The sequence below is a fragment of the Nitrospira sp. genome (assembly GCA_030692565.1).
Taxonomy (GTDB): domain Bacteria; phylum Nitrospirota; class Nitrospiria; order Nitrospirales; family Nitrospiraceae; genus Nitrospira_D.
In genome coordinates this window covers 1-57,671 of the sequence record JAUYAO010000001.1, presented here as the reverse complement: position 1 = coordinate 57,671, position 57,671 = coordinate 1, and the positions used below count along the sequence as shown (strand labels likewise).

Sequence of the window (57,671 nt, the reverse complement as noted above, 5' to 3'; positions counted from 1 at the left end):
CCTGTGTTCAGTTGCGGGTGATTATACCTGTTCGGTTACCAGGGCATCCGAAGAGCCCATGAGTGTATTCGCGGCCGTCGACGGAGACTCCGAGGCCACCGGTCTGACCCGATCCATCGCGAGCAGCATCACTCCCAGAATCACCATCAGCGTGAGATTGGAAAAAAGCAACGCATACCCCGCGATAAACATCAGTCCAATCCCATACCCCGCCAGCCGCCCCATATTGAGCAGCTTGATGACGGTATAGGACCAACAGAGCAGCCCCCCCATATAAATGGCGAACGGCAGATAGAAGGTATAGCCCATGCCGAACTGGAAAATCCACCCGATCCCCTGGGAAGCTTGCCGAACCCCGGACGCCAAGCCTGGGTCATACAAACCGAGCAGATAATCGGTAAAAATGAGGGTCGTGAAGATCGTCCCGGTCGTCGCCCAGAACCAGATCGCCCGATTGCGCTGCACGCGGTTCTTCGTCCTGAGCGACAGCCCCTGGCCGTAGGCCGCAAAGGTCAGAAAACTCGCCAATACCATCAAGGCTTCGCCGATTCGATGGGCCTCATAGACGAACGGCGGCGCGGCAACGGTGTTGGCCACACTGTAGGCGGTCGACAGGATTTGGTAATAGAGCCATCCGGAAATACCGAAGAAAAATGTGACTCCCAGCACCTGGTGCGACCGTTGCGGTTGCGTGGAGACATACTCGAACATGAACAACGCCAAAGCCAGAAAGGCGATGACGTTATAGATCAATGACCCGACCATCCCGGAAGGTACCACCAAAAAGGCCGCGGTGAGGAGCAGTAGCAACACCACACAGCTCATCGCTACCTTGGTCATCCGGCTCACCTCCTGGCCGGCGCTTCGATTGACCATCGTCACACCCAGCGCGAGGAACAAGAGAATCGCCACGATGTTGAGGAGCCAGGTGCCGATCTCCGTGAGCGTGCTGAAGGTCGGGGTGATCCACGGATGCGCCACAGCCATCTTGCTCAGGTGCATCCCCAATCTCGAGACCAGGCGATAGAGCACCAACTCAAGAAATGAGGTCAGCAGAACGAGCTTGATCGTATACTCGAACATCGGACCGTAATCGCTGATCCGGCCTGACATCCGATCACTCATCGTTACGCTTTTCATACCCCTCGTACACTCCCGCCAGCAAGGATCTGATTATAGCTGTCACAAAAAAACAGGGTCAATGCCGGGTCGCAGCCACCGTCCGAGGAAGCTAGGACGCGCTGATCGGCTGCGGCGCCTGGACAGCCTGCGCCTTTTCATGCGCAATGTAGAGCAATCCGTCCGCCATCGAATAATTGAAGGGCAATTCGCAAACCACTTCACTGACCCGTTCATAAACATGCTGATAGAGCTTTTCCGACTCGTCCGGCGTCATCCCCTCCTGCACCTCATAAAAGAACCCCAGACTCAGATCCTCTGCAGAGGGCCGCATGATTCTGCGTATCCCGTATCCTCCCGGATCGCTCATGATCGGAGCTTCCTTTTCAAGATCGAAGAGGCAGGGCTGGCAGGAGAATCCGAACGACCCGTGCAGCTTCTTGTTCTCCACGATGAAGTTCATGGTTTCCAGCGCTTCTTCTTCCTTCTCCGTAGGAAATCCGACGATGATGTAGCAATGGACAGCAATTCCCAGGTCCACACAGTCGTCGGCGATCCTCCGGACCCACTCCTGCTTGATGCCTTTCTTCATGAAATCCATGATCCGCTGATTGAAGGACTCCAATCCGAACACGATCTTGAGACAACCGGCATCACGCATGGACGTCAGGAGTTCACGGGAGAGGTTCTTTTCGAACCGCATTTCGCAGGTCCACTTGATGTCCAGCTTGTGCTCCGTCATCTGCTGACAGAGCCGCTTGGTGGGTGCGAGCGCAAAACATTCGTCGGTAAAAAAGAAATTCTGCGCCCCGTACCGCTGCTTGAGCCATTTCAGCTCTTCAATGGTCCGGCCCGGCTCCTTCTGCCTGAAATTCTGGTGATCAAGCGTGAGGGCGCAGAACGCGCAATCTTTGTAGTAGCATCCACGCGAAAATTGGACCGGCAGGACCGGTTCCGGCGACAAATACTTGTCGAGTGGAAACCCGTCGTAGTTCGGCGCCGGCAACTGGTTCACATTTTCTGAATAGAACGGCTGATTGACCGTGATCTTCCCGTTTTGGCGATAGATCAGATTCGGCACCTTGCTGAAATCTTTCTTCCCGGCCATCTGATTGACCAGCTCCAGCAACGCCGTCTCTCCTTCGAACACGACGATGTCATCGGTAATATCAAACAAACTCGGACAGCGGCGGATATTATCGACCAGGCGAGTGAAGATACTGCCTCCGATCGTAATATGGAGATCGGGAGCCGCTTCTTTGATCAATCGGCACAGCGTCAGGCCGGGAATAATCTGCGACGTGGCCGTGATCGACACACCGATAAGATCCGGGCGATCGTTCACGATCGATGGAATAAATTTATCGCGGAACAGGCTGATGTAGGGATTCTGCACTTCATCTCGAATGACCTTCATGAGGTCTTTCGAGGAATAGATCGAATAGTTGCTGAACTGATTATCGACGACCGTCAATCTTGTCGGGAAATACACCGACGACACCAGCTCCAGCCATTTATCGATCATGAAGAGACTGCCGCGATACGCATCAAGATCGTAAAAGGCCTCGCTACGCAGCGTCTCTTTTGCCAACTCTACCCGATCGATCAAATAGGGAAACCGATCGAGCGACTCCGCAATTTTGGCCGCGTGCTCACGGCTTCCCGGACCAGTCTCTCCAGACGTACTCTTTTCCAGCTCCCGCTGCTTTGCGAGCAACTGCTCATGAACCTCAGCTCCGAAAGAGCGGGTCAGAAGTTGGTCGAGCAACTCGATTCCAAGATCCCGCTGAGAGACGTCTTTGACGCCACCCTGGTGCAGGAATCCGGTGAGAGAGGGAAGACTGAGATACGGTTGAGAGGGATGCCAGGTAGGCGGAAACAACAACGAAACTTTCATGGAAACCACTTTCTAATATCTTCGGAAAATCAGATAGTTTCGAATGATTTCACTGATCGTTTATACACTCCCGCCTTCTTCATTTGCAACCCTGCTGCATCGCACGTTGAGAGAACGCATAGCCTCTCCCCCAGCTATGCCGTCAATATACGAAAAAGAAAAAGCCCCGGGTCACTTCGCCATTTACATAGCGCAGACCCGGGGCCATTTTCTCACGTCACCTCAACGCGTTCAGCGATGAGCGGTGGTCTCTCGCGAGACCGCTTCGCTCACGGAAGCTTGAGCGTGAACCAGGTGGAGAGCGCCTTCATACCGTTGCGCTCAATGTTGTTCCCATCCCACACGGCAAACGCGATGGGCACAGACATTCCCGCCTTGAACTGCGTGTCGTTCGCATCACTGGTCTCCAGGCTGCGCTTGATGACCACGCGCCAGGTCGGACCAGAGTAACCGCCACCCTTGACGGAACCTGACGGCTCCCACACACCGTTCCCGAACACGTCCTGATGGGATTGGGTGGTGAGGGTGCTGAATCCGTTGGCATTCAGGTCTTCAACCGAGCTCACACGGAGCGTCGGATCGGACATGATGTTACCGGACCAGATGCCTGAGTTGAATGGCCCAAGGCTCCGACCGATCCGATCAGGATAGGTCACGCCACCGGCCGGCTCTTCGAAATAGTAATCCCAGAAAATGCCTGGGTACTGATCGTCCACGTCCCACATGCCCGCGCTGTCCTTACCAAGGTCTTTCTGCCATTCCGCGTTCCACCGCCAGATGTTGGTGGTTCCGCCGGACTGACCCATACACTGGAAAGGTGGCGCACCGGAGGTGGTCACCGGGAACATGATCGCAGCCTGGTCGCGGAAGTCCTGCGGACCAATGGCTGTGTCATTCTTCGTCTGATCGTTCCACTCCACGCGCAGGCCGAGCTCCTTACCGTTGCTCATGGCCTTCACGAACACCGACTTCACCGAGATGTTCGGATGCATCGGGGTGGTGATCAGCTGACCGCTCAACGGAACGATTACACCAGGAACGCTTTCCCACACGGGGTTGGCGCCATCCATGGGAATCGGTCCCTTGACTGCCTTCGCCGGAATCGTGACCGGCTGGCTTACGGCCAAGGGCACTTGCCCGATCGTCAGCATGACGCCGACGACGAGGGCAGAGAGCAGAATGCTAAACACCAATTTCTTGTTGGTCGTCTGCACAACTCTCATACAGCTAATCCCTCCTCTCAAATTAATGATTAAATAACATCGCCCAAAATAACTACCGTATAACTACCGTCCAGAAAACGAGAAATAATTGCTCGAAACCTACGCGGTTCCGACTGGTCCGCCCTCCTCCTTGTCCTTATCCTTGTCCTTCACATCCAGGAAGGACTGCGCGCCGACTTCATTCAACAACACGCTCAACTCATTCCCCTGGTCCTGCGCTCCGCACTCGTACGTCTGACCTTCAGGCGAATTAAAGGTCGCCGGACGATAATCTGTTTCTGTGTAAGGCTGCGGGGTGACTCCGAGGAACGCGGTTTCGAACTCAATCCAATCAGAGGTCATATCCGCGACGATCTTGAACAGACCGGAATCGGACTTTTTCGTCAACATCCGGCAAAACAGAGGAACCCATCGCCCGATGTGATTTTTAACAAACTTTTTCTGCGCATCCACAACGATCTGCGTCTTGTCGGCCCCGTCATGGCAGCGGGAATAGGATTCTTTGTAGGCCAGGAAATGCATGAACTCGAACTCGACGCTGAGGTGGTCGAGCCGCTCATGAATATCCTTCGACAACTCGACGCCAAACGCCTTATAGAAGCCGGCGATGTCGCCCATGGTATGGGACTGCGCAAACACGTGATCGTTACCGAAGAGGGTTTCGTACGGCGGACAATCCAGCGTGATCACATTGCTGAACACACGCCGATGCTCCGACTGCAGATCGCTCAACTGCCAGTTCACGCATTCTGACGCCACCAGCTTTTCGACATTATCCAACTGCTTTTTCAAAGCAGCCAGCTTCAGCTTCGCGCGATCTCCGCCCTGATTGGCATCCAAGGCCGCCTGGAGGGCATCTAATGCCGCGCGACCGTCTTCCACAAACTCCCCGCACTGCAAGTAATCAAGAAATTCCTCGTCTTCCGGATACAAAAGGCTCCAGGAAACAAGGAGATAAAGCTTGCTGCGATTGAGCGCTCGCTCAACGGCGGGAGAGTCTTTGATCGTCGGGATGGTAGGGATAACGGTAGCAGCGGTAGATGTTGCAGTCTGCACCGATTGTTTACTCGTCATGACAATTGTCTCCTGGATGTGGGACTCAACCCAGGCCTCACAACTCACACAACTTCTGAACCAGCACTACTTCGACCTATCACGGGCCTGCGTATGATAGGTAAAGGTCAAATGGATGTCAAGCAAGAACTCGGACCTCAAACCATCGGATTTCAGCCGGTTTATTTTTTTATTTATTTTGACTAGACATTTCAATTCTCCGCTTCAATACAGTGATTTTCCGCTTCCACCAACGCTCAGAACCCGGCGAGTTGCCGCACAGGCGTCACACGGATCGCCACGTGATCATTGACGGTATTACAGATATGTTCGCACATACCACAACCCACGCAACTCTCTGCGGATACCTCAAGCCGCATGGCCGAAAAGTCCATTGATAATGCATCCACAGGACACTTCGAAACGCAGGCATGACACCCCTGCCCGGCCGTGCACAGCCGCTGAGATACCACCGCCACACCGAGTCGAATATCAGGCATCCGATCGACCGGCAGCAACGCGTCAGTCGCACAGGCGGCAATGCAGGGAAGATCGTCACACAAGAGACAGGGCGACTGGTCGGCAAAAATCACCGGGGTCCCATCCCCGCCATGGCAGACAATCGCCCCAGGATCGCAGGCCTTGATACAATCGCCGCATTTCGTGCAGCGCTCCAAAAACAAAACTTCTTCCACAGCCCCCGGCGGCCGCAGCCAATCCGTCCGCAAGACCGGAGCCGGCGCTTCAGGCGCAGCATCGACGTGCCTAGAAAACTCCTGCGCCGCCTTGGCGACAGACATCACGGAATCTTTCAGGAAGTCCCGCCGGCCATATGAAGGGTTAGATGCCATGGTATTCGTTGATCCAGCAGATGGTCAAAACGCCTGTTCAACGAAGCCGCAGCGAGTAAACGGCCGACATGTACCCACTGCGGTACGTGAAGGCCTTGAACGATGCGGGAACGAAGATGGCAAACGTCTTCACCGCCTACACCTACATCACGCCGTCGGCCCGCAGCTTATACACTTCCACGCACCGGTCGCAGCCGCCGTACTCAATATCCCACCCGGGATGGTTCTCCCGAATGAAGTCCAAGACATACGGTTCCAGCTTGGTGCCCATATCTTCCACCCACGAATAGGTCGGGAAGCGGCAGAGCGGGCAGGGGAAGCCCGGCATCAGCATCACCTTATTTTCCGTCTCGGGAACCTCGCCCCCTTCCACATCGACCGCGCGATCCATCACGCGCAAGGTATCGGTCGACATTTCGATCAACTCGGAATGGGTGAAATACGAGATCTGCCAAAGCCCTTCAAACACTGATTTCAATTGGGGCGGCGGGATCTTCCGGTACCACGAGCGGAACTCCTTGAACCGATCCTCTTTGCTCAGCATCGGCTCCCGGCCCGCCGCACTCAACCGGCTATCGACGCTCACACTCCATAGCACGCGGTAGCGCTGCAGGATCAGCGTTTCTTCTCCGGAATTCTGTCCGACCTTCGTATCAGGGTCATAGCCGAAGACCGGGTCGAGCATGTCCGAGATGTGCATCAGCTCATGGCGGCAATAGCGGGTCAAAGCAGGATCGTAAAACCGTCGCGGGATCAGCTTAATACCCACACCTTTCATACCCTTGGCCTCAAAATCCTTGGCCAAATCCTGCTCGACCGATCCCCACTTGCGGAGAATGTCGACGCCTTCCTGATCTTCTTTCAAGACGCCCTTCACCAGCACAATCCCGACCTTATCCTTTAAGAGCGGATATTCGTTGAACGAATCCCGAATAATGTCCGAGAATCCCCACGTACCGAACAAATACTGGTACAGCTTCTTAAATTCCCCTTCCCGATCCTCAAGCATGAACTTTTCGTAGATCGGATCGGCATGCTCATGGAACTCCTTGTAGTAGGTCGGATCGCCTTCACGCTCCGTCTTCTCCACGAAAGAGTCGATGACCTCTTGCAGCAATGCGGGCTGAAATCTGATTTCCATTGGAAGCCTCGAAAGAATGGATGTGACGGGCACTCAGTGCGTTGACACCATCGGAATCGCCTGCGCGGGGGGATGCGGCGCCCCGCGCCACCTTGACTTGAACGCCGAGCATCTCTTACGATCTCTCAGCGTTGACGAGAGAAGTATACTGGCCCCAAAAGCCGATTTGCAATCAAGGGAGGGCCCGAGCCCTCCCGGTGAGTGGAGTACCCAATGCCTGAACACACGATGACGCCCCCCCTTCCCAGCGCCACCCCGGAAGCGGCCGCCCCGCAGCCGCCTATCGACTTTCTTGAGTATTGGAAAACCGATTGCCGGGAGATCAAGACGTTTCGGGGGCACTCGCACGGTGTCTGGGCGGTCGCCTTCTCGCCTGATGGGCTGACCCTGGCCAGCGGCGGAGCCGAACGCCTGGTCCGCATGTGGGATATCGAAACCGGCCGGCTCCTGCGCTCGCTCCGCGGCCATACGAATGACATCCGCGCCATCGTCTTTACCCCGGACGGACTCACCCTCGCCACCGCGAGCGAAGACCGCACCATCCGCCTGTGGAATCCGAAAACCGGCGAACCGACCAAGCTGCTGTTCACCCGATACGATCACAATGTCTGCAGCCTCTCCCTCTCGCCGGACGGCCTCATGCTCGCGCGCGGGAGCCACAATAAAGACATTAAGATCTGGGAAGTCACGACCGGCACCGAGCTGATGACGCTCCTGGGTAAAGATCAATACGACCATCACTGGTCCGTGTGCGTCGCCTTCTGCCCGGACGGCATCCATCTGGCGAGCGGCACCGACATCGGAAAAATTAAGTTGTGGGAAGTGCTCCCGAGCGGCGAAGAGAAAGTCTTACACGACGGGCACTGGCAACGCGATGCCGATGACTCCACTGAAACCCGCGGCTACTTCATTGAAGACGACGGCGGCTTCCAAAAGCCGATGGACTACTGGATCGGCGCCATGACCTTCACCCCGGACGGCAAGACCCTCATCACCGGCAGCCGCGACAAAACCATCAAGTTCTTCGAGATGCCGAAGCTGATTGAGAAGAAGGTCCTGACCGGGCACACGGCCTGGGTCAGATCCCTGGCCGTCTCGCCGGACGGGAAGGTGCTCGCCAGCGCCGGGGACGACAACACGATCAAGTTCTGGGACATCGCCGCCGGCCGACACTTCAAAACCGTGAAGGGTCATACCGCCGGCGTCCGCCAGATTACGTTCTCACCGGACGGCAAACGACTCGCCAGCGCCTCCTGGGATCGCACGATCAAGCTCTGGGAAGGCGGCGCCGAACCGACTGAGTAATCCCGCATTCGCTCGGCAGCCGGTAATTAACGGCCGGCTGCCGGGAACCCTCACAACGGCGTCTCATACTTTCTGACAAGCAACCCTCCATTCCGCATCGCCATCGCTGCCCGGCGCGACCTTGGCCCACCGCTTCGTCCCTTTGCCCTGATACACTAGGCGACCCTTGCCCATCTGCTCCGCATAGTACTTGGAGAATAAGAGGCGGCTTCGATTATTGCGGCAGTCATACTGCTTTTTCGTTTTCACCGAACGATACGAACCCCGCACAACCTGCCTGGTCACAGTGAAGTCTCTCAAAGTCCAGAGCGTCACGGTCTTGTCTCTCTGGCCGATTGTCGCCATATCCACGTAGCCGTCGTACTTGTGAGTCCCACCTACCCGCACCCACTCCGCCGAGGCAGTCCCATAAAACAGGGCTGTGGTAATCATGACGACCAGCCATCGAACCATCATGTTGCCCTCTTACACATCAGAAGAGAGACAGCTCTGCACATTCCGTCAGCGGCCATCTCAGGCTTCCTCCTCTTCCACATCCTCAACGGCCTGCCTCAAGGCGGCGACAAAGGCCTCCGGCTGCGCCAAGGCGCTCTCCGTCAATTGAAACTCAGACACCAACACGCCTGCTTTATCGACGATGACGAGGCGATAGCCTGGTTTCATTACGGTCCTTTCAGAATCACAAGAGGGAAGGCAAGCAAGTGGCGGCGCCGAGTGGGGAACCGTCAAAACGGAAACATACGGACGATCATTCGCCGGCGACCAATTCTGCCTCTAGCGGATGGCCTTTGCGAAAGCGGCTGACCCCGAGGACGCTGAAGCCAAGAACGTGCCCATCCTCGTCCACCCGTTCCATGACAGCATCGTGGGCTGTCGGTCTCATGAAACCTGCTGCCTCACGGAACTGCACTTCGAGATAGTCCGCTTCCGGATCAAACCAGACTTTTACTTTTTCGGCCATATGACTTCTCCTGGCTTGGGTCGATCAGTTAAATAGGCCGTCACCACAAACGCGTCATCTGGTGGGCACTTTACCACGACACAGAGCCATTTCCCACCAACCAGCGTTTGAGCGTAGAATTCATAGAGTAACTGCACGATATCGTCCGAACGGGACAGACGCACTTCTGCCGGCGCTTTAAGCACTCGCGCGATCTCCGTCTCCATCCCCAGCCATTTCCTGATGCCGCAGGATGTGGGCAACTCGCTCATCAGTCAGTCTGACGGATCGACCGAAGCAATCACGGATAATCTTCATCATTCACCCTAAAGACACGTCTGTCCCCACAGCAACGCCTACGCTCCGTCTTCTTCCTCAGCCTCATCTCTTGCCGAAGGGATGCCGTAGCGTTTGCACTTTTCCCATAAGGCTTTGCGGGAAAGGCCGAGGATTTTCGCCGCGGTAGTGCGGCTCCCCTCCACCCGCTCAAAGACAGAGAGGATGTAGTCTTTCTCAAAGGCTTCTCGGGCGGTCGAAAGCGCGGTGAGCGACAGTTCTTTCTTTTTGGGCTTTCCGGTTAACCCCTCATTACAAAAACCACAGGACTCTTGCGGCTCACCGCCCAGATAGGGGCAGGCCTGAAAGCCGCACAGATCGGACGGCTGAATCGGCTCCCGGTCGCGGCCCAGCGCCACGGCGCGCTCGACCATATTCTCCAGCTCGCGCACATTACCCGGATAGGAATAGCGGAGCAGCAGCTCCCGTGCCGGCTGGGAAAAACCCCGCAGCTTCTTGTTCATCTTGGTTGAACAGGACTGCAACACATGATCGGCGATGACGGTGATATCTTCCTGCCGCGCGCGCAGCGGCGGAATCACCACTTGGACGACGTTCAAACGGTAAAAGAGATCCTCCCGGAACCGGCCCCCTGCCACCTCTTTCCGCAAGTCTTTTTGCGTCGCGCAGACCAGCCGCACATCCACATCGATCGTCTGGTTACTCCCGACCCGTTCGAACTTCCGCTCCTGGAGCACACGCAACAGCTTGACCTGCACGACCGGCGAGATTTCCCCGATTTCATCCAGGAACAAGGTGCCACGATTGGCCATTTCGAACCGGCCCCGTCGTTGACGCAACGCGCCGGTGAAGGCGCCCTTTTCATGACCGAACAGCTCCGCTTCCAGCAGCGATTCTGGAAGGGCCGCACAACTCACCTTGATCAAGGGATAGTCCCGCCGCGGGCTGTTCTGATGCACGGCATTGGCCGCCAGTTCTTTTCCTGTTCCACTTTCGCCCAGGATCAGCACTGTGGAATCCGTGGCCGCGACCGTCTTGATCTTGTCCAGCACCGCCCGCATTTTCGTGTTGGATCCGAGAATACCGCCGAAACTGAACTTATCCTCCAGGATCTCCTTCAGATCCTGATTCTCTTTGCGAAGTGCGACCACGGTTCCCGCCCGTTCGACGATCAGCAACAGCTCATCCATTTTGAACGGCTTGGTAATATAGTCGAAGGCGCCGAGCTTCATCGCGCCCACGGCGGTTTCGACGGAGCCATGCGCCGTGATCACCACCACTTCGGTCTGCGCCCGCGCCTCTTTCGCTGCCTTCAGCACCGCCAGCCCGTCGGCGCCCGGCAATCGCAGATCGGTGATCACGAGATCGTATTCCCGCCGGCGCGCCTCTTCGATCCCTTCGGTTCCCGTGGCCGCGGCGCAGACGTCATGACCGACCGCTTCAAGCGCATCGACGATGGACAAGCGCATCAAGGGTTCGTCGTCGACGATCAGAATCGTAAGTGGCGTCATGAAACCCGCTCCACCGGCTGCCGCTCGCGGGAGACGGGCAACCAGAGAGTAAAGACTGTGCCTTTGCCGACTTCACTATCCACAAGAATCTTGCCTCCATGACGCTCAACAATCCCGAGACTTACCGACAAACCCAACCCCGTCCCTTCACCTTCGCGCTTGGTCGTGAAGAACGGATCAAAAATCTTCGGCAGCACCGCCGCCGGAATACCGGACCCGGTGTCTCGAATTTCCACCAGACAGATCCCCTCTTCGACCCAGGTCCGGATCGAGAGGACGCCGCCCTCTTTCATCGCCTGGACGGCATTCAAAATCAGATTCATCAAGACTTGCTCGATCATATGCCGGTCGATCATGACCGCCGGCAACCCGTTGCCTAGAGAGGACTCGAGCACAATCCGATTCGGCGCGAACAAATGGTTCGTCAGCACCAGCACCCGTTCGATCACCGTGTTGATGTCGGCCGGCGCAAACTCCGGCTGATGCTGCTGAGAGAAATCCAATAACTGCCGGACGATCTTCTGCACACGGTGCAATCCGTCTTCCATCGAGGCCAAATACTCCTCGCGCCGGGCCGGTGCGATCGTCCCCTTTCCGAGATTGTAGAGGCAGTTCAGGATGCCACCTAACGGATTGTTGATCTCGTGGGCCACTCCCGCCGCGAGCTTGCCGACGGATGCCAATTTCTCCGAATTCCTGATTTGCTGTTCCAGCTTTTTCGTGTCGGTCATATCGCGGGCGATCCCGAGGACGCCAAGAATCTCCCCGTCCACCCCGTGCAACGGCGACACACTCACCATAACAGACCGGGCCTCGCCCGTGCGGGTAACCACTTCGACTTCGTACACCTGCTTTGCGCCGATATCGAGCGTGCTCTTGAGCCGGCGCCCCCGGTGCCGCTTAGATAACAGAGATAGGTAGGGCCGGCCAATGAGGTCGTCTTTCCGGTAGCCCCAGGCTTCAATCTTACTGTTGACGTAAGTGAAGCGCTGCTCGGTGTCCAGCGTGTAAATGACATCGTTCGCATTTTCGAGCAGGTTCTCTAGATACTGCTTCGTCTCTTCGATTTCCTTCGTGCGCTCCCGGACTTTCACTTCCAGTTCATCCCGGTAAGACCGCAGCTGCCGTTCCATCCGCTTCCGGTCGGTGATGTCGCGGAGCTGCACCATAATCAACGGGGCCTCGGCGGCGCCGGTGCGAATCAGATCCATTTCAACCGGGGTCTCGACACCGGCGGCCGTGAGAACAGCGATCTCGTGGGTAGGGACCTGCCGCTGCCCTCCGGCCAATTCCATCAACAAGGCACGAACCCCCTCGCGAAACGCGGGCAGAGCAATGTCGAAGATACTGCGCCCAACGACCGACGATTCCGAATAGCCCAAGGCCTGCTCTTCCCGCTGGTTGACCGCGACGATCCTCCCGTCGCGATCCACCATGAAGACGGAGTCGGCCACAAGGTCGAAGAGCGCCTTATAGCGCGCCTGCGACGCGACCAACTGCTGCGTCCGCTCGGAGACGGCCGTTTCGAGTTTGCTCGTATATTGCTGAAGCTGCCGCTCCAACTGATGCCGCTCGGTCACGTCCCGTACGAATGCGCGCGTATGGACGATGCCGCCCCCCTCCTGATCGAACAACGCCGTGGCATGGATCTCCACGTCGATCCGACGGCCGTCCTTCGCAAGAAAGATCGTTTCAATGGTGTTGCGGCCTTTCACCATGAGCCGCTCAAGATAGCTCAGGACATGCCCCGCCTGGTCCGGCGGCACCACGTCCCAGAGCCGCATGGCCAACATTTCGTCGAGGCTGTACCCGAGTTTCTCCAGCCCGGTCTGGTTCACATGGACAAATTGCCCTGCCCGGTCCAGCTGATAAATCATTTCCGGGGAATGCTCGATCAGATCCCGATACTTTTCCTCCAACCGCCGCACTTCGAGCATCCGCTGTTCGATTTGCGTAAACGACAACTTTAGATTAGCGGCCATCTGATTGAAGGCGCCGGCCAGGTGTTCGATCTCATCCCCGGTTCGGATCTGCAAGGTCTGATCGAGCCGGCCGCTGGCGATCTCCAGAACACCGTCGTGCAAGATTTTGATCGGCCTGGCGATCCGCCGGGCCACGATCAACCCCGTGCCCACCAGCACGGCAAACACCAGCACTCCATACAGCAACACTCGGCCGACGAGACGTCCCAGAGGAGCGTAGGTCTCTTCCGGATCCTGCCGAATGACCGTCACCCATTGTTTTCCGCCCATACTGCCGGGCGCCAGGGGTTCGCTGAACCGCACCGGAGCGAATCCGATCAAGGCATTGTGGCTCCCATGGGAGTCGTCAGGCGCGATGGTCCAACCGGCCTTCTCCTGCACGATGGTCCTGACCAGTTCCGGCGTCATCGTATGCTCTTCAGGCGACAACACCGGACAAATCAAGGAAACGCCGTCGGAGTTGAAGAGCATCGCGTGGCCGGATGAGCCGATCGACACTTCGCCGATCGAATGGAACAGCGTATCGCGCCGGAGCAAAATGGTCACGGCGCCGATGACTTCCCGGCCACCGTCTTCAATGATCGGCACCGCCACGACTACGACGTGCGTTCCGAAGGCCGGATCGAAGGCGATATCGCTGACGTACGGACGGGACACTTGCGACTTCACCAGCGCCGTCCACCAGGGCGTCTTGCCGTAGAAATACTCCACCTGGGGGATCGAACTCACCACGAGGGCGCCGCGGGCGTCCGTCACCAAAATCCCGACGTAATCGGACTTCCGGATATCGTGCCAGCGGATGAGATAATTCGTGACGATGCGGTTGATGAACAGTGGGAACTCGCTGCGGGTGTCGCGCTGGCGCCAGCGCTGCTGCCAGTCTTTGATCATGGCATCGATTGCACGCTCGTCCTTCCCCTCATAGGTGCGGTTCGACTCCGTCACGGCCGTGCGGAGGAAGGGGGTGGTCCCGAGTTGCTGCGCTTCGTTGATCCCGCGCGTCACATGCATCTCGGTCCGACGCGACGCCTCGACCGCCACTTCCTTGAAGTTGGCGCCGATGGCCTCGCGGAGCGCCCGCCGTTCTTCCACGTAACTGAGCAGAAGGGAGAGACTGAGTGGCAGGAGACCCACCATCACGATCGCCGTGATGATTTTCTGCTGGAGACTGTGAGACCGACTCCAGAGTGTCATACTGATGCCCCAAGCAGCATGCGGACAGAAACCGACGGCATCCGGAATCCGGGGGGTTCGCACCTGCCGACCAACCGGCGTCGGCGCACAGGCGCGAACAACGAGCGCCCCGTTTCCGTTAGCTCCGCTTCATCATCCGTCCGCTGGCGCCCGGCCAGAGGAGAAGCAACGGACTGGCGACGAACACCGACGAATAGGTTCCGAAGATGACGCCACTCAGAAGGGCGAGCGAAAAATCATGCAAGACTTCGCCGCCGGCCAGCGTCAGCGGGATCAGCACCAGCACCACCGTCAAGCTGGTGACAATCGTGCGGCTGAGGACCTGATTCACCGCGTTGTTGATCATGCTCTCTTCCGAGTCCCGCCGCCGGATCCGCAAGTTTTCTCTGATCCGGTCGAATACCACGACGGTATCAGTCAGTGAATAACCCGCCAGCGTGAGCAACGCCGTCACCACGAGCAGGGTGATTTCTTTATCCAGCAGATAAAAGGCACCCAACACGGCGAGCACATCGTGGAACGTGGCCAGGGCGGCCGCGACGCCGAAGCGCAACTCGAACCGGGCCGCAATGTACATGATGATCCCGGCAAACGAGATGACGATCGCGATGAGCGCATCTTCCTGCAGCTTCTTCCCGATGGTCGGGCCGATTTCCGTCGACGCATCCACGACAAATTTATTATTCGGGAATTCTTTTGAGAACACCGCCATGACCCGTTCGGCCGTCTTTTCCTCAATGGTGGTCGAGGCTTTAATGCGGACGAGCAATTTATTGTCCTGTCCGAATTCCTGCAACTCCGCATTGCTCAGCCCGTTCGACTCCAGAGCCTTCCGCGCTTCCTCGATCCGAATGGCCTGGTCAAACTTCAACTGCACGGCCGTTCCGCCGGCAAAGTCGATCCCGAGATTGGCGGCCCCGCGCGAGATCTGCACCAGGGCAATCAACCCGAACAACACCATAATGCCCGAAAAGATAAACGCGATCTTGCGCTTACCCATGAAATCGAAGTTTGTTTTTCCGAGAATCTCTAACATGCTCACTCCCTTTTCGTCGTGTTCAGCTCTCAGTCTTCCGCCATCAGCATCACGGCTAAATGCTGAGCGTGTCCACTTTCTTACCTTGATTCAGCAGATCAAATACGACCTTGGTTCCGACGAAGGCCGTGAACAGATTGATCGCGATCCCCAAGCACAACGTCACGGCAAATCCTTTAATCGGACCGGTGCCGAACAAGAACAGCGCCACACCCGTGATCAACGTCGTCACGTGCGCGTCGATGATCGTGAGCAGCGCCTTGTCATAGCCGCCGTCCACCGCCAGGCGCACGGCTTTTCCTGCCCGCAATTCTTCGCGAATGCGCTCGAAGATCAGCACATTGGAGTCCACGCCCATCCCGATGGTCAGCACAATGCCCGCGATGCCCGGCAACGTCAGCGTGGCGTTCAAGGCCGAAAGCGCTCCGAGCAAACAGATCAGGTTGAGCAAGAGCGCGAAATCGGCGATCACTCCGGACAAGCGGTAATACACGATCATAAACACCACCACCAGCAGTCCGGCGATGAAGGTGGATTTCATACCCTGATCGATGGAATCCTGTCCAAGCGACGGCCCGACGGTGAGGTCTTGAATGATCTTCAATGGAGCCGGCAATGCGCCGGCGCGAAGGACGATGGCCAAATCGTTGGCCTCCTGCGTGCTGAACGTCCCGGTGATCTGAGCCCGTCCGCCGGAGATCCGGTCCTGAATCACCGGCGCGGAATAGATCGTGTTGTCGAGCACGACGGCCATGCGCTTCTTGATGTTCTCACCGGTGATCCGCTCAAACTCCCGACCGCCTTTGCCGTCAAAGGTAATAGAGACATAGGGGTCGTTGAACTCTCCGATGGAGACCCGCGCGTCGCTCAAGACATCGCCCGTCAGCATCACCCGTTTCTTCACGAGGTACGGCGTCCGGAATTCCCGGCCGGTGTCTTTGTCGACTTGGTGCTCGAACAGGATCTGATCGCCCTCCGGCACCTTGCCCTGGAACTGCGCCAAGACTTCGGCCTCTTTTTCCTTCGGGATGCGGGCAGGGAAATCCATCTTCATCTGATTGTCTTCGTCGAGCATCTTGAACTCGAGCAAGGCGGTTTCCTTGATGAGATCCTTCGCCCGCTTCGGCTCTTTGACACCCGGCAATTGCACGACAATCTGCTTCAATCCCTGACGCTGTACCAGCGGCTCGGACACGCCGAACTGGTCGATCCGGTTCCGAATCGTTTCGAGCGCCTGATTGATCGCCGAATCCTTGATCCGCTTGATCTCCGTCTCGCGCAACTCCCAGACCAGACTGTTGGCCGACCCCGCGGCATCCACTTCAAAGAACGTGGGATACTCATCCACGAGCTTCTGGATCTGCGCTTTCAGCTCGGCGTTGGCAAACTGAATAGTGACCTGATTCGCGGCGGTCCGTTTCACCGATTCAGCCGGCAGCTTCTTGTCGACCAAGACATCCTGCAACGATGCGACCGACCGCTCGACGGCGATCTCGACCGCCCGGTCTTCATCGACCTCCATCACCATGTGAATGCCGCCCTGGAGATCCAACCCCAGCGTAATGCCCTTATCCGGCAGAATCTTCCGCGCCCAGTCGGGCAAGACCTGATACAACGGCTTGTACGACGGCAGGAAGAACACCACCGACAGCACAACCACCAGTGCAAGCAATGCAAACCGTCCACCAACTTTTTTCATGTCTCTGCCACCCTCTCTTGCAGAATGCTGAAACAGCCCGCCAGCGTCGTTCTCGCCGCGCTCAGAGGCTCACCGTACCGCCGCGTACGCCTCGCCTTTTCGCTTGCTGCGGCCTTGCCGGGCAGCCTGTTTGAGCATTCTCGTGTGATTAACGTCGTCCGGCTACTCTTTGTCGTCGTCTTCCGCCCGTATTTTCGCGATATGCTCTTTCTGAATCTTGACCTTGGTATTGTCGGCAATCTGCAGCGTCACCGTCTCTTTCCCGAGATTCGTGATGGTCCCCCAGAAGCCCGACGCCGTGATGACCTTGTCCCCCTTCTTCAGATCGTCGAGCATCGCCTTTTGCTGCTTTTGCCGCTTCTGCTGCGGCAGGATCAGCAGGAAATAGAAAATCACAAAGATCAGGACAAACGGCACCAACGAGAGCAGCGAACTCGATGTGCTCCCGCCGACCCCGGGCCCCTCAGCCCACGCCACCGACGCCATCGCGACCATCATCATAACTCTGGCCCCCCTTACGCTAGTCGAGGCCGGCCCGCGGTTCCTGCGCGGCGATTGCTGTCTCGCCGCCGGTCCGCTCGGCTTCCGCCCGCGCGCGATAAAACTCCTCGCGCATTGTGAGAAATGTCCCTCGCTCGATCGACGAGCGCACCCGTTGCATCAGATCAGCAAAATACCAGAGGTTGTGAATCGTATTCAGTCGCGATCCGAGCATCTCCTTCACGTTGAAGAGGTGATGCAGATAGGCGCGCGAATAGCGTTTGCATACCGGACAGCCGCAGTCGGGATCGATCGGCCGTTCGTCCTGTTTGAATTGCGCCTGCTTGATGGATACACGGCCGAACCCCGTAAAGAGCCATCCGGTCCGCCCATGGCGGGACGGCACCACGCAATCAAACATATCGACCCCGCGAGCCACCCCTTCGATGAGGTCCTCCGGAAGGCCCACCCCCATCAGATAGCGCGGCTTGGACTCCGGCAGTTCCGGAGCGGTCACATCCAACATCGCATACATATCGGCCTTGCTCTCCCCGACGGACAGTCCACCGATGGCATAGCCTTCAAAATCCAGCGCCACCAGCTCCTGGGCCGACTGTCTCCTGAGATCGGCTTCCAGCCCGCCCTGGACAATGCCGAAGAGCGCCTGATCGTTCCGCCGCCGGCTCGCCTGACAGCGTTTCGCCCACGATGTCGTCCGCCGCAAACCCTCCAGAATCGCCGCGCGCGACGCCGGCAGGGCGACACATTGATCGAACGCCATGATGATATCGGCGCCGAGCGCCTCTTCGATTTCGATCGCCGTTTCGGGCGTGATGAAATGCGTCGAGCCGTCGATGTGCGACTGAAACGTCACGCCCTCATCGGTGATCTTGCAGAGTTTCGCCAAGCTAAAAATCTGAAACCCGCCGCTATCGGTCAGGATCGCGCCAGGCCATCCGGTAAATGCGTGCAACCCGCCCAACTCCGCCACAATTTTATGCCCGGGCCGCAAGTAGAGATGGTACGCATTATTCAGCATGAGCCTGAACCCGAGATCGTGAAGATCCTCGGGCTCCAGCCCTTTCACCGGCCCCAACGACCCCACCGGCATGAACGTGGGCGTGTCGATGACGGCCCGGGCGGTACGGAGCTGTCCCAGCCGCCCCTTGGTCTGTCGGTCCTGCTGTTTGATCGTGAACTGCATCATCGTGCGAGTACGTTCCGTTACATCTGCTCGGGAGCTGAAATCCCCAGGACGGACAATCCGTTTTTCACGACCTGCTGTACAGCCCGCATCAACACCAACCGAGCTGCCGTCGTCTTAGGAGATATCTCCTCCGCCACGGGCGCGTCGCCGGTCTCCAGATCGGCCGCCGGAGGAAGAATCCGATGCTTGTTGTAAAAAGTGTGCAGCAGGGCCGCGAGCTGCTGAAGATAGTAGGTCAGGCGATGCGGCTCAAACGCCAGCGCGCTCGCCTCCAACACTTCAGGAAACATCGAGAGCTTCCGGATCAAGGCAAGCTCGTCGGGATCGGTCAGCACCGTCAGATCGGCTTCCGCCGCCGTCGGGCAGGCAATTCCACGCGCCGCGGCCACCCGCCAGAGGCTCGCAATCCTGGCATGGACATACTGCACGTAATAGACGGGGTTGTCCGAGGACCGCTGCTTGGCCAGCTCCAAATCAAAATCCAAATGCGTGTTCGAATCCCGCATCAGAAAGAAGAACATGGCGGCATCGACACCCACCTCGTCGATTACCTCGCGCATCGTAATGAATTCGCCGGAGCGTTTCGACATTTTGACTTCGACGCCGCCTCGCAACAACTTCACAAGTTGCACCAGCACGACCTGTAGCCGCTCTTTCGGATGCCCGTACGCTTGAATGACCCCCTGCATGCGCGGGATATATCCGTGGTGATCGGCGCCCCAGACGTCGATCAACAGGTCATAGCCCCGCTGGAGCTTGTCGCGATGGTACGCGATGTCGGAAGCGAGGTAGGTACATTCGCCGTCCTTTTTGCGGACGACGCGATCCTTTTCATCACCGAATCGGGACGACCGAAACCACCAGGCCCCGTCCTCCTCAAATAAGAGGTCCTGACTCTTTAGTTCTGCAAAGGCCCGCTCGACGGCGCCGGACTCAATGAGCGAGGCTTCGCTGAACCAGGACTCAAACTCAATGCCTAATGTCGATAGATCTTCACGAATGCGCTGCAGCAGGGTCCGATAGGCCAGATCACGACAGCGTTGCTCGGCCTCCACCGGAGACATCGTCGCCAGCGTCGCCCCATCTGACTCCTGAATCTGTTCAGCCGCAAGACGGATATACTCGCCGTGGTAACCGTCTTCCGGAAACGTGACAGGCTTTCCCGCAAACTCCTGCAACCGTGCATACACAGAGGCACCCAGGAGTTTCATCTGTCGGCCGGCGTCATTGATGTAGTATTCACTGACCACGTCGTATCCGACCGCTCTCAGCAGCCGGGCCAATGCTTGACCAACCGCGGCGCCTCGCCCATGCCCCACATGAAGCGGCCCGGTGGGATTGGCACTGACATATTCGACCAACACGCGCTTCCCGACTCCGACCACCGACGTGCCGTAGGCCGCGCCTTTCCGCTCGATGTCCCGCAAAACTTCTAACCAGATGGCAGGCTTGACGGTCAGGTTGAGAAAACCTGGCCGAACGATCTCAACTCGCTCGAACAATTGATCGCGGGTCAACAGATTATCGGCAATGATCTGAGCAATGTCATGGGGTGCGCGTTTCTCTGAGGCAGCCAGAGACATGGCAACAGTGGTGGCAAGGTCACCCCACTCCGGACGCTTGGGCGCATCCAGGGTGACGGTAGGCCAGGACTCGATTTTCAACTGCCCCTTCGCCTTTGCGTCAGAGAGAGCTCCCTGGACCGCATTCGCCACCTGTTCCTGCACGAGCCCCTGCGTCACGAAATCTCCTAAGTCCTTAGAGAAGAAAGAGAAAAACAATTTTGCACTGTAGCATATGGTACATAGTGTGACAAGGTGAGGCGTCAGGAATTTGTTACCCGACGGTAGCGAAAATCGACGGTATCAAGCGCCTCGAAAACCTTCTCCGGCATCACATTCAGACAAGACTTTTCCGCACAGGCTCGCACCGCGTCCCAGCCTACGCACAAGCAGCCTCCCCCCCTCACGACAGTCACTTGTTCTCCGCGCGGAGCCCATTGCCGCTCATCGGTGGGCCCGAACATCGCCACCGTCGGCACGCCCAGGAGGGCAGCCAGGTGGGTCACGCCAGAATCGTGGCCGATATACCCCTGTGCCTGCGCAAGGATCGCGGCAAGCATCGTGATGGACGGAGGGCGAAGCATCAACATTCCCGGAAGACCCAGTGCCTGGATGGCGGCCTCGGCTTGCGCATCAGCAGGCCCTAGCACCATCACAGGTAAGAACCGCCTCGCCTGACATCCCCGAATAAGCATGCCCCACGTCTCCGCTCGCACACACTTGTGCGTGCTTCCGCTTCCCGGGTGGCACATGATCAGAGGCGCCGTTTGTTCGATCCCGACGGCACGAAGTGCGTCCATCCCCGCCTGCAGCACCTGATCAGGAAGCCGGAGACGGATGGAAGGGTTCGCACCGACCGGAAATTCCCCCTTCAGCGTCTCCAGAAACCGATCACTTTGGTGATGCCCTCCGGCATCAGCCGGCGATTGCAACATCACACGTGGAACCCCCAACTCCTGGAGCCCACGCCGGATCGAACCATCCCGATCACTCAGCCATCCAACCACAAGATCGCATCGTCTCAAGAAATCATGCGGTAGATCTGAAATCTGCACCCTTCCGGAAAACAGCGCGCTGAACCGGCTTGATTCGATCGGCAACGATTGATCGATCACCCCGCACTGACCCAGTAGATGCCCTACGTCAGACCCCGCGAGCAGGATCATCTTGTGTTGCGGGAAGGCGCTCCGCAGGACGGCCATTGCACCAATCGACAGCAGCACATCACCCAGTCCCCCAGGATGAATCACCAGAATCGTGCGCTGGGAGGCGGGCATTATCGAGTCAATGAACGGTTACGAAGTGCGGCTCTCGCCGCGTCAAGATCAGCCGGCGTGTTCACATTCTGAAACGATCGGGCGAGGGCATCACGCTCGCCCCACTCGTCGGGCAAAACGACGGTTGTGTGGAGTGAGGGCTCTGAGACAATCTGCTGGATCTTCAGCGCATGCGTGGTGGCCATGCGCTCCAGGACAGGCAATGCGCGTTTACTATAGAGCGCGTGAAGAGGTTGCAGCCCGGTCGGCAAACGGGCCATCACAATGTCTGCTGCAGGATCGCGATCGACAAACCAGCGGATCATGTCGGGATTCAGAAACGGCATATCACAGGCCACGACGAAGACACGCTGCCCCGAGGCCTTTACCAAACCGGTGTAGAGGCCGCCGAGACTCCCACAATCTGCAATGAGATCTCTGTGAACGAGGCATCCGGAGACTGTGAGCGGCGGACTATCCTGCGCAATAATCACGAGCACCTCAGGAAAGAGCTGAGCCATCACCGAGGTCGTTCGCGTCAATAACGTCTCCTCCCCGACCAGTAGGAAACGCTTATCCTCCCCCATCCGCCGACTCTTGCCGCCGGCCAGCACGACTCCCGTGACATTCATACAGATCTACCGCTTCATGGCGTGAAAACACGAAGGGGGTGGGTTTCCCCACCCCCTTCATTCGCTGCTCAGCCACTCACGTACAGAGTGCGCTTAGAGCGTCTTGCCCTTCCGCTTGTTTGCGCGGCGCGTCAGGACCCATGCTTCCAACAGCACGATCCCGCCGGCAATGACGAACGGATAGATATACACTTCACGGGGCGTCGGCGGCTGCATGAACGTGTAGTAGAAAGCCGAGACGGCCATCTTGCGTCCTGCATCACCGTTATGACCATCCCAGGCAAAGAACACGGTCGGGATGTATTTCCCCATTTCGAACAGCGTGTCTTCGTCATAATCCTGGTCCTTCTTGTTCCCGACTGGACGCTGAATCATGACGTACCAACGACCGTTCTTCCATTCAGACTTGAGAACCTTCAGATTCTCTTCATAGCTATCGCGCTCTTCGAAATCCTTATCCCAGCCGGTTCCCTTGAATGCCCGGAGAGATCCGTCAGCTTCCCACTTCACAATATCCACCGGATATTGCTCATTGCTTCCAAAGAGGTACCGCGGCTTAATCGGGGCGGGAAGATCCTGCCACTTGACCGGCGTTTCGATCGCGACCGCGTCATTGTAGACCGCGTAGTTGTTTTGATGCGCCGCGATGGATCCTTCTTCACCGGTCTTCGGATCCTGCTCCTTCACATCGATGTTCACCTGAGTCGGAGCCCAGGGCAATTTCCCTTCGGCCACACTCTTGGTACGATCGTCCCACTCGATCAAATACACAATCGACTTTTCGTTATACAGTGACCGAACCCAGAGATCATCGATCCGGTTCACGAAGTTACGCGGCTTATGCGTGATCTGACCACCCATGGCGATAAGGCGCTTCTGGGTTTTCTGCCAGGCTTCGTTCTCCATATCCGTGGGGATCTCACCTTCCACCGGATTCGATGGAAGCACGAAGTTGACTTTCGGCTTATCTGTCTGTGGATCAATTGAGAGCGAATTCCCTTCAGCATCTCTTTCGCACAACGAATTCACGAAGTTGGCAATGTCCCAGCGATCATCGACTGAGGTGCTGTCGGCAAATGACGGCATCGGCGTACCGTTGACTCCGGTCGAGAAGGTCCGGAAAATGTTTTTCACATTGTACGGATCCTGCCGGCTTCCACGGAAATTCCAGCACTTGTGCCAATTGGCAGGCTGGATCGAGAAACCCCAGTCATCCTTCAGATTGAAGGCGTTACCATCGCCACGGCCTTCCATGCCATGACATTCCACGCACTTCTTTTCAACGATCAGCTCGGATCCCCTCTTCTTGCTTTCCTCTGTCGCCTCTTTCGGCTTCAATTCTGCCATTTGAAGAATCGTCTGGGATTCTGACTGCTTATCGGTGAACTTCCGATCCTTCACCAACTGCGTGGTGACGAACGACAACACTTGAAGACGCTGCTCTTCGGTCAAGATACCTTCCCAAGAAGGCATCGCAGAACCTGGCAATCCATGGGTAACCGTCTCAAAAAGATCGTTTTGCCCAGGAGTCGGCTTTTTGGCATCGAACAACGGCAATTCACCGCTGGCAGTATGCCGGATCTTGAAAGTCCCCTGGTTGAAGTTGCGGGGACGCGGCCAGAGTCGGTCGGCGCCGGGCCCGTCGCCGGCTCCATCCACTCCATGACACCAGACGCACTTGGTAAAGTAGACGCGCTTCCCGGCTTCGATCATGTCTGCAGCCGGCTCTGGCGCCAGTTCACCCTTCTTAAACCCCTGCGGAACTTCCTCGGCAGATGCCGAGAGGACCAGAGGGCCGGCAGAGAAAAGCGCCAGTCCAAAGGCCGAGGCAAGGACGATCCCTGCTTTTTTGCCCATCGACGTATTCATCATTTTTTTCCTCATGTCGTAATCCAGGGTTATCCGTTATGCCAGTGGACTTTTAGTCCCAGGTCCTGGGGTAGTAACCCGTATGCCAATACTCAAACAAAATGACCTTCCAGATCTCGTCGACAGTCAAATGCTGTTCCCATGGCGGCATCACTGAGGCCCAGGGGAAACCTTCGTTCGGCAGTCCAATACCACCCTTGGCGACGCGCCAGAAAATGAAGGTCTCCTGGAGCTGAGCGATTGTGCCTGGATCAGTAAAGTTCGCAGGAATCGGGTTGAACGCAAAGGCATGTAGGCCACGACCATTCAAATTGTCACCGTGGCAGAAGTGACAGTTCTGGAAAAAGATTTCTCCGCCTTCCTTCACATACTTCAAGTAACCCTGATTCTTTTCATCAAACGGATTGGCGTTAGGGGCCATCAAACGCCCCATGCCCTGTTCAACGATCAGCTTGTTGCTATATTCCTGGTCAAACTTCCCTTCCGGGTTGACACGGTACGGATTCTGGGAGGTCTGGAGGGTATAGGTCTTACCATGAACTTTCGTGCTGGCCGGAGGCGCCGGATGCACCGTGCGCAACTCAACCGGCTCTTCCGACTTTGGCCTCATCGCATTGAAGGAGGTGAAACCAACAAGAACTGGAATCAGAACGAGATACGCGTATCGGAGCATCTTGTTCGCTCCACTCTGGGCATCGAGGACGTTCATGATCGGCTGCTTAAACTTCTTCCAGTCATCCTCGTTCGCGGATACCCACATAAAGACCGCGACGAGAGACACCGTCCCATACATGGCCCGAACGCTGAACGGGATGGGCGGATAGACGCGGAACTTCAAATAGAGCAACACAAACGCCCAGAACCCGATTCCCTGCCAGAACCGGGGAACCGCCATACCCATTGAACTGAGCATGTAGCTCAATCCGGTAAAGCCGGCTACGAAGCAGGCGACCTCAAGCAACATTTGGATTGGCATGTAGCCTTCGACTAAACGGACGGTATTCGACGGGACGACGTCGAGGATCATCCCGACTAGCAGGAGGAGCGCAATAGCTCCTACCAGCGCGCCGACTGACATCAATGCTTTCATGAGTTCACTCCCTTTGGTCTAAAAAGATTCACAGCTCAGTTACGAAATCTTTGGAGGCTCTTTTCCCTCGTAGACTTGCGAGAGATAATCCACAATCTTCTTGAGCGCTCCCGCACTGAGTTTCTGACCAAACACCTTGGGCATCGTATTGTCCGGGAATGGCTTCACCACATAGGCACTCGGTGACACGATCGACTCCATAATGTAGTCGGATGTCGACTTGGCCGTCCCCTTATAATCCTTATCCTTGATACGAGTAGGCGCGTTCGTTCCCTCAACCAGCTTGGGACCGATCGTACCGTTGGCGCCAGGAATGCCAGGAATCGTATGGCAAGACACGCACTGCGCCTTCGCAAGAATCTGATCGACAGGCTCGGTGCCGTCAGCCATGAGAGCACTGGGTGGACCGGTCTTTTCTTCCGTCTTTTTCGGCCGATCCGCTTCAGGGATAAACTTCTCGTACGACTTCACGATCTCGTCGAAGGATGGAGCATCTCGGCCTTCACGAACATACAGCCAGGTATCAACAGCTGCAAGCTCATCCAGGCTGAGCGATATCGGCGGTTTGTGAATCGCCGGCATCGGGCTTTCCTTGTCATTGGTTCCCTTTACGCCAAAGCCAGACACCACGTAACAGTTTGGACAAGCGTGCGATTCAGCAATATACTCCTGACCATTTTCTGCGGTACCGGATCCAGGGAACGCTTCCTTTTGAGCATAGTCACGCTTGGCGGCATTGCCCTTCGAATATTTCGGATCTTCAAGACGCTCTTTGCCAGCGCGCTCTGGCAGACCGCTCAGATTGGGCGCACGTTCACCCAACATTCCAGCATGGAATGCATGACAGAGCGGACACTGGCCCTTGCCGATAGCACCCTGCTCTTTATTCTTCCCAACTCCACCGAAAATAATTTTCTCGCCTTCATCGGCCAGCTGCTGCGCCGTCATACCGCTATACTCAAGCTTCTCTTCCTTCGGAGGGAAACCACCTTCGACCTGCGGCAACCAGTTTCCATAACCTGAAAGAAAGGCGGCCACGAAGAACATGAGTCCGCCGATTTTCAGCAAAGCCCCAAAGTTCGGGAAATAGACCGCCACCATGAAAGCGGCCACGGTAATCATGACGAGCGACACCGGCATGAGCCGGTTCTCGCCGTAGAAGCTCCCCGTGTAGTTTACGATCGCAACAAACAAGAGAAACGTCGCCGCCATCCCAATGATCGTCTTGAGCGTGGCCCGCTTCTTCGCAACGGGATCACTGATGGAGAATTGAAAATACACTAAGAGGCCGGCCAGCAACGCCAGTGCCGGCCACCCCATCTCTAGCGCTTGATTAATCAAATCGCCCACGGTTTTAACCTCCTGCGGCTACACCGGGGGAAGGCGCTTGCATGGCCTTCCCCCTGAGCCAGTTGCTCAATAAGATGGTTAGTGGCTACCTGCCGGCTGAGGCGCACTACCGGGAACCCCCGCCTTCGCATCAACTGGCGCCTTCTTTGCCGCTAAACTGCCAAGCCAGAACACAAAGAGAATGCTGATCCAGAAGAACAAGACGTTGAAGGAAATCATGTTCGCGGCAAAACCGACCGTGTGCGTGTAGGCCCACGGTGAATTGTCTCGCATGATTTCATTCACGTGCCAGAAGAGACGGACCGATGAGCGAATATAGCCCATCAAGCCCATCATCCAGGTAAATGCGGTCGCCAACATGATCAGAGCGTACTGCGAGCGGGCAGAAATCTTACCCCACTCGATCGGCCCCATCTGTTTGGCACCCTTCATCATGACGCTGTTTAACGCAAACATGAAGAAGAGACAGGAGAGCGTGGTCGCCACCTGCGGGACAGACAATCCAACTCGAACGTTAGCCGGGATGTAGTATCCGTAAATCGCCAACCCAATAATATTGATGTAGGCGATGAAGAAGAAGCATCCCATGAAGATGTTCCCAAATTTCGACCAAGAGACGGTCGAAACCTTATTGCCCCGCATGTACCAGACGAAACTCAGCACCGTGGTGGTGATAATGACGTTGATGCCGCCGTTCTTCGCGGACATGACGCCGTAGTTACCCAACACCGGGTGCTGCTGTCCGCCCATGGCCTTCAACTCCGCCGGAGTCATGACCATCGTGTGCGGCGTAATAAAGACCAAGTACCCGCAAGCGAGAATAAACACCAGATACTTGATGTAGCGTTGATACTTCTCTGCCCCGCGCATCCGCCCCATCGCCTGCCACAAATAGTAATTTGTGCTCAGGAACAAGATGCCGATCATGGTTGCCTGAATAATGAAGAGCCAGGCCAGCAATCCACCCATGAGCGTGATGCCCATCTGCTGGCGATACGCATAGACTTCGCGCATGAGCCAGTAGCCGGCAAACGGCAACGGGATCAAGAACGCGACACCGAGCGCCATCGCGATGTAACCCATCCAATCATAGTGGGCGCGATCCTCTTCGGTCTTTGCAGCCAGGAACTTATACGCCGCGTAAGCCGCAACTACACCACCACCGAAGGCCATGTTCCCGAGGATGCGATGCAAGTTCAGAGGATTCCAGAGAGCGGTATGAATCACATGCCAGATGTTTCCGAGGAACCGCCCCTGCTCGTCAACACCGGCCGGCGACATCATGAATCCGATCCACGAGTTCGCCAGGAACATGAGCAAGGTCCCGATGACATTCAATACCACCGACATGCTCAGATGGATCCACTTCAGGAACCCCTCCTTCATCTTGTCCCAACCATAGTAGTAGATGTAGAGGGTGCCGCTCTCAGCCACAAACATCAACGCGTAGATGTGCATCACCGGGCGGAAAATGCTGGACAGATAACCAAAAAACGCAGGATAGAGGGTTAGGAAGGTGAAGATCAGGATACCGCCGAGAACGGCCGTCAGCGAGTACGCCGTCAGGCTGATCTTAATAAAGTCATAGGCGAGCTGATCATAGCGCTTCGCCAACGCCTTATCCTTCGTCACCACCCCCATAAATTCGACGACCATGCAGAAAATCGGAACGGCGAGCACGAAGCTGCCGTAGTAGAGATGCTGCTGGTTCGCGAACCAGAGGAGCACGCGGCTCTCGAAGTTATACCGGGGATAATCCCTCGGGCCGTCAACCGTCTTCGGGGCAGGCGCGCCAACCACGATGCCTTCCGTCTTATAATAGACGTCACGCCCCTTCTCAGCCTTTGCATCCTCCTTCTTTGCCGCGTCAGGCGCATCCGCACCGATTGCCAGTGACGGAAGCGACACCACCACAGGAAACAGGAGGAGGCCAACCATCGCGCAGAGCGCCATGATTGAGAACACTTTCTTCCGGGTTACAAGACCCATGGGATACCTCCTTAATGCATTACGAAAAAGATTCACCACAAACCCTAAAAATCCAACACAGAGCCAAACTACTTGCGGAACATGTACCAGAAGTCCAGGCCCTGCATATCCATCAGAAAATGGTCAACCATCAGGAAGTATCCTACGCAGATCGCCACAGAGATAATCCCATACAGAATATTCTGCCCCATCATCTCCTCCTCATCAGATCGATCAAAGTTTCACAAACGTCATAGTCGCAGCGGCCCTGAACTAGCAGGGGCACTGAATACCAGCAAACCAATAGAAAAACCACAGACCCACCGCGCAAGTGATGTAGAAAATCATCTTGCCGACCTTAACCATCAAATCGCTGTCCGCTGTTGCCGTCGCCATCTTGCCTCCCCTTCCATGCTCGAAATAGTGAGTGAAGTCTGCGAATTCCTTGACACCCCAAAACCTGTGTGTTATTCAAAATTCCTTAGCTGGCGGCCATAACAACACAAGGAAACCCATGACAAAAAACTCAAAAATTTTCGACATTATAGTTTTGGCAGGTATGGTTGTCAATATCATTTTGGCCGTGTTTCTGATTCTCTACTACTTTGATTTTCTATAGATTTCTCGCTGTGATTCGTCGTCTCACCCACGCCATTTTCCACTGACATCGCGCACCGAAATCCGATCGTTTCATCACGAAAATCCGGGACCATTTTGCTTCGACTGGTGAGGCGAAGATCGCCCCCAGTCGTCGTATACGCACCCCCTCGCATCGTTCGATAGACGCCATACTCCGGACTTGGCGGATTTCGGTCTGGCGATTCCTTGTAATACCCTTCTGCATACCAATCCTGAACCCATTCCATGACATTTCCCGCCCCATCCATGACACCGTAGGGACTCATGTCTGCCTTGAATGATCCCGCAGGAGCACTCGCCTCGAATCCATCGTTGACTCGCGCCCAGTTGGCCCCATCAGGCTGCTCGGAATTTCCCCAGGGCCACAGACGACCATCTGTACCCCGCATGGCTTTTTCCCATTCAGCCTCTGTAGGCAGCCGCCTGCTCTTCCACTGACAGTAGGCCACAGCATCGTCCCATGACACATAGATAGCAGGCTGATTGGGGCCGCGCATTTTGGAAACATTCTTGGCGTAGCGTGACGGAGGCCCCGCCTTCCGGTGACCGGCGGCCGCGGCAAACTGCCCATACTGCGAATTGGTCACTTCATAGCGGTCGATTTGAAATGCATCAAGGAAGATCTCCCTGGGCGGCCCTTCGTCAAGCCCGCCTGCATCCGTCCCACGCAGAAAGGTCCCGGCAGGTATCAAGATCATCTCTTCATCTATCGGTGTTTCAGTTGCAGCAGGCACGTCGCCAGGCTGCACCGAAACCTGGGAACCGGGATCACTCTCTTCGAAGGGAGTCGTGGTTGTCCCACGAAGGATGGCAATAATCGGCATGGCCGCGAACAGCAGAACCACGATAAGAAACACGACCTTGAATCTGGTTTCCAGCATGACCGCTACTGACCGGCCGCGTCGCCGCTCGGCTCTAAATCGCTGGCGCAACGAATTCCGATCGTGATGTCATTCCGCCAATGCTTGGCTGCGAAACGCTTGGAGAGCCTGGCGTTTTGCTCGGTTTCTCTCCAGGATCCACCACGTACCACTTTCAGATCACCTTCATCGGGCCCTTTCGGGTCACGATAACCACCCTTTTTATAGTAATGCTCATCGTACGTATCCGCGACCCATTCGGCGACATTGCCTGTCATATCGTGCAATCCATAGGGACTCCGGCCGGCTTCAAATGAACCGGGAGGCGCCAGATACTTGTATCCATCCTCAGGCCCATCCACATTGGCCACACCATTCATGAACTTGTCGCCCCAAGGGTATTTCCGTTTCCCCTCACCCCGCCCGGCCTTCTCCCATTCAGCCTCTGTCGGCAATCGCTTACCGGCCCACTTGCAATAGGCGACCGCATCGTCCCAGGAAACGCTCATCGCCGCCAGCTCAGGCTTTAAGACTTTCGACTGGTCGTCTTCGAATACTTCAATCCTCGGGAGCTGACGCTTGGTCATCTTGGCAAAACGCAGGTACTCATCCTGCGTCACTTCGTATCGATCGATAAAGAACCCTTTCAAGAACACCTGTCGCTCAGGCGCCTCATCCGGATCCCCATCGCTACTCCCCATCGTAAACGGCCCCGCCGGCACCTGCACCATCTCGCGCCCTTCATCGCCGATTCTCGTCTTATACATCGAGAAATCCTGCGCAACCGCCTTCGCCGCGACCGGGCGGGATTCCGTCTGGATACTCATGGCTAATTCCCGCATCTGCTTGGCCTTATACGACTCGTAGACTAGCCCTGCGATCAGGAGAATGAATGACCCGAAGACAAAGACGATTGACCCGATCAGTACACCCCTGTTTTCCATAAGTCTCCACGCACCCGGATAAATCTGACATGACCCCTATCGGCGAGCGTCCTGAGTCACCTCTTCAACGGACGCACCCGCCGCTTCGGCCTTGCGGGCCGCGCGCATATCCAACAACATCGAGACCTGAACTCCGAGAAATCCGCCCATGGCCGCCCCGGCACCGGCCCCATACGAGATCCGTTCCGGTCCGGCCAATAGCCAGGCCAGCAAACCGCCCAGGACTGTTCCAACTAAAATACTGATCAGAAACCGTCGCCCCCCGAGGAACCCTACGACACCCCCCATTACAAGCCCGATCCCAATCGCCGACGGTATGAATTCATTGCCCATGATGAGACCGATGAGCGTTCCCACGGTTCCCATCACCACCACACCGAACACGATGTCCACGAGCTTTCTGATGGGAAGCCCCTGATCTCCAGCCTCAGTCATGGCAACTGCGACTCCCTCCGTTACTTGGCAGGACCGGCCACCAACGAGCCAAAATCAATCTCCACTCCAGGCGCAGCAATAATCGAAATCCCCCAGGCCTTGGGCGCCGGCTCATGTTGATGAATGCGCTTGAAGTCTTCATACACGTTCACCCGCTCTTCAAACCACTGACCGACCTCTTTGGTCCCGCTTTGCATGACGATCTCAGATCCGCTGAACATCCCGCCTTCCGTCAAGGTACCTTCTGGTTTTGTCCCGCTCCAGACGTACTTCGTGAACACGGGAATAAACATGAGATCGGTATCCAGCGAGGCATAGATCGCCGCGATCTGATCCGTCCCGGCAGGGGCCTTGATCAGACGCCAGCGCCAGGTGAGCACGGGATAGGCTTTGGGATCCCAGTCGATCTTCTTTTTCTTGATCCGTTGTCCGGCATCTTTAGCCGACAAAAAATTCACCCCGTTTTCAGTCTGAACTTTATAGGCTTCGCGGCCCTTGGAATGGCTCCGCTGGTTTTCGTGATCCCAGGACGAGGGGAAACCATCCGCTTCTTTTCCTTGAAAGTCTTCCAGCACCAACACTTGACCTTCTGCATAGACGGACTCAGTGGTGACGGTTCCGACATACAACGCCATACTCGCCAGAGCCACTGCACTCCATACCATCCGACCATTCATAGACGTTCCGACCCTTTCTTTAGGATGAGGCTTCTTGCGAAGAGGAGGGAGCCAACCCCGGCACCGGCTCCTCGAAAAACTCTTCCCCCATTACCGGCTGCTGTTCGCGCTGACACATCCAAAAGAGCGCGAACACCGCTCCCCAAAACACCACCATGTTTAGCGTGACCATTTTCGCAGCAAACTCAAGATCGGGAGTAAACGCCCAGGGAGAGACATCGGCCATCAGCTCGCTGACGTGCCAGGACAGGCGCCCGGACGATCGAATGTAGCCCATCAACCCCATCACCCAGGTGAACGCCGCGGCCAAACCGAAGAGCCCCACCATGCCGCGCACCGAAATCTTCCCCCATTGCACGGGGCCGTGCACCACCGAGCCCCGGAGCATGAGACGGTTGATCACGACACCTGCCAGAATCACCGTCAACGTCGTAAAGGCTTGGGGCGAAGACAATCCCACGCGGATCTTCGCGGGCAAATAGAAGCCGTAGATCGACAGCCAGATCACATTCACGAGACCCACCGTGTACAAGGTCCCGATCAGAAGATTCCCTGTCTTCACCCAGGACACCGTCATCGTTCGATTGGCACGCCGATAGTAGAGAAAGCTGAGCGCCGTGATGAGAATCATCACATTGACTGCGCCGTTCTTTGCTGACATAACCCCGTAATTCCCGACCACCGGATGCTGCGCCCCGCCCATCGCCTTCACTTCCGCCCCTGACATCAAGACCGTATGCGGCGTCAACCAGATGAAGAGCGCCATCGTCAGCACGCCAAGCAGGAACTGGTAGTACGGCTGGTAGCGCTCCCCGCCCTTGATTCGCGCCATACTCTGCCAAATGTAGTAGTTGATCCCCAAGAGCAACGCCCCGATCAGCAGCGCCTGCACGACAAAGAGCCAGGTCAACAAGCCGCCCATCATGGTCACGCCCATGCTCTGACTGAAGGCATACACCGAGCGCATCAGCCAATACCCGGCGATCGGCATCGGCAGCAACGCACAGACCGTGACGAACAGAAAGATATAGCCCACCCAATCGTAATAGGCCCGTTCTTCGCTGGTCTTGCTGGTGAAGAACCGATAGCAGGCATAGGCCAGCACCACCGCACCGCCTGACATAATGTCTGCGAGGAACCGATGGACGTTCAGGGGATTCCAGAGAGCGGAATGGAGCAAGTGCCAGACATTCCCGAGAAACCGGCCCTGTGCATCGACACCGGCCGGCGCCATCATAAACGCCGACCAGGCGTTTGCCAGCAACAGCAATGACGTCCCGAAAATATTCGTCAAGATACCGATCGCGGCGTGGATCCACTTCAACCCGCGTTCTGCCATCCGATTCCAGCTGTAGTAATAGACAATCAGCAACAGCGCCTCTCCGACAAACACGATGGCATAGACCGGCATGAAGGACTTGAACGTCCCGCCCATATACTTCATGAACGACGGGTAGAAGTAGATGAACATGGACAGCATGAGGCTCCCGACCACCGCGGTCACCGAGAGAGCCAGCAAGGCGACCTTCGCCAAGTCTCTGGCCAAGCCGTCATAGCGAAGCGACAATGCCGGCTTCTTGGTGATCAATCCGGCAAACTCCAGCAAGGCACAGAACAGCGGCAGTGCGAGGACGAATCCGCCGAAGTAGGTATGCTGCTGCGTCACGAACCAGACCAAGAGCCGGCTATCGAATGAACCAATCCGTGAATAGACCGTCTCATGAGGCCCCGGAGCCGGCGGACCTTGCGGCGTACCCTCTATGCCAAAGTACAGGTCCGTCGTGCCCTCGGCAAACGACAGACTCGGTCCGATCCCGAGTACGGGCAACAGAGCGGCCAGGATCGTGACACACACGACCACAGCGATCATGGAACCGGTCATCCAGCTGCGACGGCGCATACGACTACCCCTTTGATCCCGTCTTACCTAAGGCCATGTCTCCGGCCAGTCCACTTATGCTGCCGGACGCAGTGGCCGACTTGCCAAGAATCCCCATCACGAAGGGACAACGCAGCATTCCGCTCGACAACTGCGGCGCCTGCTCATCTTCGACTTGCCGGCGATGACCCAGATAGTACCCGTACAGCGTCATGATCGCCGTAACCAACGCGCCCCCTACAACGGCATGCCCTGTCGCCATTCCTGGCTGCCTGCCGACAAACAGCACCAGGCCCATGGCGACCAAATAGTACGTGGACGCAAAGGCCATCCCGGGCCACCACCAATACTTCAATAACTCGGTCGGCGCTGTCCGCTTGAGTGTCTCCACCCATGCCACGGAGGGGCGTAAGCCACCGAAATACGCGCAAAGTGTGAGGGCACCGCCCAAAACGGTGACGCCCAGTAACTGAGCCAACGCCGCCATCTGCCCATCCGCGATCACATGCCCCGACAATCCCATCACCCCGCCAACACCCAAACCGACAAGCCCCCAAGGCCCGAGCTGCGACAGCCGGACTTGCACTAACGTACGGAGGGCTGCTCCGTCAGGGAAGGTGAGAAACGGGCGTCCCTGAACCGCAAGCTTCCGCACATGGCCGATTTCAAACGCATCGCGTGCCACCGACGTACAGGAGATAATGATCGCCATCATGGCCGGACCATCCGGATGCTGTAGATAGCTATACCCCACCACCCACAACAGTGCGAGCACCAAGAGCGACAGCTGGATCCCGTAAACGGCGCCAATCCATCCGGCCAGCCAGGCCAGGAGTCGGCTCCCATCTTCTCGTGCGATCACTATCCACGGAGCGGAGCGTCCAACCCGATAGGCCAAGAGTGCAGTGACCATCGCCACCAGACTGCTCACGGCCAGCAAGACAAGGGGCTCCGTCAACGGCACTACATGCTTTGCGAGGCGATAGACCCCGAACGCAACCAATCCCGGCACAAACATGACGAGACGCTTCTGCTTGCGTACGGCATCTTCCGTCACCGCCAGGCTCAGGCTCGGAAGCACCCGCAATGCCATTCGATGCAACATCAGGTCCGTGATGCGTCAGACCCGCATTCCTCAATTTGCAAGAAACTCGTCACTCGTCACCTGTCACTTGTCACAGTCTTTGAACCCATCCCAAAATACTTGGCCTTGAGTTCTTCCATCAGGGCCACCGTGATTCGCGTCTGTCCGCGATCGGCCGCCGTTCGCTCCAGTTCAACCTTCGCCATCGCACGGACGGGAGCCGGCACTTTGCTCAGACGCCGTTCCGCCTCAGCATCCCATTCAATCCGTTCGCCGGTGCGCGGGCGAAGCAGCACATCGTACGTCACGACCCGTTCGCCACGCGTCCGCAGATCCTGCTCGACCTCGTCCCGAAATAGCGGCGCCAAATACGGTGGCAGTCTTTCAAGCCGATGCAAGGCATCGTCCGTCCACGTCAGTCGATCGACCAAACCGTTCATCTGTCCGGCCGGGACATCCACGCCGACTTTGAGCCCGCAGCCGCGACATTCCGATCTGATAAACCACTGGAGCGCCCCATCGTCATAGGCTCGCTCTTCAATGCCCTCGGTATGCATCCAGCGCCCGCAGCCACAGGTCAACATGGGCTATCCAATCTTGCCGGGATACAGAATGTAGAGCATCGTGTAAGTAAAGGTGCCGGTGGCGAACAGGATGCAATAGATGACCATCGTGAATCGGCCCAGCGCGCGATGCCGTCGCCCACCGTCCGGCCAGATGCGTTGGATCGTGATCTCCACCGCCAACACAATCCCGACGAGGAACAGGAGCCCGAGATAGACTTCCAGCTTCCGCATGGAGAAACCGGCCGTTGCCACGCGAGAGAAAAACAGCCCAAGCACGACGACCGTCACCGCGCCGAAGATCGCTCCTACTTTCTTCCAGGTCGTCACCAGCAACGACTCGCGCAGAGACCGCACCCCGTCGATCACCTGTTGCGAGCGAAATCCCAACACGATCATATAGACCGCCATGACCAATCCGATGATGACCAGAATAATGTGGAGCGTCAGGACCGGGATAAAGACATAGTCGTACAGCGCCTGCGAGCCTCCGAAACCTTCTTTGCCCTCGACGGCCAGAACCCCGAGCTGCCGAAACAGGTAGTAGGCGATGAAGAAACTGAGCATTGAGATCATCCCGCCCAGCATCAGCCAGTGATGGGCGTCGGCCTTGCGCTGTTTCGCCTGAACCCATCCCAAAATAAACAATCCGGTAAAGAGTGTCGCCATGAACTGGCTCAAGTCCGCGCCGATCGTGGCATGCGTCCCGAGAAATCCAGGATCTTTGAGCCAATCCATCACGCGCTTACCTTGTCCCTTTCAGGCCCTGTACCACGGCGGTTTTCTCTAACTCCGTAGACGAGGCAAACCCCGCTGCGATCATCCATTGAATAGCGTCACCCGTCTTATAGCAGCCACCCTGCTGCGTATTGACCAGGATATGAACCGCAAAGGCCGTCGTCCAGGCAGGACCGGTCCCCGCCTCATCCAGAAACCGATCCTTAATAATCAACCGTCCCCCCGGTGCCAAATGAGCCAGGACTTTCTTCACAAGCGCGGCATTGGTCTCAAAGGTCTGGTAATGCAGAATGTCGGACATCAGCACGACATCATAGGGACCGCCGAGGCTATCCGTATTGAAGTTCCCCGGAAGCAGCGCAATCCGTGAGTCGAGCCCGGCTTCCTTCACCGTCTTTTCCGTTAAATGCAACGTGGCAGGAAGATCAAACACGGTGGCCGTGAGCTCGGGATAGGTCTGACAAAAGGCAATCGCATTCGTTCCCGCACCGCCTCCCAGATCCAGCATACGAACAGGTTCAGCCAGGCTCAGCCGCTTGGCAAAATCAGGCCCGCTCTGCTGGCCGATCCGGTGAAGGACTGCCAGGACATTCGTACCCAACTCAGGATCCGTTTCAAAGACATGTCGATCGACGGCCCGCTGCCCTGTCCGAATGGTCTGCTCTAACTTTCCCCAATTCTCCCATTCTGCATCGTGCAGCAGGAGCAAGTGCCCGATATATTGAGGGGAATGCTTGACGAGATGAGTAGCCGCTGCCGCTGAATTGCCGTAGGCCTCGCCCTCTTTGTTCAGCAACCGCATCGCGACCAACGCGTTTAGGAGGAGCGTCAGAGTCGGCTCATGGGCGCCTAAGCGGCCGACGATCTCCTGAGCCGTTTTCCATTTCCCATCGAGAGCGGAAAAGAGGTCCAGGCGCACGCCGGTCAGGAGAATTTTCGTCTCCCAGTAGTACCCGAGTTGAAAGATTTCGGCGAGCGAGAGTTCTCGTGACACACCAATCCCCTTGACGCATCCTGATTCAGGAATTGGGCATCTTACCCAGTTCAGAAAGTGAAAGGCAAGGCGACTCAGCCGGGGGAAAACTCAGCAGAAACACAAAGGGCAGCGGATTGCTCCGCTGCCCTTTGTGGCGGGGTGCTCCCGCTAAAACTGGAAACCGGCTTACTTGATTTCAGCCTTGAGATCAGCCTTCCCGCCTTCGGGAACATCCACCTCGAACTCCACCTTCTTACCCTTGGCGGCAAACGGGTGCCAGGCCACCACTTTGTGCTTGCCGGCCGGGACGTCCTTGAGCTCAAACGTGCCGTCTTCCTTCACCACGGCGTAATGCGCATTTGAGACCGGGAGGAAGAACGACTGCATGAACTCATGCTGGTCGCACTGTAACCGATAGAAGCCATCCTTCTCCGCGCCGCCACGGAACACGACCGGCTTCTCCATCTTGTCGCCCTTCTTGGCCAAACCGATGTTGAAACCGGTTGCGGAGCTCGAACCCTTCACGACGAAGCTATGCGGATTGTGGAGCACACCCAGGACCGACTTGGGGTCATCCGCGTCGGCATCTTGATTTTCGACCTTGAAACTCTTGTTGTTCACAACCACGCCCGAGAACGGGAGGAACTCGCAGAACGCCGCAACAACTTCTGTTCCGGCATAGCCATCCATGAATGCCTTGTCTTCGATGTCGACCACGGCCACAACTGCACCCTTCAGACCGCCATCCTTGCCCACTTCGATGGACTTCAAGAAGCGCTTATCGCCATCCATCAAGCTCTTGTTCGGGTTCTTCGGGCAGAACTTGGGGTTCGGGAACTTGGCGAAGGAAAACTCCTTCTGCTCAGCCTTCCCGGCATAGGTTACTTTCCCGGCAATGGTTCCGCCGGCATTCGCCAACAGCGGGGCTGCCACCAACGCCACCGCGGCCGCACCAAACACAACTGATAACGCACCCTTCTTCATGAGACTGCCTCCTTGTGATGAACTAACTGCCCTGATTTCTCACTCGTGGTTCCCTTCCGTCAATCCACCGGCCTGGCGAGAGGAATGGAAGGGGTCGCTTCCTCTCTGGTGTACTCGATCGCTATCACGCTGGCGAGGCTGATCGTGGACCGAGTATCTATATAAAAGTCTACCGTACCCTGTCAATCCGAAACAAGAGGCGATTATCCGCCCCCCCCCCCGCTAGGATTTCGACTGGAGTAGATGCAAGAGCCCTCCTGCAGCCGTCGCCCGGACGGCCTCATTGGCATCATGCATCCCCTCCATCATCAAGGGAATCACCTCACGATCTCCAATATGGCCCAGAGACCGCAGGGCGACAATCTTGGGACCGGGTAACGTATCGGCCGTGAGGCCACCCAGAAACGCGATCGCGTCTTTGGCATTCGACTTGGTTGCCTTCCCGAGAGCAAACGCGATCGAGGCGCGGGCGGCCGTATCGTTTTGCTGGGCGAGGGCTCTGGCTGCATCAGCGACCATCTCAAATGGTTGACCGAGTTGAAGCAAGGACGCCACCGCCGCCGCCCGTACCGTGACCTGTCCATCCCCTAGCAATTGCTTGATAGCTGGCACAGATTCAACCGTACCCAACTCCGCTAGGCTCGACACCGCCGACTCTCGTACAGCCGGGATAGGGTCTTTCAATAACAGCTCGATCTTCTCGCGAGCCTCTTTCCGTCCGAGTTGCCCCAGCCCTCTCGCCGCAGTCCCCCGTACGGAAGGCTGTGCGTAGGTTAAGAGCTCCATCATCAGGGGCGCACCCCGCTGATCCTTCAGGTCGGCGATGGCCCGCATGGCATCGGTCCGATCGTCCGGGTTGGCCGCATCGGCAACCTTCCGCAACACATCCCAGGCCTCTTTTTTCCCCAGCCGGATGAGCGCCGCATACGCGGCAATCCGTACCGGCGAAAGTTCGTCCTTCGCCGCAGCCTCGATGAGGGGCAGGACGGAAGCATCTCCGGAGCGCCCGAGCGCTTTGACGACACGCGCTTTGACCAGTCCCGCCTGATCCTCAATCGCCCCGCGTAACTTCTTCGACTTTCGCCCGGCTTCCGAGCGACCCAGCCCTTCGACCGCCAAGACACGCACCGGCCCGGACCCATCGCTCAATCCGTCCTCAAACAGGGGCACCGCCTCATGGGAGTCGATTTCCTTCAGTGCCGTGTAAGCCGCCCCCCGCATTTGCTCGCGCATGTCCTTCACAAGCACCACAATCAAGCCCAGCGCCACCTCTCGAAGCACCGGCTCATCATCCCGCTTGAGAGACTGGGCCAGCAGGTCGTACTCATCCAACGCGTCTTTAGGCTTGTCCAGATTGATCAGGGACCGGATCTTGAGCCGCCTGACATCGGGGGCAGCAGTCTTGTCCTTATCGAGCTTGGCCAGTTCATCGAGCACCTGCTGATAGGCTTTCTTCTCAAAGGCCGTCTGGGCTTCTTTGGGAACCGCCGCCGCCCCCGCCGCGAGCACAGACGGATCGAGCCATGCAAACACGCATAGAAGTCCTGCGATTGCCACAACACCCTGCTTGCGAACCATGTGCGTCATCAATGTTCCTTGTCGCCCGCTACCCCTGCACTCTCGGACTTGCAGGACTTGCCCGCTTTTTATATCCGGGGGGCTCATCAAAATAGTAGTCCGGCTGGGGAGAGAGCCGAATCCGCTCATACTCCACGGACCAGTCTCGATCGCGGCTCACCAGCTTCAACACAATCCCGGCTTCCACATCAACCCATTCAAAAAACCGCTCCACCCGGCCATGGCGATCCGTCTGCACCTCGAATAACTGCGCCGGCCGGCCAACCGCCGTCGCATCCCCGATCAAGACCCGTTCTTTCTCGCCGGGCAATGTGGGCCGAACCGGCAACACATCGTCCACGTCCACCGGCGTCACCAGGAGTTCTTTCCGCTGTGCGAGAAGATACCAGGTTTCGGCTTTGTCCAGACGAATAATCTCAATCGCGGCATACCCGTAGTCGGTCTTCAACGCGTATTTATACTCCAACCGAATCCGGTCGCCTTTCGCAAACACCTGCGCCTGATGCTTCTTGCCCTCTACGTGCTTGATCAGCGTCCCGGAAAACTCCGCACCCTTCGCGGCAGACTCTTCACTCCAGGCAGGGTTGCCGGCCGACACTGTCAGCAGCGCAAGCACGACGGCGGCCAGGCCACTTCGCAGGCTTTGAGCAAAGCACGTAACCAGACCGATCAATGCTGATGCTCCACAAGCGGCTGGATATCGATCGAATAGCCCAGGGACTCCGGACCGAAACGGGGATTGTCCATCACCTTGTAGGCAGACCGATTTCCTTTGGGAGCCTGTAATGAGAGCTGTTCCGTCAGTTTGCCGTCAGCCTGGATCGTGACCATCTTCGTCAGGCCGGGACCGGTCTGTGGATGCCACACCACCAACTGGTAGGTCCCCGGTGGAATGTGATCGATCTTGAAGGCACCCGCACGATCGGTCAGCGCATAGTAGGGATTGTTCACCGCCATCGCCCAGCTTTCCATGTACGCGTGAAAGCCGCACTGCATGTAAAAGGTCCGGCGGCCCTTGTTCAAATACACCGGCCCCACCAGGGACGCTCCCGGCGCATGGTTATGCAACGCATGAATATCGCCGCGGTGATGCTGATGATTCATGACCAGCGGCGTGTTGAATAATGTCCTCGCGCCGGCTTCCGGGGACGTTTCATATCCTTGAATATCGTGCATCACCGGATCCATGTTAATGACTTCCACGGCATGGCCGTTCCGCACAATCGTCATAAACGGTTGAAACATGCAATCCCGCGCTTCGATCAACGGCACGGAGGTTTCAAAGGGCTTTCCTGCCTCTACCCCCTCCAGCAGCACGATTGCATCCTTCAGTCCGGCATCTGCGCTCACGACAAAATCGCGCAATAACCTCCATCCACGGCCGTTTGAAATCCGCCCGCAATAGGCAGGGTCTGGAAAAGTGATGAGGTTGAAGCCCTTGGGCTCCGGGACCGCGCCATCCAACCGGACGACCCCTTCGAGCGTTCCGCCATGTGGCACCTCAATAACATCATAGGCAGAGGCGGCGCTTGCACCCATTGCCATGACCAGCAACGAGATCGCCGCCATCGCACTCACACCCGCCCGCTTCAGTTCTGCATGACTATTCACAGTGAATCCCTCCATGCCGAAGCCTATAGTCCAAATGCGTTATCGTATCAAATGGCCGCTAGAAAGAAAAAGGGGGAAGCCTCGCGGCTTCCCCCTTCCATCTCATCCCTCATTCCTACTGAACGTAGGAGAAAAGAGGTTACTTCGCTGCGACCGGGATCACCTGCATCGGCTGTCCAACCGATGCACTCTTCATCCCGGCGCCAGTCCCGTGCAGCGGCAACAACCGCTGGTCACCGGACGGCAACACCCGCACATAGCCCCACTGGCCGGACTGCGAGTACGGCAACCGCTGGTTGCTGTATACGTAGTCGCCTGGCTGACGGTACGGACCGCCTGCCGAGGGGATAAAGGCATCAATCGTCTCGGAACCGGAGAACTCCACGACACTGATCTGGTCAGCGCCGCGCATGAACGGCTCAATCGGCCACTCATGCTTTTCCACGCTGAACATCCCGTTCTGTTCGTTGCTCACACCCAGAATGTGAATCCGGACAGGATCGCCCGCATGCGCCTCAATGAGAGGCGTTGCCGGATCCTCAGGCTTGTCGGCTTTGCAAGGCTGGAACACCTTGCCCAACGAACACCCCTGCTCTTCCCGGAACTTGTAGGGTTCGGACCGATAGTTCACACCGGTCAAACCGGCCACATTTTGCACATAAGGCATGAAGCTCGTGCCGATGATGTTGTCTTCGTCCTGGAAGAACAACGCCACGTCACGATAGTTCGGCCGATTCTCCATCCCGGGCATCGAGTGATCGAGGATCACGTCGGCCGCCCAGGCATTTTTGGTCGAGAGGTCGGCACCGGTCTTCGGATCGCGATACTTCGCACCCTTCGGACCCACCACAATGGCGCCGAACAGCCCGTTGCGCGGATTGGTCATCACATTGCCCCAATCCCAGACCAACGAGGTCGTTTCACCGTTAAAGGGATCCGCATAGTACGTATAGGTCCGCTCGGCGCCCGGAGCGATCGTCTGATCGCCGGGGTTATTGCCGATATTGGCGCCCATCGATTCCTTCGGATCGAAGGCCAAGCCGATGGCCGAGAAGGACGCCTTGCTTTCCTTCATCTTGTTCTTCAGGTTCACTTTCACGCAATCACCGACGTTGACACGAAGAGTCAGCGGCATCGGCTGCGCGCCGCTTGCCACCTTGGCGGTATCTTCTTCCAAGGCAAAGATCTTCGCGTCGGGATTGGTCATGAGAATCTTGCGCTCGAAGTCCACTTCGATGGTCTCAGGCGCCTTCGCGTTGAACTTCATGGATGGGAAATCCAATGCGACCACGTTGAACGACTTCACCGGAGCATCAGCCGGACAGACCGGCAATGCCTTCGGGATTTCGCCCTTGCCGGAGAAGCCCGACGTGAGCTTCTTCAGATCGGCCTGTTCCTTGTCATAGACACGAATGATGCCCCAGCCGCCTTCGGAGAACTTTGAAGACCGGCCGTTGAAGTGAATGTAGTCGCCCGCCTGGAAACGCGATCCACCGGCTTGCGGCACCACGAGGTCGTAGCGCTCGGCAATCCCGATATGAATCGAATTCTTCCGGTTGGCGTCACCCGCATAGCGCTCCGTCAAGAACGTGTGGCCGGACAAGGTCCAAACCATCGACTCGTTCATGAGGGTATGGAGGAGACGGAACACCATCGTGTCTCCCACATAGGCCCGCAGGGTCGGCGTATAGGGATCGCCGTGGATGCTGCTGTTGAAGATCTGCGACGAATCCGGATTGGTCGCCAACCGCTGCGCGATGGGACCGGCCCGGAAGTTCAGACCGCTGCCGGTGGTGTGCGTACCACCGTTCAGGAACGGCATCGGCGTCATGTAGATCTTTTCCGGCATCATGAACGACACGGTCTTTCCGGCCTCGAGCGCCACTTCGATCGGCTGCCCGGGAGGATTGCCCGCGGTCACGACGTTGACGGTGTGGGGCACGGTGTCGTGCACTTGCACCATCAATTCACGGAAGCTGTTGTTCACGCCATGACCCACCGGCTCGACGGTCCGGATGTCGGCGATGGGGCCGCTCCGGATGTCCTTGCCGCTCTTCGGATCATGATAGGTCGAACCGACCGGCTCGGCGATGAAGGTGCCGAACCCGCCGTGCGGCCAGGTGGTCGCACCGAACGCATGGTCGTGCCAGAACACGGTTCCCACGTCCGCATCGACCCAGAACCGCTGCCGGACGAATTCCACCGTGATGATGTCGTTCGCCGGATGGTCGTTCTTCAAGCCCCTCGCCAAAACGATCTGGTTGCCGTTGATCGCCTTGATGCGGGAGATTTCATTGCCCTTCACGTTGTCGGCGCCCACCATGATGAGCGTCCCGACATGGTACTGCTTGGCGTTCTTCACGGAGAGGCTGGTCGCGCCCTTCTTGACCGCGCCCGTCAACACCGTGTTCATCGGGGCCGGAAGGCCCTTCTTGTTCTTCTTCTCCAGCATCGTGAACGGGCGGACCGACTGCTCGTACGAGAAGCCGGTGATGACGCCGTCCGACGCCTGGTTGTCGAACTGCAGGAAATGCCAGTGCGTGTTGATCTTCGAGGACTGGAAGTTCGTGTAGTCGTCGTCGTCCCACTCGCTGGTCAGCGTCCAGTCCAAGCAATCATAGATATTGCCGCGGACCACCAACGGATACTTCAGATCGTCGTTGGCGCGGACTGCCGCTTCTTCTTCATGGAGCACATAGATCAAGCCGTTCGGATCGATGACCGGCGGCTCTTTCCCTTGCGCCTTTGCAATCTTGATCGGCATCTTCACGAAGTGGACGTTGTAGCTCTTCCGTCCGGCATTCTCCGGGCAGAGGCTCCACACGCCGTTTTCACCGGGAAGCGCCTGATCGACACTCTCTTCACCGTTGGCATCCCGGCGGATCATTTCCAGCCAGGGCGCGCCGACGTGGTTCGGCGAGAACATCACGCGCCGACCGAAATGCGGCGTGAGATGCGGCCACGCCACCTTGCCGGTCAACGGCTCGAACATGATCGGATGCCGCTTGCCCGGATGCGTGGACTTGTACTTGGGATTGTCGATCTCGCTTTCCTTTTCGCTCATCGCCACGTTGCCGTTCCACGCCCAATCGAGGACGGTGGCATCGTACGACTGAGTCTGGCCCTTCTCATCATCTTTGTGGCCAGGCTTACCCATCGTGGGCATCTGCATGGCAACCCAATCCTTGATATTGATGACGGCCGGGTTACCCTTCCAATTGCTCTTCCCCTTATCGGTGATCGTGAACTGCTTGCCGAACCAGTCCACAGTCTGACCGATCAGCTTGTCGGAAGCGATCGGAGTCTTGATCCGGCCCTTGCGATCCGGCAACTCACGGAGATCCGGCATCACGTCGTTCCGCAGATCACCCTGTTGGATCGTGTTGTACACGCGCCAGTAGCCCCACATGCCTGCGACATAGTGGTGTGCCACGTGGCAATGGAACAAGAAGTCGCCCGCCAACTGCTGGCAGAGACCGGAACCGCACTCGGTTTCCAGGTCGAGGGCTTCTGACGGCCCGATGACTTCCACGTCGACACGATCGGTCTTGGCACGAATGACCGGGTACTTGACCGGGCCGTTAGTGCTGGTCGCCCAGAGGTTCATGTCATCGATTGCCCGCGGGCTGCGCGGCCACCGGATCGTGCCTCCGTGCGGATGGTGGCTGTGGAACACTTCCGATCCACCGTGCACCAGGCGGAACTTGGCCGGGTCACCGATGTAGGAACGAGGAATCGTCGGCGACGGGTCGCCGAACGTATAGGAGCTGTAGCCCATCGACTCGTCTTCAAAGCCGAAGTACTCATGCTGCACGTGCATGTTGTTGATGCCGAACGGCTCGCTGCGATAGTTGATCGCGCGGCCACCGGGACGATAGGCGTCCGTCAACGGATCGCGCTGCGGGAGGAAGTCGCCCTTCTTATTCAAGGGGCGGAACGCTTCATCGCCGACTTCATGGTAGTAGAGGACGAACTCGCGGAAGTCCGGACCCGTCCCGTTCTTGATCATGACCTGCCAGCCGCTGGAGGCCGGAGTCGCATCGCCGCTGCCGAGCGCTTCCCAATAGGACGAGCCGCGGGGCTCCACGACGAAGGAACCGAACATGCCCATGACGGTCAGCTCGCGATCGTTGCTGAACGTATGGAACTGACGGACACCTTCCTGGGTGTTCGGGTGGATATACCACTCGTAATCGCCGCTCTTGTCCTTGGCGACAATCGTATCCGAGTTGGTCGTGGTGGCGGCGGCGCCCGTCGCGCTCACCACCATGGAGGACCCATGGATATGAAGGCTGACTTCTTCGCCGCCTTCGAGCTTGTTGCTCAGCTTGATCTTGACGCAATCGCCCTGGTTGGCGCGGATGGTCAACGGTTGAATCCACTGGGCCTGCACGCCGGGAATGATGGCTCCGGGATCGAACCCTTCCTTGTCGCGCGCGGCCTTATTCGTCGCTTCTTCCGCGCGGACCTTGTCCAGGTTCTCATCCAGCACGTACATGTAGCCGGGATAAAAATCGAGCCACTGATTCAGCGTGATCTCGACGTTGATCGCAGATACGTTGTACTGCTTCACCGGGGCGGTTGCGGGGCACTTGCCGCCGCCCACCATCGCCACCGGCTCAATGCGGGGATCGGACACCAACAACATGTCCTGTCCGCCCGCTCCGTATTGGTGCATCATCGACTGGGTGTTGTACATACCGGTGTTGACGCCCTGAACCTGCGGATCATGGTTCATGTGTTCCATGATGCGCTGGTGCTGCTGCTCGACCATCGAGGACCGCTCGCCCCTTCCGGACATGGCGTCTTCGACGATTGTCTGACCTTTGAGTTGCTCCGCCCAGGCGGGGAGCTGGTGAGTCATCGCGACTTTCGGAGCCGCATGACCTGCGGGAGTGACAGTCTCGGCTGATGCCAGCGGCGCCCACAATAGGGCTACCGCTGCCATGGCGCCAAGCATACGGGTAGGCACACATACCCGTGGCGTGTGAGATAACATGGACCGGCCTCCTTGTTATTATGATGAACCTATGTAAAACAGGACCAGAGAACCAAAATACACACAAAACGGTAACGAAAAATTTCGTATCTCGGACGAAAGTGACTCGTCCGCCTAAAGGAGGCCGCACGATACTGAACTCCCGATTCTCTGTCAACCCCCTTGGACAGTTCAGCGATCAAAATGGGGCCGATTGCCTCACCTGCTCTTCATTTCCACTGCCCGTACCGTTCGGAATCTATCCCCCCTCTTCCCCTCCACCGTTTCCTGCAGTCGATCTACCTCACGCCTACTTGCTGCGCCGCCCGTCACCCTCGCATAATGCGTTGCGATCCACGGACTTCCACGCCCACTGACCCCGGTAGGACAGACAGAATGTCATGACGCCGCAGCTGCTTCACGTTCTAATCATTGGGGGCAGCCTTGCGCTCTTTGGCCTCGATCTCTTACTGCCATTGGGAGTCGCGAACGCCGTGCTCTATGCAGGCGTAGTATTTCTTGCCGCACTCAGCCCGTCACCCCGGCTTCCCATCGTGACCGCCGCGGGATGCTCTGCCCTCGCCATCGTCGGCGCGTGGCTCAGCCCATCGATTCCAGGGGTCCCTCTGTGGGTGGCCCTGTCGAACCGGACCTTCAGCCTAGTCGCCATATGGGCGCCAATCCTGTTCCTCGCCCAACGCCGGCAGACGGAAACACTGCTCCGGCGCGTCAATGAATCGCTGGAAACCCGGGTGCAGAGCCGTACGGCTGAAATTGCCGCAAAGGAGCTGGCACTTCGCCAGACGCAGGAAGAACTGCGCGCCCTGACCAGCCGCCTCCTGACCGTGCAGGACGAAGAACGGCGGCGCATTGCGCACGACTTACATGACGATATCAATCAGCGGCTCGCGATGCTGGCCCTCGGTCTTCGGACGCTGGAACAGCCTGAACACACCCTGCCCGAATCGGTCCGCACCACCCTGCATCAAAACCAGGAGGACATTCTTACCCTCTCGAACGACGTCCGACACATGGCTTATCGCTTTCACCCCTCGATATTGGACGATCTCGGCCTGGACGCGGCACTGCAGCGTCTGCTCGACGACTTTACCCACCGAACGAGGATCAAGACCTTGCTCGTCAATCCTCCATTCAGCACCTCGCCGTCCAAAGCGATTGCCACAGCCGTCTACCGAATCGTCCAGGAATGCCTCTCGAATATCACCCGCCATGCCAAGGCCACGTGCGTGGAAGTGGAACTCTTCAGCAGCGGGCGAGAGCTCGATCTCACGGTTCGCGATAATGGCGTCGGGTTCGAGGTCGATGCCGCCCAACACGAACGACAGGGCCTCGGCCTCTTCAACCTACGCGAGCGGGCACTGGCATTGTGCGGAACGTCTCGCGTACAGTCTCAGCCAGGGCAAGGCACAGAGATCCACGTGCACCTCCCGTTGTCCGAGCCTCTTTCTCCATGAAGAAACCGACTGTCATCCTCGCCGACGACCACACGCTGGTACTCGAGGGCTTTCGTCGCCTCCTCGAAACCCACTGCGAACTCCTGGCGACCGTCGGAGATGGACAGGCCCTCTTGCAGGCCGTGGCGCAGCATCGTCCCGATATCGTCATCCTGGACATTTCTATGCCGGTGATGAACGGCATCGAAGCGGCCCGCGCCCTAAAGTCCAAGTTTCCCTCGACGAAGCTAGTGTTTGTGACGATGCATGCGGATCCCGCCTACGTTCGCGCGGCCTTTCAAGCCGGGGCCTGCGGCTATCTCCTCAAGCAATCTCTGGGCGCCGAATTGACTCAGGCCCTCCACACCGTGCTGCGGGGACAGCCCTATGTGACCCCACTGATTGCCAAAGATGTGGTCGACGGCGCGCTGAGCCATGACCAACCGCCTCTCGTTGAACTGACCGCGCGACAGCAGGAAGTCTTGCAGCTCATTGTTGACGGCCATTCAGCGAAAGATATCGCCAGCAAACTGAATATTTCGCATCGAACGGTCGAGTTCCACAAAGCCCAACTCATGCAACAACTGGGTCTTCATAGCACCGTTGAACTGATTAAGTTTGCTCTGACAAACGGGCTGGCACGCCTGTCGTAGACGATATCTGCCCCCAGCCTCCTTGGTAATTTTCCCCCGGCACCCTCGTAGTCTTACTGGTGCCATCCCCCCGTTTTCCTTCTATAGTTCCTCCCTCGTGACAGGCCGAAACCGAGGGAGCCGGGATCGTGACATCACCCATTCGCCCCGCCATGATTATCGGTGATTCATCGCGCGCTATGCTGGCCCTCACAGAGGCCTTGGTGAATAGCGCCTTTGACGTGGTCGCCAGCGTGATGGACAGCGAATCACTAGTGCTGGCCGCACACCATTACAAGCCGGCTCTGGCCCTCCTCGATTTCACGCCCTCGTTCGGGGACGCCTTAGCCGCAAGTCGGCAGCTCTCCCGGGAACTCCCGGCAACCAAGATCGTCTTCTTTTCAACCCATGACGACACTGCCTATGCCGAGGCCGCTTTTGAGGCAGGGGCCTCGGGCTTTCTTGTCAAACAACGGACCAGTGACCTGACCAGCCTGCTGACCCGAATCCTGCGCGGCGAACGGATTCAGCACCCTGCAACGCTCCCAACCCTTTCACGTCAGCAGTGATCACGATCCCTGAAGAGTGAGCAAGCCCATCATGCCTGAGCCCCCCACTCGAATTGTCCCCATGTGCGAGCTCTGCCGACGAGTCTATGACCACAGTACTGACGCCGGCCATACAAGCGTCTGGACCCAGCTCCAGGCCTACGTCACCCGACACAACCTCCATGCCAAGTAGGTCGTCTTTGCTCAGTCCCATTGCGAGGACTGTCGAGACGGCTACGCCCTCGGAGCGACTTACGGCCAGCCATAGCTCTCGGCCTCGGCCTTCAACCAGCCCGCCCCCGCGTCTTTTCCTTCCTCCTGCCGGTTGTGCGATAATGCGCGCATGCTCTGGAAACGTTGGCTGGTCGGCGATCCTCTGAAGACAGCGCAAGCGGCGCACGAACGGCTCTCGAAAACGCTCGCACTGGCCGTCTTTTCATCGGACGCCCTCTCATCCGTAGCTTACGCGACCGAAGAGATTCTCCTCGTCTTGGTGCCGGTCAGTATCGCGCTGGCCCATCTTTCAATCCCGATCAGTCTGATGATCGTGCTCCTGCTGGCAATCCTGACGCTGTCATACTCACAAATCATCTTCGAGTACCCCGGAGGCGGCGGCGCCTATATTGTTTCGAAATCGAACCTGGGCGAGTGGCCAGGATTGACCGCGGCAGCCTCGCTGATGATCGATTATGTCCTCACGGTCGCCGTCAGCGTAGCCGCAGGCATCGCCGCGATCACGTCCGCGTTCCCCAGCCTGTTCCCCCATCGTACGGCACTGGGCGTCTTTGCCATCACGATGGTCCTGCTGGTAAATCTCCGCGGGGTGCGGGAATCGGGAAAGTTCTTCGCGATTCCCACCTATCTGTTCATCGGAACCCTCGTGCTCATGCTGGGCATCGGCGGCATCCAACTGCTTTCCGGCCACCTCACCCCGGTGGTCGCGCCTGACCTCGCCGGGCAAACAGCCGTCGAATCGCTGTCGATTTTCCTGCTTCTCCGTGCCTTCTCTTCCGGATGTACCGCACTGACCGGCGTCGAGGTGATTTCAAATGGCGTCTCCGCATTTCGGGCTCCCGAACCCAAGAATGCCGCCATCACGATGGTCACAATGGCGGTCGTGCTCGGGACGCTCTTTATGGGAATCAGCACGTTGGCCTATCATCTCGGCGTGATCCCCAAAGAGGACGAGACCGTCATCTCACAAGTCGCCCGCGCCATCTTCGGCGACGGTGCGTTTTACTATTTGGTTCAAGCCGCAACCATGACCATTTTGATTCTGGCTGCGAACAGCGCCTTTGCGGGCTTCCCCCGCCTCGCCTCGCTACTGGCGCGGGACAGTTTCATGCCGCACCAGATGGCCGTCATGGGCGATCGCCTGGTCTTTTCAAATGGGGTCATCATCCTGGGCGTCCTCTCCTGCTTTTTGATTGTGCTGTTTCAGGGCGACACCCATGCCTTGATTCCGCTGTATGCCGTCGGCGTATTTCTCTCCTTCACGCTTTCTCAAGCCGGGATGGTTCGACGCTGGCTCATCAAGCGGGGACCCCATTGGCAAACGAAACTCGCCATCAATGGCATCGGCGCCATCGCCACCGCCATCGCCACCCTCATCATTGCCAGCACTAAATTCTCGCACGGGGCCTGGATTGTCATCGTACTCATTCCGCTCTTTATTCTGATGTTCCGCGGCATCCGTTCACACTACAAAGCCGTGTCGGAACAAATTACCCTGGACCGCCGGGGAGCCCGGCCTCCCATGCCGCGTCGCAATATCGTGGTGCTCCCCATCAGCGGCGTGAACCGCGCCGTCGTGCGCGCCGTCGACTATGCCCGCAGCCGTCCCGGAGAAGTGCGGGCCGTGCTCGTCGACCTCGACCCCGAAGAAACCGCCAAGATTGAAATCCAGTGGGCCCAATGGGGGTGCGGCGTGCACCTCATCGCCCTCCCCTCTCCCTATCGTTCCGTCCTCGGATCCCTGCTCGACTACATCGAAGAAATTCTCGAAAAGGAACCGGATACCTGGGTCACTGTGGTGATCCCCGAAATTCTCCCCGCCCGCTGGTGGCAAAATATCCTGCATAATCAGCGAGCCTTGATGCTCAAAGCCGCGCTGCTGTTCAAAGATCGAGTCGTCTTAACCGACGTGCCGTTCCACCTGACGAGGTGACCGTGGGGCGTGAGACCTTAGACGTGAAACGTGAAATGAGCGGGCTAGCCGTCTCATTCTTCGCGCTCATCCTGCTCATCAGCGCACAGTCAGGACAGGCATGGGCCTTCAAGATTCAATCTCCTGCCGACGGCGCCACGCTGAAATCCGGTCAAGCCGTCACCGTCACAGTTGATCTGGGTGCAGATAGCGGCATCGTGAAGGTCCGTTACTACTGGTACGGAGAACAAGCCGAGACCCTTGTACAACAAGACGACTCCGACGCCTCGATCATGCCTCAGCAAGACAAGCTGAGCGACGATCGCTTCTCCCGGAAAGACAGTATCTCCGACGCCCCGGTGGTCGCCGTCGCCGCCCTCTCCTCCAGTTCGGACCAAACGCCGCCGTTCGGCGGTTCCCTGAAAGTTCCGCAGGAAGCGATCGGACCGATGCGCCTGCTGGCCGTCGCAGAAATTTCACGCGGACGTTTGGGAACTCGCACCGTGTTCGACGAAGTCATTGTGAAGGTCGAGCCGGAAGCGGCCCTGCAGACGATCGACTTCGAGACGGACAAGCCGCTGCAACTGGGACGCACAGGGCAGTCATCGGCCTTCGGCCATGTCGATTCGCTGGGCAAGGTGTTTGAACTCCCCGTCGTCGGCGAGTTCGCCGACGGGATCGTGCGGCCGCTCGCCTCACCGGCCAGCGGCACGAGCTACCTGAGCGCCAACCCCGCCGTCATCAAGGTCCTGAGCGGTGGGATTCTGCAGATCGTCGGCAACGGCAAAACAATTCTAACCGTGACCAATCGCGGCAAGCAGGCATCGCTCGACATCCATGTGACCGTGAACGACGATCCGAATGAACCGCCGGTCGCTGATGCAGGCAAGAACAAAACGGTGAAGGCTGGAACGAAAGTGAAGCTGAGCGGGTTGAACAGCCGCGATGCGGAAGGCGAAGCGCTCTACTATTCGTGGAGCCAGATCCGCGGCAGCAAAGTACCTCTCCTGGATGTGAACGGCCCCGAAGCCTCCTTCCAAGCTCCCCACGTCTCTGAACCACGCACCTATCGATTCAAGTTACGCGTGACGGATAAGAAGGGGGCAGATAGCCTGCCGGCGTTTGTTGATGTGGTGGTCGAGCCGTAAAGACCATGACGTGTGATGAGTGATACGTGACGAGCAAGAAATAGAGCTGACTCCTGCGGCCTTGCTGGATGGCCTTTTTGAGCGCCCTAGAATCAGGCCTTTTCTAGTTGCTGGAAGGGCCCGACCGTCAGGCTCGACCGCCTCCCCCTTCCTGCTTAAGCTGCAATCTGCTCGAAAGAGAAATGAGGAATATCCGCGCGATCCCGGGCATGCTCGATCGTCATCGCGCAGATATTGCCTTCCTTATCCAGATCGAGTTGGGTGTTTTCATCCAAATCTCTCGTCTCAGCGACCTCAGCAGATCGAAACTCGATATGGAGGGTATCGGTGTCTTGAAAGTACTTGATGGTCATAGCTTAAATCTCCGGTCAAAGAACACATTATGCACCGTCTCACGATCCGGCAGCAAAACCACTCGCAAAAATCGGTTTTCCATCTCTTCAATCGGCGCCCAGCGCCGAATACGTCCATCCTGCTGCACCATTTCCTTTACGGGGCTCTTAATCACCCGCTCGATCCATTCATCACGAATGACAGCACGGTCAGGCCGTTGACGAATGAACTCGAAGTACCTGGTGCACTTCACTGTATTCTCTTTACCTTAGGCCTTCGACATAGCGATCTGGCGGCAAGCTGACGAGCTGAATGACTCTCTTATATCAAGATTTGACCCGAGAGACCAGGCTATGCGAACCCTCCGGCCGGCTCACGCATCACATCATCATGTGGAATGACATGCCCGGCATTAACGGCCTCTTGACCCGGCCATGATCTTTTGGAGCGCGTACAAGTGATACTGAATGTCTTCGAGCGTGGCTTCTCCCAGCAACGGCCCGAGCAGCTTGAGAACAACGGCATTGTCTCCCATAGGGCACCTCCATCGATGCCCCTTAAGCTAAAACCATGCCGCTAATTTATACGCCCACAACTCACCGGTTACACATTACTGAGACGGTCACTAAATAGTGCGTGCTTGGCTCCTTGCAATGCCTATAAACCAAGGCATTTTGCTATTTTACCAGTGGCGAATTGCGCACTCTTTCATGGTCGGATCAGTAAGCCAATCATTTCACAGCGCCAATGCCTTCCTTCCTCGCCCCAACGGTGTCAGAGCCAAGAACGCATCGGTTCAAACTCCGTGCAACCGATAAGAAGGGCGCAGATAGCCTGCCGGCGTTTGTTGATGTGACAGTGGAGCCGTAAAGACCGTGACGTGTGATGAGTGGTACGTGACGAGTAAGAAACAGAACTGACTCCTGCGGCCTTGCTTGGGACCTGGCGCGTCTCGGTGCGCCAGGGTTGGGCGGGTGAGATGTCTGGCGTTTTTGAGCAGCCTCGAATGAAGCCCTCCCGATACTTTTTTCTTCCCTCCTACCGACTCAGGTTGCTCGCGTGGCGCGAAAAACTTTTCTCGATAAATTTTATGAGGCCGAACGACGTGCATAAGCCGCGAGCAAAGAGCATCGCTCTTTGCGAGTCGGGCGACCAACGGAAGCGAACTTGATGCGTTTGTTATGCATTTCGACGCTTCCGCTCTGCGAGGTCTCCATCTTTCGCCTCTGCTTTCACTTTTTCCCATTCTTCCTTTATCAGGAGCTGCGTTGTCGATGTAAGTTCTTCAAGTGCAGCCAATAGCTCTCTCCGCTTTGAAGAGTGTGTCAAATCTGGAATGGTTTTCAGAAAAGCAGCAATCTTTCGGTCGTATGTGTCGTCGGGGTTCAAGCGCAGTCGTATCACGTGCCGTAACCGATCCAGCTCTTTCAGTACTTCTGCTTCTTCCGGTTTGCCTTCGAGTTCTGACATGCACCAAGTGTGCGTAAGGCCGCAGAAGGAAGCCACATCTTGTCGAAGCTGTTCAATCCATTTGATGCGTTGGCCCGTAACTGTGTTGATGAAGCTGGTTTTTCTTGTAGTTCGATAAGCCTGAAGCAAATTCCATATGCCAAGGAGAAGAGTGACAGCTACTCCGACTGCCAAGACGTAGTCTTTCGCTTCCATATCTACTCCCGATCTACTGCATAACGTTGGCGGTAACCGGCCTGCTGGAGGCAGGTTCGGTTGACCGAAGGGTTAGGCAGATGAATCACTTGCAGCTGAATTGAACTTCAGCACCGGCGAACGAAGAGTAAGGCATATAAGGTTTCGCATCCGAGCTTTGTACTGACATTTGCTTTCCTTGCTTCGTACAGAATGCGGCGGCCTCTTTTAAAATTTCTACTTTCGTTGCGTTTCCGTTGTAAGCCCATGCATCTTCTTTTGCATAGACGTAGTTACCTCCACCGAGATCAACGATGCCTGAATTTGTTGCGCACCCAGACAGTGCCAGTGGGATAAATGCAGCAATAATAATTCGCATATTTACTCCTCGAAGATTGAGTTGCCTAACGTAGAGCTCAGCCGCGCCGAGGAAACGGAGCCTGCGAGGAGAGTGAACGCCGCCGGCGTTCACTCTCGGCTGAAGCGACGGGTTGGGCGGCAACGTTAATTGCCATGCTCGCTCGCGATCTGTAGCTGAGCCCCCGCAAATATTAGGACAAAAAGTAGTGTCAACGATACGAAGGTCCACTTCAGTGCCTTGTTGTCTCCGCGTGTGAGATTCCATGCAATACCCAGGATCAGCGGAATGATGCAGATGCCAAGGCTTCGGGCGAACGTTGCGATGCTAAGGCCATACTTCGGCAACATCGCCGCGACATTGATGAGATAGAGCACAAGCCAAAGCACGTTCGGCCAGGAGGTGAGTGCCTTGGGTTGGGGCTTATCGGGTTCAGAGATCGGTTCCATCGCTCCCTCCGTTCTGATTTATTGCCGCCCAACGCTCCAATGAAGCAATGGGGTCATTGCTTGAATTTGCACTTCGACAAATACTTTTTCGTACGGCCTCAGATCGATTTTGTTCAGACGACAACAATCACAGAGGTTGGAGCAGTACAAAGTCAAGCAACGCCCCCAACCGTTCATGCGCTGGCGCTTTTTGCCAGTCGGCTGGAACCGGCTGGTTAGATGGCGTTCGAGCTGTCAGCGGTACTTGTTGACCGCCGCTTCGATGGCACTGCTGGCCTTGGCTAGATCATCCGGCACCATCACTGGATGAATCTCGATGCTCGCATTGAACGCGAGGAACCACGGCTCGGCAATCGCTGGGATCTGAGAGGCGTCCCGCATTTCGAGGAAAAGAAAGGCCGTCCGTTGACCATTGTCGTCCGTGAAATAAACGGCCTCGGGCTTCAGATCCGCAAGTATAGACTGGATGGTTGTGCCGAGTTTTCCGGCCTTCGCCGCCGCGTTCCCGGCCTCGACAGGGATGTTCACTTTGACAAGAAATCGCATAGATCACCTCCCGGTGAATGGTGGATTGTTGCTGTTCCAGATGTCGCGGGCTATTTTCCAGGCACCGGCGGGTTGCCGTTCGTAGACAGTGATGTACTTCCCGATGTCCTGAATAGGCTCACCGCCGGCCTTGGGAGTCAGGTTGATTTTGTAAGTGCCCCTTTCAAACGCCCAGCCACCCGCCGCCCGAACTTCATCGACGAAGAGCGTGAACTGGACACGAAAAGGAGCCAAGAAGGCTTGCGACCACCCCCGGATGCGCTCGCTGCCGAGGTTGGCCGGAGCATTGGGGGGCATCTGCACGCCGTCGTCGGCAAAAGCCGCAACCCAAGCGTCCACGTCGCCATCGTTGAGTGCCGCGATATGCGCCTCGCGCACCTTGTTAATCGCCTCTACATCGGCCTGGTTTGTGCTTTGTGCTTGCTGACTCATCAGATTTTCTCCTAGATATGGGATTCGCTTCAGCCATCTAACCTGCCGCTCAGCCGCGAGCGGCAAACGCGACCTTCACCAAACCGCTATGCCTCGCGCCGCTCGTCGGCTGCAGCGGCTTGTTAGACCGCTGCCCGACTCTCTCAAAAGTTACCCGACTTCAGATTGCGCCGGAGCTCATGGCCTGCTTCGGTGGAACCGACAATCTCGGTTACGACGCCAATAACCCGACGCGTGTCGTAGTAGCCGACACGTAAGATGGGCAACCGGAAGCTCTGAATCTGGGGATAGCCCGAGGACTCCAGGTGAGCGGCCGCGGCGTCATAGTCCGCATCGTCCAGCCAGTACGCCACGTGCTGAACGGCGTCACCATGTCGATCAAGTGACTCCTGGTACATGCTGGCCCCCGAGACAGGCTGGATCAGTTCGATCTGGGTGTCTCCTGCGTAGGCGATGTGAAGGTTGCAGACCCAGTTCCCGGGCTTCCCGAGATAAGTGCCCTCGGTGTCCTTTGCGGCGAGGTTGTCCATGTGCATGAAGCGGCTGATTCCCATCGTTTCAACGAAGAACTTCTCGGCGGCCGCGAGGTCTCTGACGACCCAGGCAACTTGGCAGAACGCCGGAGCAAGTACTGGCTTTGTCATGTCTGGACTCCTGTGGTTTTGTATGTGCCGAAGCGGTCTAACGACCCAAAGAGCAGAGATGGGGTCATTGCTTGACTTTGCACCTCCCTCCCCCGAGACTCCGCGTTCATGGCTCGCCACCTTCGCGTGGAATACCCGAGCGTTCTCTCCCGCCTCACCACTCGTGGCAACGACCAGCAGACGATTGTTCATCACGAGACCGACCGGACGGATGTCTTGACCGGGCTCGGGCAGGAGATTCTGCCGCAGCGCTGGTGCAGTGCAACGTCAAGCAATGACCCCACCCGTGTTTTATGACCCCACCCGTGTTTTCAAGCCTAACGGCCCCGGCGGAGGACCATCCGCGGGGGTTGGGCCGTACCACTTCACGCAACGAGTTCTTGCAGAACTTCCGGATGGCGCTCGGCAACCTTGAAAAGGGTTTTTGCCGCCCCGGATGGTTCGCGACGGCCTTGCTCCCAGTCTTGAAGGGTGCGTACAGAAACTCCAAGCAGTGCGGCAAAGGCTGCCTGAGAAAGCCCGGATACCAAACGAGCGTGGGCGACTTCTGAAATTTCGGGACGATGGACGCGAGCACGGATACCGGCCTTCATTTCACGCACCGACGAGAGTAGCTCGGCGCCAATATTCACTTTGGGCTGACGACCGGTAGGTTTCTGTTGGGCTTTACGCATTTTCGATCTCCTCTTTGATTTGACGAAGTACATGCGCCGGGATGTTTTCACGCAT

54 protein-coding genes are annotated in these 57,671 nt (G+C 57.3%); 6 read left to right on the top strand and 48 right to left on the bottom strand.

Annotation, left to right across the window (positions count from 1 at the left end; translation table 11 throughout):
* Positions 1–21 precede the first annotated feature (21 nt).
* The 6 genes from Q8N04_00270 to Q8N04_00245 all read right to left on the bottom strand — a co-directional run bounded on the left by Q8N04_00270 (position 22) and on the right by Q8N04_00245 (position 7,284).
* The gene (locus Q8N04_00270) at positions 22–1,140 is read right to left on the bottom strand and encodes a hypothetical protein (GenBank protein MDP3089089.1); all 1,119 of its coding nucleotides are present in this window, start codon (positions 1,138–1,140) and stop codon (positions 22–24) included.
* A gap of 91 nt (positions 1,141–1,231) precedes the next feature.
* The gene (locus Q8N04_00265; protein MDP3089088.1) at positions 1,232–3,016 is read right to left on the bottom strand and encodes a radical SAM protein; all 1,785 of its coding nucleotides are present in this window, start codon (positions 3,014–3,016) and stop codon (positions 1,232–1,234) included.
* Positions 3,017–3,285: 269 nt separating this feature from the next.
* Positions 3,286–4,239 (bottom strand): ethylbenzene dehydrogenase-related protein, encoded by a 954-nt coding sequence (locus tag Q8N04_00260; protein MDP3089087.1) that lies wholly within the window; start codon positions 4,237–4,239, stop codon positions 3,286–3,288.
* Between the two features lie 99 nt (positions 4,240–4,338).
* Entirely contained in the window at positions 4,339–5,313 is a 975-nt protein-coding gene (locus Q8N04_00255) for a molecular chaperone TorD family protein (GenBank protein MDP3089086.1), read from the bottom strand.
* Between the two features lie 236 nt (positions 5,314–5,549).
* Positions 5,550–6,092 carry a 4Fe-4S dicluster domain-containing protein gene (locus tag Q8N04_00250; protein ID MDP3089085.1) on the bottom strand — a complete coding sequence of 181 codons (543 nt, stop codon included), beginning with the start codon at positions 6,090–6,092 and terminating at the stop codon, positions 5,550–5,552.
* 193 nt (positions 6,093–6,285) lie between these two features.
* The gene (locus Q8N04_00245; protein ID MDP3089084.1) at positions 6,286–7,284 is read right to left on the bottom strand and encodes a hypothetical protein; all 999 of its coding nucleotides are present in this window, start codon (positions 7,282–7,284) and stop codon (positions 6,286–6,288) included.
* A 213-nt stretch (positions 7,285–7,497) separates the two neighbouring features.
* On the opposite strand from Q8N04_00245, the gene Q8N04_00240 reads away from it, so the two are divergent.
* Positions 7,498–8,589 (top strand): WD40 repeat domain-containing protein, encoded by a 1,092-nt coding sequence (locus Q8N04_00240; protein MDP3089083.1) that lies wholly within the window; start codon positions 7,498–7,500, stop codon positions 8,587–8,589.
* A gap of 63 nt (positions 8,590–8,652) precedes the next feature.
* Here Q8N04_00240 and Q8N04_00235 read toward each other — a convergent pair whose 3' ends face one another.
* The 32 genes from Q8N04_00235 to Q8N04_00080 all read right to left on the bottom strand — a co-directional run bounded on the left by Q8N04_00235 (position 8,653) and on the right by Q8N04_00080 (position 46,629).
* A complete protein-coding gene (locus Q8N04_00235) occupies positions 8,653–9,045 on the bottom strand; it encodes a hypothetical protein (protein ID MDP3089082.1) in 393 nt (130 codons plus the stop codon).
* 57 nt (positions 9,046–9,102) lie between these two features.
* Positions 9,103–9,252, bottom strand: coding sequence for a hypothetical protein (locus tag Q8N04_00230; protein ID MDP3089081.1), 150 nt, complete (start codon positions 9,250–9,252; stop codon positions 9,103–9,105).
* Positions 9,253–9,337: 85 nt separating this feature from the next.
* Entirely contained in the window at positions 9,338–9,550 is a 213-nt protein-coding gene (locus Q8N04_00225) for a DUF2283 domain-containing protein (GenBank protein MDP3089080.1), read from the bottom strand.
* Positions 9,535–9,801, bottom strand: coding sequence for a DUF4258 domain-containing protein (locus Q8N04_00220; protein ID MDP3089079.1), 267 nt, complete (start codon positions 9,799–9,801; stop codon positions 9,535–9,537). The genes Q8N04_00225 and Q8N04_00220 overlap by 16 nt, the downstream gene beginning before the upstream one ends.
* Before the next feature lie 84 nt (positions 9,802–9,885).
* On the bottom strand, positions 9,886–11,337 hold the full coding sequence (locus tag Q8N04_00215) for a sigma-54 dependent transcriptional regulator (GenBank protein MDP3089078.1): 1,452 nt from the start codon (positions 11,335–11,337) through the stop codon (positions 9,886–9,888).
* Entirely contained in the window at positions 11,334–14,513 is a 3,180-nt protein-coding gene (locus Q8N04_00210) for a PAS domain S-box protein (protein ID MDP3089077.1), read from the bottom strand. Before Q8N04_00210 ends, Q8N04_00215 begins: the two co-directional genes overlap by 4 nt.
* Before the next feature lie 118 nt (positions 14,514–14,631).
* The gene (secF, locus tag Q8N04_00205; GenBank protein MDP3089076.1) at positions 14,632–15,549 is read right to left on the bottom strand and encodes a protein translocase subunit SecF; all 918 of its coding nucleotides are present in this window, start codon (positions 15,547–15,549) and stop codon (positions 14,632–14,634) included.
* Between the two features lie 55 nt (positions 15,550–15,604).
* Positions 15,605–17,248 (bottom strand): protein translocase subunit SecD, encoded by a 1,644-nt coding sequence (gene secD, locus Q8N04_00200; protein MDP3089075.1) that lies wholly within the window; start codon positions 17,246–17,248, stop codon positions 15,605–15,607.
* Between the two features lie 162 nt (positions 17,249–17,410).
* Positions 17,411–17,749, bottom strand: a complete 339-nt coding sequence (gene yajC, locus Q8N04_00195; GenBank protein ID MDP3089074.1) for a preprotein translocase subunit YajC — start codon at positions 17,747–17,749, stop codon at positions 17,411–17,413.
* A 19-nt stretch (positions 17,750–17,768) separates the two neighbouring features.
* Positions 17,769–18,935 (bottom strand): tRNA guanosine(34) transglycosylase Tgt, encoded by a 1,167-nt coding sequence (gene tgt / locus Q8N04_00190; GenBank protein MDP3089073.1) that lies wholly within the window; start codon positions 18,933–18,935, stop codon positions 17,769–17,771.
* Between the two features lie 17 nt (positions 18,936–18,952).
* Positions 18,953–20,677, bottom strand: coding sequence for an arginine--tRNA ligase (argS, locus tag Q8N04_00185; protein ID MDP3089072.1), 1,725 nt, complete (start codon positions 20,675–20,677; stop codon positions 18,953–18,955).
* Positions 20,678–20,760: 83 nt separating this feature from the next.
* The gene (locus Q8N04_00180; GenBank protein MDP3089071.1) at positions 20,761–21,774 is read right to left on the bottom strand and encodes a glycosyltransferase family 9 protein; all 1,014 of its coding nucleotides are present in this window, start codon (positions 21,772–21,774) and stop codon (positions 20,761–20,763) included.
* A complete protein-coding gene (locus Q8N04_00175; GenBank protein MDP3089070.1) occupies positions 21,774–22,385 on the bottom strand; it encodes a molybdenum cofactor guanylyltransferase in 612 nt (203 codons plus the stop codon). The genes Q8N04_00180 and Q8N04_00175 overlap by 1 nt, the downstream gene beginning before the upstream one ends.
* A 93-nt stretch (positions 22,386–22,478) precedes the next feature.
* Positions 22,479–24,257 carry a c-type cytochrome gene (locus Q8N04_00170; protein ID MDP3089069.1) on the bottom strand — a complete coding sequence of 593 codons (1,779 nt, stop codon included), beginning with the start codon at positions 24,255–24,257 and terminating at the stop codon, positions 22,479–22,481.
* A gap of 49 nt (positions 24,258–24,306) precedes the next feature.
* Positions 24,307–25,344, bottom strand: a complete 1,038-nt coding sequence (locus Q8N04_00165) for a cytochrome c (GenBank protein ID MDP3089068.1) — start codon at positions 25,342–25,344, stop codon at positions 24,307–24,309.
* 39 nt (positions 25,345–25,383) lie between these two features.
* Positions 25,384–26,694, bottom strand: a complete 1,311-nt coding sequence (locus Q8N04_00160; protein ID MDP3089067.1) for a nitric oxide reductase — start codon at positions 26,692–26,694, stop codon at positions 25,384–25,386.
* A gap of 78 nt (positions 26,695–26,772) precedes the next feature.
* Complete coding sequence (locus Q8N04_00155) at positions 26,773–28,683, bottom strand: cytochrome ubiquinol oxidase subunit I (protein ID MDP3089066.1); 1,911 nt, start codon at positions 28,681–28,683, stop codon at positions 26,773–26,775.
* A 68-nt stretch (positions 28,684–28,751) separates the two neighbouring features.
* On the bottom strand, positions 28,752–28,877 hold the full coding sequence (locus tag Q8N04_00150; protein MDP3089065.1) for a hypothetical protein: 126 nt from the start codon (positions 28,875–28,877) through the stop codon (positions 28,752–28,754).
* A gap of 357 nt (positions 28,878–29,234) precedes the next feature.
* Positions 29,235–30,182 carry an SUMF1/EgtB/PvdO family nonheme iron enzyme gene (locus tag Q8N04_00145; GenBank protein MDP3089064.1) on the bottom strand — a complete coding sequence of 316 codons (948 nt, stop codon included), beginning with the start codon at positions 30,180–30,182 and terminating at the stop codon, positions 29,235–29,237.
* Between the two features lie 5 nt (positions 30,183–30,187).
* The gene (locus Q8N04_00140) at positions 30,188–31,105 is read right to left on the bottom strand and encodes a formylglycine-generating enzyme family protein (GenBank protein ID MDP3089063.1); all 918 of its coding nucleotides are present in this window, start codon (positions 31,103–31,105) and stop codon (positions 30,188–30,190) included.
* Between the two features lie 36 nt (positions 31,106–31,141).
* Positions 31,142–31,540 (bottom strand): hypothetical protein, encoded by a 399-nt coding sequence (locus Q8N04_00135; GenBank protein ID MDP3089062.1) that lies wholly within the window; start codon positions 31,538–31,540, stop codon positions 31,142–31,144.
* A 20-nt stretch (positions 31,541–31,560) separates the two neighbouring features.
* Entirely contained in the window at positions 31,561–32,190 is a 630-nt protein-coding gene (locus Q8N04_00130; GenBank protein MDP3089061.1) for a DUF3047 domain-containing protein, read from the bottom strand.
* Between the two features lie 46 nt (positions 32,191–32,236).
* A complete protein-coding gene (locus tag Q8N04_00125; protein ID MDP3089060.1) occupies positions 32,237–34,117 on the bottom strand; it encodes a cytochrome ubiquinol oxidase subunit I in 1,881 nt (626 codons plus the stop codon).
* A 4-nt stretch (positions 34,118–34,121) separates the two neighbouring features.
* A complete protein-coding gene (locus Q8N04_00120) occupies positions 34,122–35,201 on the bottom strand; it encodes a hypothetical protein (GenBank protein ID MDP3089059.1) in 1,080 nt (359 codons plus the stop codon).
* Positions 35,202–35,257: 56 nt separating this feature from the next.
* Positions 35,258–35,764, bottom strand: coding sequence for a PCP reductase family protein (locus tag Q8N04_00115; protein ID MDP3089058.1), 507 nt, complete (start codon positions 35,762–35,764; stop codon positions 35,258–35,260).
* 3 nt (positions 35,765–35,767) lie between these two features.
* Positions 35,768–36,481 (bottom strand): DUF420 domain-containing protein, encoded by a 714-nt coding sequence (locus Q8N04_00110; GenBank protein MDP3089057.1) that lies wholly within the window; start codon positions 36,479–36,481, stop codon positions 35,768–35,770.
* A gap of 7 nt (positions 36,482–36,488) precedes the next feature.
* Positions 36,489–37,475 carry a methyltransferase gene (locus tag Q8N04_00105; GenBank protein ID MDP3089056.1) on the bottom strand — a complete coding sequence of 329 codons (987 nt, stop codon included), beginning with the start codon at positions 37,473–37,475 and terminating at the stop codon, positions 36,489–36,491.
* Between the two features lie 168 nt (positions 37,476–37,643).
* Positions 37,644–38,441 (bottom strand): hypothetical protein, encoded by a 798-nt coding sequence (locus Q8N04_00100; GenBank protein ID MDP3089055.1) that lies wholly within the window; start codon positions 38,439–38,441, stop codon positions 37,644–37,646.
* Positions 38,442–38,663: 222 nt separating this feature from the next.
* Positions 38,664–40,028: a HEAT repeat domain-containing protein gene (locus tag Q8N04_00095; GenBank protein ID MDP3089054.1), complete on the bottom strand. Its 1,365-nt coding sequence runs from the start codon at positions 40,026–40,028 to the stop codon at positions 38,664–38,666.
* Between the two features lie 19 nt (positions 40,029–40,047).
* Positions 40,048–40,692, bottom strand: coding sequence for a hypothetical protein (locus Q8N04_00090; protein MDP3089053.1), 645 nt, complete (start codon positions 40,690–40,692; stop codon positions 40,048–40,050).
* Positions 40,689–41,630: a carboxypeptidase regulatory-like domain-containing protein gene (locus tag Q8N04_00085; GenBank protein MDP3089052.1), complete on the bottom strand. Its 942-nt coding sequence runs from the start codon at positions 41,628–41,630 to the stop codon at positions 40,689–40,691. The genes Q8N04_00090 and Q8N04_00085 overlap by 4 nt, the downstream gene beginning before the upstream one ends.
* A 139-nt stretch (positions 41,631–41,769) precedes the next feature.
* Positions 41,770–46,629 carry a multicopper oxidase domain-containing protein gene (locus Q8N04_00080; protein ID MDP3089051.1) on the bottom strand — a complete coding sequence of 1,620 codons (4,860 nt, stop codon included), beginning with the start codon at positions 46,627–46,629 and terminating at the stop codon, positions 41,770–41,772.
* Between the two features lie 380 nt (positions 46,630–47,009).
* Between Q8N04_00080 and Q8N04_00075 the strand changes: the two genes are divergently transcribed.
* The 5 genes from Q8N04_00075 (at position 47,010) to Q8N04_00055 (ending at position 52,536) form a co-directional block, all read left to right on the top strand.
* On the top strand, positions 47,010–48,083 hold the full coding sequence (locus tag Q8N04_00075; protein MDP3089050.1) for a sensor histidine kinase: 1,074 nt from the start codon (positions 47,010–47,012) through the stop codon (positions 48,081–48,083).
* The gene (locus Q8N04_00070) at positions 48,080–48,715 is read left to right on the top strand and encodes a response regulator transcription factor (protein MDP3089049.1); all 636 of its coding nucleotides are present in this window, start codon (positions 48,080–48,082) and stop codon (positions 48,713–48,715) included. Before Q8N04_00075 ends, Q8N04_00070 begins: the two co-directional genes overlap by 4 nt.
* A gap of 128 nt (positions 48,716–48,843) precedes the next feature.
* Positions 48,844–49,263 (top strand): response regulator, encoded by a 420-nt coding sequence (locus Q8N04_00065; GenBank protein ID MDP3089048.1) that lies wholly within the window; start codon positions 48,844–48,846, stop codon positions 49,261–49,263.
* A gap of 322 nt (positions 49,264–49,585) precedes the next feature.
* Complete coding sequence (locus tag Q8N04_00060; GenBank protein MDP3089047.1) at positions 49,586–51,409, top strand: APC family permease; 1,824 nt, start codon at positions 49,586–49,588, stop codon at positions 51,407–51,409.
* A gap of 23 nt (positions 51,410–51,432) precedes the next feature.
* Positions 51,433–52,536 (top strand): PKD domain-containing protein, encoded by a 1,104-nt coding sequence (locus tag Q8N04_00055; GenBank protein MDP3089046.1) that lies wholly within the window; start codon positions 51,433–51,435, stop codon positions 52,534–52,536.
* A 155-nt stretch (positions 52,537–52,691) separates the two neighbouring features.
* Here Q8N04_00055 and Q8N04_00050 read toward each other — a convergent pair whose 3' ends face one another.
* From Q8N04_00050 to Q8N04_00005, 10 genes are all read right to left on the bottom strand, one after another.
* Positions 52,692–52,889 (bottom strand): DUF2283 domain-containing protein, encoded by a 198-nt coding sequence (locus Q8N04_00050; protein ID MDP3089045.1) that lies wholly within the window; start codon positions 52,887–52,889, stop codon positions 52,692–52,694.
* A complete protein-coding gene (locus tag Q8N04_00045; GenBank protein ID MDP3089044.1) occupies positions 52,886–53,122 on the bottom strand; it encodes a hypothetical protein in 237 nt (78 codons plus the stop codon). The genes Q8N04_00050 and Q8N04_00045 overlap by 4 nt, the downstream gene beginning before the upstream one ends.
* 159 nt (positions 53,123–53,281) lie before the next feature.
* A complete protein-coding gene (locus Q8N04_00040; protein MDP3089043.1) occupies positions 53,282–53,404 on the bottom strand; it encodes a hypothetical protein in 123 nt (40 codons plus the stop codon).
* 644 nt (positions 53,405–54,048) lie between these two features.
* On the bottom strand, positions 54,049–54,534 hold the full coding sequence (locus tag Q8N04_00035; GenBank protein ID MDP3089042.1) for a hypothetical protein: 486 nt from the start codon (positions 54,532–54,534) through the stop codon (positions 54,049–54,051).
* A gap of 85 nt (positions 54,535–54,619) precedes the next feature.
* The gene (locus tag Q8N04_00030) at positions 54,620–54,892 is read right to left on the bottom strand and encodes a hypothetical protein (GenBank protein ID MDP3089041.1); all 273 of its coding nucleotides are present in this window, start codon (positions 54,890–54,892) and stop codon (positions 54,620–54,622) included.
* Positions 54,893–55,017: 125 nt separating this feature from the next.
* On the bottom strand, positions 55,018–55,320 hold the full coding sequence (locus tag Q8N04_00025) for a hypothetical protein (GenBank protein ID MDP3089040.1): 303 nt from the start codon (positions 55,318–55,320) through the stop codon (positions 55,018–55,020).
* 234 nt (positions 55,321–55,554) lie between these two features.
* Positions 55,555–55,866 carry a hypothetical protein gene (locus Q8N04_00020; GenBank protein MDP3089039.1) on the bottom strand — a complete coding sequence of 104 codons (312 nt, stop codon included), beginning with the start codon at positions 55,864–55,866 and terminating at the stop codon, positions 55,555–55,557.
* 3 nt (positions 55,867–55,869) lie between these two features.
* On the bottom strand, positions 55,870–56,298 hold the full coding sequence (locus Q8N04_00015; protein ID MDP3089038.1) for a DUF4440 domain-containing protein: 429 nt from the start codon (positions 56,296–56,298) through the stop codon (positions 55,870–55,872).
* Between the two features lie 143 nt (positions 56,299–56,441).
* Complete coding sequence (locus Q8N04_00010) at positions 56,442–56,942, bottom strand: VOC family protein (GenBank protein ID MDP3089037.1); 501 nt, start codon at positions 56,940–56,942, stop codon at positions 56,442–56,444.
* Between the two features lie 365 nt (positions 56,943–57,307).
* On the bottom strand, positions 57,308–57,671 hold a 364-nt coding region (locus Q8N04_00005; protein ID MDP3089036.1), incomplete at its 5' end, for a helix-turn-helix domain-containing protein.

Excerpts from the sequence above, each read along its gene's own strand:
- Q8N04_00270 (MDP3089089.1), bottom strand. The coding sequence starts at position 1,140 with ATGAAAAGCGTAACGATGAGTGATCGGATGTCAGGCCGGATCAGCGAT.
- Q8N04_00125 (MDP3089060.1), bottom strand. The coding sequence starts at position 34,117 with ATGCGCCGTCGCAGCTGGATGACCGGTTCCATGATCGCTGTGGTCGTG.
- Q8N04_00215 (MDP3089078.1), bottom strand. The coding sequence starts at position 11,337 with ATGACGCCACTTACGATTCTGATCGTCGACGACGAACCCTTGATGCGC.
- Q8N04_00235 (MDP3089082.1), bottom strand. The coding sequence starts at position 9,045 with ATGATGGTTCGATGGCTGGTCGTCATGATTACCACAGCCCTGTTTTAT.
- yajC (MDP3089074.1), bottom strand. The coding sequence starts at position 17,749 with ATGATGATGGTCGCGATGGCGTCGGTGGCGTGGGCTGAGGGGCCCGGG.
- Q8N04_00035 (MDP3089042.1), bottom strand. The coding sequence starts at position 54,534 with ATGGAAGCGAAAGACTACGTCTTGGCAGTCGGAGTAGCTGTCACTCTT.
- Q8N04_00030 (MDP3089041.1), bottom strand. The coding sequence starts at position 54,892 with ATGCGAATTATTATTGCTGCATTTATCCCACTGGCACTGTCTGGGTGC.
- Q8N04_00075 (MDP3089050.1), top strand. The coding sequence starts at position 47,010 with ATGACGCCGCAGCTGCTTCACGTTCTAATCATTGGGGGCAGCCTTGCG.
- Q8N04_00015 (MDP3089038.1), bottom strand. The coding sequence starts at position 56,298 with ATGAGTCAGCAAGCACAAAGCACAAACCAGGCCGATGTAGAGGCGATT.
- secD (MDP3089075.1), bottom strand. The coding sequence starts at position 17,248 with ATGAAAAAAGTTGGTGGACGGTTTGCATTGCTTGCACTGGTGGTTGTG.
- Q8N04_00050 (MDP3089045.1), bottom strand. The coding sequence starts at position 52,889 with ATGACCATCAAGTACTTTCAAGACACCGATACCCTCCATATCGAGTTT.
- Q8N04_00070 (MDP3089049.1), top strand. The coding sequence starts at position 48,080 with ATGAAGAAACCGACTGTCATCCTCGCCGACGACCACACGCTGGTACTC.
- Q8N04_00115 (MDP3089058.1), bottom strand. The coding sequence starts at position 35,764 with ATGTTGACCTGTGGCTGCGGGCGCTGGATGCATACCGAGGGCATTGAA.
- Q8N04_00245 (MDP3089084.1), bottom strand. The coding sequence starts at position 7,284 with ATGGAAATCAGATTTCAGCCCGCATTGCTGCAAGAGGTCATCGACTCT.
- Q8N04_00175 (MDP3089070.1), bottom strand. The coding sequence starts at position 22,385 with ATGAATGTCACGGGAGTCGTGCTGGCCGGCGGCAAGAGTCGGCGGATG.
- Q8N04_00180 (MDP3089071.1), bottom strand. The coding sequence starts at position 21,774 with ATGCCCGCCTCCCAGCGCACGATTCTGGTGATTCATCCTGGGGGACTG.
- Q8N04_00170 (MDP3089069.1), bottom strand. The coding sequence starts at position 24,257 with ATGATGAATACGTCGATGGGCAAAAAAGCAGGGATCGTCCTTGCCTCG.
- Q8N04_00095 (MDP3089054.1), bottom strand. The coding sequence starts at position 40,028 with ATGACGCACATGGTTCGCAAGCAGGGTGTTGTGGCAATCGCAGGACTT.
- Q8N04_00145 (MDP3089064.1), bottom strand. The coding sequence starts at position 30,182 with ATGCTGGAAACCAGATTCAAGGTCGTGTTTCTTATCGTGGTTCTGCTG.
- Q8N04_00100 (MDP3089055.1), bottom strand. The coding sequence starts at position 38,441 with ATGAAGAAGGGTGCGTTATCAGTTGTGTTTGGTGCGGCCGCGGTGGCG.
- Q8N04_00080 (MDP3089051.1), bottom strand. The coding sequence starts at position 46,629 with ATGTTATCTCACACGCCACGGGTATGTGTGCCTACCCGTATGCTTGGC.
- Q8N04_00155 (MDP3089066.1), bottom strand. The coding sequence starts at position 28,683 with ATGGGTCTTGTAACCCGGAAGAAAGTGTTCTCAATCATGGCGCTCTGC.
- Q8N04_00110 (MDP3089057.1), bottom strand. The coding sequence starts at position 36,481 with ATGGATTGGCTCAAAGATCCTGGATTTCTCGGGACGCATGCCACGATC.
- Q8N04_00120 (MDP3089059.1), bottom strand. The coding sequence starts at position 35,201 with ATGTTGCATCGAATGGCATTGCGGGTGCTTCCGAGCCTGAGCCTGGCG.
- Q8N04_00220 (MDP3089079.1), bottom strand. The coding sequence starts at position 9,801 with ATGAGCGAGTTGCCCACATCCTGCGGCATCAGGAAATGGCTGGGGATG.
- Q8N04_00150 (MDP3089065.1), bottom strand. The coding sequence starts at position 28,877 with ATGATGGGGCAGAATATTCTGTATGGGATTATCTCTGTGGCGATCTGC.
- Q8N04_00040 (MDP3089043.1), bottom strand. The coding sequence starts at position 53,404 with ATGGGAGACAATGCCGTTGTTCTCAAGCTGCTCGGGCCGTTGCTGGGA.
- secF (MDP3089076.1), bottom strand. The coding sequence starts at position 15,549 with ATGTTAGAGATTCTCGGAAAAACAAACTTCGATTTCATGGGTAAGCGC.
- Q8N04_00240 (MDP3089083.1), top strand. The coding sequence starts at position 7,498 with ATGCCTGAACACACGATGACGCCCCCCCTTCCCAGCGCCACCCCGGAA.
- Q8N04_00230 (MDP3089081.1), bottom strand. The coding sequence starts at position 9,252 with ATGAAACCAGGCTATCGCCTCGTCATCGTCGATAAAGCAGGCGTGTTG.
- Q8N04_00250 (MDP3089085.1), bottom strand. The coding sequence starts at position 6,092 with ATGTCTGTCGCCAAGGCGGCGCAGGAGTTTTCTAGGCACGTCGATGCT.
- Q8N04_00020 (MDP3089039.1), bottom strand. The coding sequence starts at position 55,866 with ATGCGATTTCTTGTCAAAGTGAACATCCCTGTCGAGGCCGGGAACGCG.
- Q8N04_00225 (MDP3089080.1), bottom strand. The coding sequence starts at position 9,550 with ATGGCCGAAAAAGTAAAAGTCTGGTTTGATCCGGAAGCGGACTATCTC.
- Q8N04_00060 (MDP3089047.1), top strand. The coding sequence starts at position 49,586 with ATGCTCTGGAAACGTTGGCTGGTCGGCGATCCTCTGAAGACAGCGCAA.
- Q8N04_00135 (MDP3089062.1), bottom strand. The coding sequence starts at position 31,540 with ATGACTGAGGCTGGAGATCAGGGGCTTCCCATCAGAAAGCTCGTGGAC.
- Q8N04_00255 (MDP3089086.1), bottom strand. The coding sequence starts at position 5,313 with ATGACGAGTAAACAATCGGTGCAGACTGCAACATCTACCGCTGCTACC.
- Q8N04_00265 (MDP3089088.1), bottom strand. The coding sequence starts at position 3,016 with ATGAAAGTTTCGTTGTTGTTTCCGCCTACCTGGCATCCCTCTCAACCG.
- Q8N04_00210 (MDP3089077.1), bottom strand. The coding sequence starts at position 14,513 with ATGACACTCTGGAGTCGGTCTCACAGTCTCCAGCAGAAAATCATCACG.
- tgt (MDP3089073.1), bottom strand. The coding sequence starts at position 18,935 with ATGATGCAGTTCACGATCAAACAGCAGGACCGACAGACCAAGGGGCGG.
- Q8N04_00140 (MDP3089063.1), bottom strand. The coding sequence starts at position 31,105 with ATGGAAAACAGGGGTGTACTGATCGGGTCAATCGTCTTTGTCTTCGGG.
- Q8N04_00260 (MDP3089087.1), bottom strand. The coding sequence starts at position 4,239 with ATGAGAGTTGTGCAGACGACCAACAAGAAATTGGTGTTTAGCATTCTG.
- Q8N04_00010 (MDP3089037.1), bottom strand. The coding sequence starts at position 56,942 with ATGACAAAGCCAGTACTTGCTCCGGCGTTCTGCCAAGTTGCCTGGGTC.
- Q8N04_00165 (MDP3089068.1), bottom strand. The coding sequence starts at position 25,344 with ATGAAAGCATTGATGTCAGTCGGCGCGCTGGTAGGAGCTATTGCGCTC.
- Q8N04_00025 (MDP3089040.1), bottom strand. The coding sequence starts at position 55,320 with ATGGAACCGATCTCTGAACCCGATAAGCCCCAACCCAAGGCACTCACC.